Here is a 57,671-nt window from a genome sequence, read left to right as displayed (position 1 = left end):
CGCCGTCGAACGTGCGGTGCTCGACAACATCGATTCGAACGCTCTCCTCACCGATCTCCGAGAGCTGGTGGCGATACCGAGCGTTGGTGGCACCACCGGTGAACAGGAAGCCCAGGACTGGTGCGCCGACCGGTTGGCGCGGTTGGGGCAGCGGGTCGACCATTGGCGGATCGACCTCGACTCGCTGTCGGGCATGCCGGGTTTTCCCGGCCAGGAAACCGAACGCGAGGTCGCCTACGGCTGCGTCGGCGTGCTCGACGGCGCCGAGGTCCCAGGGGGGAGCGAGCCCGCGCTCGTCTTCTGCGGGCACACCGATGTGGTTCCGCCCGGCGACCTGGACCGCTGGCCGGACCGCGACCCGTACGCGCTGCGCCTGGCCGACGGTGTGGCCGCGGGGCGGGGAACCTGCGACATGAAGGGCGGGGTGGCGGCGGTCCTGGAGGCGCTGCGAGCTCTCCGGGTGTCGGGTGTGCGGCCGGCCCGACCGGTCGCGGTGCACAGCGTCGTGGGTGAGGAGGACGGCGGTCTGGGCGCGTTCGCCACGCTGGACCGGGGATACCGGGGGGCGGCGTGCGTATTGCCCGAACCGAGCTCCGGAACGATCGTGGCCGCCAACGGCGGCTCCCTGACGTTCCGGTTGGAGATCCCCGGCCAGAGCACGCACGGCTCCACGCGGTACCGCGGCGTGAACGCGATGGACAAGCTGGCACTGCTGCTTCCGGTGCTGCGTGAGCTGGAGTCCCGGCGCAACGTCGACCCGGATCCACTGGTGGCACACCTGGAGATCCCGTATCCGCTGGCGGTCGGGATGGTCCGCGCTGGTGACTGGGCGAGCACCGTGCCGGATCTGGCGGTCGCGGAGGGGCGTTACGGAGTCCGGTTGGGCGAGAGCCTCGCCGATGCGCAGGCGGAGTTCACCGACGCGATTTCCCGGGCCTGCGCGGCGAATCCGTGGCTCGCGGAACATCCGGTGCGGGTGAGCTGGCCGGGTGGCATGTTCGCCTCCGGCAGACTCCCCTCCGGACACCCGCTGCTCGACCAGACCCGCGCGGCCGTGGCCGATGCCGGTGGGCAGCTGCCGGAGGCGGTGGGTGCGCCCTACGGAACCGATCTGCGGCTCTACGCCGCCGCCGGGGTTCCGACCCTGCAATACGGGCCGGGCGACATCCGTTTCGCCCACGCGCACGACGAGCACGTACTGGTCGAGGACCTGGAGCGGTCCGCCCGTGCCTACGCCCTGCTGGTGTTGCGGCGCTGCGGCGTCGCGACGTGAGGTGCGGCCACCTGGTTCTGATGCCGGATCGTGGGTGTGCGAATCGGTTCGGGCGGTGACGCGGATGGCGGCCCGGCGAGGTGTCGTCCGCAACGCCGTTCAGTGGAAGTCCCTCGCAGTGGACGGCACGCGCATGTCCAGGCGCTGCAACCGATCCGCGCGGAGGTTGACCACCCCATCGGCGCGTTCGAGGGTTCCCCGCACCAGCAGCGCGGAGCTGTTCCGCGCCACTTTGCGGTAGCGGGCCCACAAACCGGGCGAGCAGACCACGTTGACCATGCCGGTCTCGTCCTCCAGGTTGAGGAAGGTGATGCCGCCCGCCGTTGCAGGCCGTTGCCGGTGGGTGACAGCTCCGCCCACCAACACCCGAGTGCCGTGTTCCACTTCGGACAGCGCGGTGGCCGCCAGCACGCCCATATCGTCCAATCGGGAGCGCAGGAACTGCACGGGAAAACTGTCCGGTGACACGCCGGTCGCCCACACGTTGGCGGCAGCCACCTCCAGTTCACCCATGCCGGGCAGCGCCGGTGTCGTCGGCGACACCGTCGTCCCCGGCAGACGCTCCGGCCGGTCCGCTGCGGCCGCCGCCGCATGCCACAGCGCTTCGCGCCTGGACAGTCCGAAGCAACCGAACGCGCCCGCCGTGGCCAGCGCCTCCATCTGCGGAGTCGTCAACCGCACCCGCCGAGCGAGGTCGGCCATGTCCGCGAACGGCCCGTTCGCGTCCCGCTCCACGAGCACCCGTTCGGCGAGTTCCTCGCCCAGGTTCCGCACCGAAGCCAATCCGAGCCGCACGGCCCGGCCGCCTTCGCTGCTCACATCGGTTTCCAGATCCGCGTGCACCTGACCGGCGTTGACGTCGGGGCCGAACACCCGCACCCCGTGCCGCCGGGCGTCGGCGGCCAGCGACTGCGGCGAGTAGAACCCCATCGGCTGTGCCTTGAGCAGCGCCGCGCAGAACGCCGCCGGGTAGTAGCGCTTGAACCACGCGCTGGCGAACACCAGCAGCGCGAAGCTCAGCGCGTGGCTTTCCGGGAAGCCGTAGTTCGCGAACGCCAGCAGTCGCGCGTACACCCGGTCCGCGACCTCGCCGGTGATCCCGTTCGCGGCCATGCCCTCGAACAGCCGGTCCCGCAGTCGGGCCATCCGCTCCCCGGAGCGCTTCGCGCCCATCGACCGCCGCAGCTCGTCCGACTCGGCGGGCGAGAAGCCCGCGACGTCGACGGCCAGCTGCATCAGCTGTTCCTGGAACAGCGGAACGCCCAGGGTCTTCTCCAACGCCCCCTTCATCAACGGGTGGTCGTAGTCCCAGTCCTCCAAGCCGTTACGGCGGCGGATGTAGGGGTGCACCGAGCCGCCTTGGATCGGGCCCGGCCGGATCAGCGCCACCTGCACAACCAGGTCGTAGAACTCCCTGGGTTTGAGCCGGGGCAGCGTCGCCAGCTGGGCACGGCTCTCCACCTGGAACACGCCGACCGCGTCGGCGCGGCGCAGCATCTCGTACACCTCGGCGTCGTCGAGGTCCAGCTCGCCGAGGTCGACTTCGACACCGTGGTGGCGGTACACGAAATCGATCGCGTGGTGCAGTGCCGAGAGCATCCCCAGTCCGAGCAGGTCGAACTTGACCAGGCCCGCCGCAGCGCAGTCGTCCTTGTCCCACTGCAGCACGGTGCGTCCCGGCATCCGCGCCCATTCCACCGGACACACCTCGCTGACCGGCTGGTGGCAGAGCACCATTCCGCCGGAGTGGATGCCCAGATGTCGCGGAAACCCGGTCAGTTCCCCGGCCAGTTCCCGTACCTGGCGGGGCATCTCGGCTTCGTGCTCGGCGCCGCCGCCGGTATCAATATCGGTAGCGGAGTCGGTATCGGTGCCGGAGTCGGGGGCCGGTCTCACCGAGTCCTCGGCTTCCTTGCTCCACGCGTCCTGCTGACCCGGCGAGTAGCCGAGCGCGCGGGCGACGTCGCGCACCGCCGACTTCGTCCGGTAGGAGATCACGTTGGCGACCTGGGCGGCGTGCGTGCGGCCGTACTTGCGGTAGACGTACTGGATGACCTCTTCCCGACGGCCCGACTCGATGTCCAGGTCGATGTCCGGCGGTCCTTCCCGCTCCGGGGCGAGGAACCGTTCGAACAGCAGCCCGTAGCGCACCGGGTCGGCGTTGGTGATCCGCAACGCGAAGCACACCGCCGAATTCGCCGCTGATCCCCGCCCCTGGCAGAGGATGTCCGCGGAGCGGCAGAACGACACGATATCGTGCACCACCAGGAAGTACCCCGGAAAGCCCAGTTTCTCGATGATGTTCAGCTCGTGTTCGAGCTGCCGGTGGGCGGCCTGGTTCTCGTGCGGCGGGCCATAGCGGCCCAGCGCACCGCGCCGGGTCAACTCGCGCAGCCACGAAGCCTCGGTGTTCCCCTCCGGCACGTCGTAGGGGGGCAGTCTCGGCGCGACCAGCTTCAGGTCGAAAGCGCACTCCCCGCCCACCTCCGCGGCTCTGGCGACCGCACCGGGGTAGCGGGCGAACCGGTCGGCCATCTCCGCACCGGAACGCAGGTAGTTGCCCGACCACGCGGGCAGCCACCCGTCCATCTCGTCCAGGCTTCTGCGGGCCCGGATCGCGGCCACCGTCGCGGCGACGCGACCGCGCTCCGGTCCGGCGAGATGCGCACCTGTGGATGCCACCGTGGACAGTCCGGCTCGTCGGGCCAGCTCGAACAAGGCGTCGTTGCGCGCCGTATCGGTCGGCAATCCCTGGTCGGTGAGTTCGACGACCACGTTCTCCCTGCCGAACAACGCCACCAGCCGATCCAGTTCGGCCGCGGCCGCACCGCTCCCCTCGGCTTCCAGCGCCGCCCGGACCGCCCCCTTGCGGCAGCCCGTGAGCACGAGCCAGTGACCATCGGCCTCGGCCCCCAGGCGTTCGAGTTCATAGTGCGGCCTGCCCTTCTCGCCGCCATCGAGATGGCCGTGGCTGAGCGTGCGGCACAACCGCCCGTAGCCTTCCGGATCGCGGGCGAGCACCAGCAGATGACCACCTTCCGGGTCCGGAACGCCCGTTCGCGGAGCCGTCCGCGCAGCCAGGCTCAGCTCGGTCCCGAACACCGTGCGCATCCCGTGCTCGGCCGCGGCCTCCGCGAACCGCACGGCCCCGTACATGCCGTCGTGGTCGGTCAGCGCGATCGCCTCCAGCCCCAACCTCGACGCCTCGGCCACCAGCTCTTCCGGATGGCAGGCACCGTCGAGGAAGCTGAAGTTGGAATGCGCGTGCAACTCGGCGTAGGGCACCGGAGAATTCCCGGCGGCGGAAGGCATTCGTTCCGGCCCCACCGGCGCCGAGAAATCGGGCAGGTTCGCGAACTCCCGTCCGGAGAGGGCTTTTTCCAGTTCGGACCAGGTCTGCTTCGGGTTGAACCAGTTCACCGATACACCCCCTGCACCCACCAGCAGCCGTTCTCCCGCACCAGCAACAGCGCGATCTCGCCTTCCGACGAATCCGGATCGGCTTCCAACACGACCTGCATGCGCACGGTCGAGCGCGGTTTTCCACTGCCGGGCCGGGCGTTCTCCGCAGCGGTAAGCCACCAGCGTTCCTCCACCGGCCACGGGCCCGCCCAGCCGACCACCGCCTTAGAACGTCCTTGCACAAGGACCCGGTGCGGGGCGGCCGTGAACCGATGCCGCTCGTCGACGTCGACGGGTTCGTCCGCCGCATCGAGCACCGCGGCCGGCCACGAGTTCTCCGGCACCACCGAGGGCGACGGGGCGGGGATGCGGCCGGGCCACGGCCGGTCGGGGTCGAGCCCGAGACCGCCCTGCTCGCCCCACTCCACCCACTGCACCTGGTCGCGCGCGTCCCGCCCACCGGCAGGCACTCCGACCAGTACCGCTTCCGGGCCGAGCATGCCCTGGACCCGGACGAACGCGCGCCCGGCGCGGGCATCCGACGCTCCGGTCGCCGAATCGACCAGGTCGAGCTGCAGTCCACCGGCACCGGCCACCTCCTCGGGGAACAGCGACAGCACCGCCACCCCAGCCGTCGGGGCCTTTCCCCGCTGCCCGGTCAACCAGCCGTCGAGCTGCCACCGGACCCGGTCGGCGGTCCCGGCCGGAGTCAGCGGTTCGGCGCACCGCCACACCCGGTCCAACTGCTCGCCGTGCTCGGTCCGCGCCGAAATCCGCAGTCGCATGCAGGCGAGCCCGAACTCGCCCAACCGGGCGTGCAACCGTTCCGCGAGCGCTCTCGCCGCGAACGCCGCCGCATCCACCCGTTCCACCGGGGGATCGAGCCGCTCGGTCACCTCCAGGTCCGGTGGTGGCTGCCTGCGCCCCGGCGGTCGCTCCTCCTGCCCGCGAGCCGCGCGGTGCGCGGGGACGGCGTCGGCACCGAAACGCGTCGCGACATCGGGAGCGGGCAGCGCGGCGAACTCACCGAGCGTGCGCACCCCCAACCTGCGCAACAGGCCCACCAGCTCGGTCCGGTCCGCGCTCTTCCGGTCGGCGGGCCGGCGGTCGGCGGGCTGGCGGTCGGCGGGTTGGTCGATCTCCTCGATCCGCAGCGGCGCGAGGAACTCCCGGGCGCGGCCGGGCTCGATCGTCCTGCCGTGCCTGGCCGCCAGGATCGCGGCGAACAAGCCATCCGCCACCCCCACCTGGCATTCCACCCCGGCGAGCGCGTCGACCTGGTCCACGAGCCGCTCGGCAGCGGCCTCTTCGGAACCGAAATATCCGGCGGGACCTCGCGCAGGCACGGCCACCACCCCCGGACGAACCACCTCGACGCCCGGCGCGAGCGACTCCACGGCGGCGACCACCGGCTCGAACAACCTGGCGTCCCTGGCGGGATCGTGCCCGCAGACCACGAGTTCCGGGCACCGTCCCTGGGCTTCTCGGCTCCGCATTCCCCGCCGCACCCCGTTGCTCCGCGCGGTGACCGAGCACGCCAACACCCGGTTGGATTCGAACACCGCGGCCGGTTCCAGCTGCGCGACGCCCGCTTCGGTGGTCGCCGCGACTACCGGCCAGTCCGGGCACCAGACGACGAGACGACGTGTGGGCGTGTCCACCATCGCGCTCACCCGACCACGGAACGCAGGGGACGGCGGTCGGCGAGGGTTTCGGCAGGCGTGTCGACCGAACCGGTCCGGTCCGGCAGCAGCAGACGGCACGACCGGGGACGGGACGCGGCACCACGACCGCTCGTGCGGACCGTGATTTCCCGTTCCCGCAGGTGCCCATGTCCTTCGCCGACACCGCGCCAACGGGCCCGCGCGCAGTGGAGCTGAACCTCGGCCCCCGGCCACGAACCGAACGGCAGCAGGACGGAGCCACGGTGCTGTGCCCGGGCGGACAATCTGCGAGCATCCGGTTCGGCCAGCCGCCGGGTTCCGCCGATCACCACCAGGTCCACTCCGTCGAGCAGGGTGCCGATAACGCGCACCGGGTCGTCTCCCGGCTGGGGGATCAGGGCGAGCTTGGTCAGATCCACTCCGGCTTCCGAGGCCGGAACCAGGCTCAGCCCGGGAAGTCCCACCACTGCCGCCCAAGCTCCGTCGGCCGTGGCTTCGGACAGCAACGCCCACAGCAGCGACGGCGAGTCGTGCACCGCCACCGTGCTGCCACGACGCAGGCCCGGCCATGGCAGCACGGCGGCGAGCTCTGCCCGCGCAGGCAGGACCCGCCCCGCAGCGGCTCCCGACAGCTCGGTTCCGGAGGTGGCCACCGGTACCCCGTTACCCGTGGTCATCCCGTTCAGAGCCGTCACTGACGCCTTCGCGGACATCGCTGCCTCCCCGCCTCGTCACACGGATACCCACCCCGGCAGGGCATCCACGACGACGCTGCGGGGAGACAACGTCTGGAGTCGCACCGCGTGCACCCGCGCGGTACCTCTCCGGGAGCGACCGACCCCGACGACAGTCACCCCTGAGTGTCGAACAGTGAAGTCTGCGAACCTGGGAGGGAATCGAACTTCAGTTCGAACAAGACCAGTTAACCCTGCACAGCGAAGCAAGTCAAGGCCAAAGACCCAATCGAGCGAACAAACGTTCGAAAGTTCTTTCGCTCGGGCGGAACACCACGCGGCCGACGCCGATATCGCTGTCGCTGCCGTGCCTGTGCCGAGGTGAAGAGCAGCTGCGCAGCAGGATGACTCCGTCCGGCACGAGCCTGCTGGGACTGGTGAAGCACCTCGCGGCCATCGAGTACTGCTGGTTCCGCGAGGGGTTCGGGGACGCGACGGAGCCGCTGCCGTTCGACGAGAACGACGAGGACGCCGATCTGCGAGTATCGCCGGACGAGACGACATCCTGGCGTTCTACGGGAGGGCACGAGCGGCCGCGGACGACACGATCAACGAACTCGAGCTCGACGCCCCCGACACCACGGGACGGGCGACACCGTTTCACCGAAGGACACCGCCAGGCACGCAGGGCATATGGACATCCTGCGCGAACGCCTCGACGGGTCAACCGGCGATCATCAGCCGGAGCGTTGACGCGGAACGCGATTCCCGATGGCGGAGAACGCGTTCAGCTGACGCGCGCCCGGATCTTCAGCCGAACGCGCTCGGACCTTCGTTCAAAGCCCGGAGCTTCGCGGTCGGTGGGTGGCGGGCAGGTACCCACCACCCACCGGCACGGATCAGTGCGCGAAGTGACGTGTCCCCGTCAGGTACAGCGGCACGCCCGCTGCCTCGGCCGCCGCCGTGACCTCGTCGTCCCGGACGGAGCCACCCGGCTGCACCACCGCCCGCACCCCGGCATCCAGCAGAACCTGCAGGCCGTCGGCGAACGGGAAGAAGGCGTCCGAGGCCACCACGGAACCCTTGGCGCGATCACCCGCACGGGAGACCGCCAGCCGCGCCGAATCCACCCGGTTGACCTGCCCCATGCCGACACCGACCGTGGCGCCCTTGTCGGCGAGCAGGATCGCGTTCGACTTCACCGCACGGCACGTACGCCAGGCGAACTTCAGATCCGCCAGCGTCGCCTCGTCCACCGGTGTGCCCGTCGCCAACGTCCAGTTCGCCGGGTCGTCCCCGTCGGCGTCGACCTCGTCCGCCTTCTGCACCAGCAGGCCACCGGAGATCGCGCGCATCTCGACCCGCCCGGCTTGCGGCGGCTGCGCCGTCAGGATCCGGATGTTCTTCTTGCGGCTCAGCGTCTCCACGGCGCCGTCGGCGTATCCAGGAGCGACGACCACCTCGGTGAACACTTCCGCGATCTGTTCGGCCATGGCCACCGAAACCTCGCGGTTGGTGGCGATCACCCCGCCGAACGCGCTCACCGGGTCGCACTCGTGCGCCTTGCGGTGGGCCTCGGCGATGTCGTCGGACGACACCGCGATCCCGCACGGATTCGCGTGCTTGATGATCGCGACGCACGGCTCGGTGTGATCGTGCGCCGAGCGCCAGGCCGCGTCCGCGTCGACGTAGTTGTTGTAGGACATCTCCTTGCCGTGCAGCTGCGCGGCGGCGGCGAGGCCGGTCGCCTCACCACCGGAGACGTACAGCGCGGCCGACTGGTGCGGGTTCTCCCCGTACCGCAGTGCCGAGCGCCGCTCCCAGGTCTCGCCGAGCCAACCGGGGAAGGCGGACTCGTCGCCGACGGGAGTGCGGCTCATCCAGCTGGCCACCGCGACGTCGTAGGACGCGGTGTGCCGGAAGGCAGCCGCCGCCAGTTCCACCCGGTCCTGCAGATTGAATCCGCCTTCGCGGATCTGTTCCAGCGCCCATTCGTACCGGCTCGGATCGACCACTACGGCGACGTTGGCGTGGTTCTTGGCCGAGGCGCGCACCATGGCCGGACCGCCGATGTCGATGTGCTCGATGACCTCGTCCTGCTCCGCCCCGGAGTCGACCGTCTGCACGAACGGGTAGAGGTTCACCACGAGCAGGTCGAACGCTGCGATGTCCAGGTCGGCCAGCTGCTCGGCGTGTTCCGGCTTGCGCAGGTCGGCGAGCAGGCCGGCGTGCACCCGCGGGTGCAGCGTCTTGACTCGGCCGTCCAGGGTTTCCGGGAAGCCGGTGAGCTCCTCCACCGGGGTGACCGGTACGCCCGCCGCCGCGATCGTGCGCGCGGTTCCGCCGGTCGAGATGATTTCCACACCTGCGGCGTGCAGACCCGTGGCCAGTTCGAGCAGGCCCGACTTGTCCGACACTCCGATCAGCGCTCGGCGAACCGGTCGCCGTTCCTGCGAGTTCGCGGTCACGGAATACTCACCTTTCGTCCCTCTACGGTCCAGCCGTGCGAAGCCAGCTGTTCCAGGGTGTTCACCAGCAGCCGCCGTTCGACCGCCTTGATTCGTTCGTGCAGGACCGGTTCGTCATCGGAGGGCAGCACCTCGACCGCTTCCTGCGCGAGGATCGGCCCGGTGTCCACACCGGCGTCGACGACGAACAACGTGCAGCCGGTGATCCGGACCCCGTGCTCCAGCGCGTCCCGGACACCGTGCATCCCGGGAAAGGCGGGCAGCAGGGTTGGGTGGCTGTTGAGGTAGCGGCCGCCGAAGCGAGCCAGGAAGTGCTCACCGACGAGTTTCATGAAACCCGCCGAAATGACCAGGTCGGGCTCGTACTCCGCGCAGGAGTCGGCCAATGCCCGGTCCCAGTCGGCTCGATCGGCGTGGTCTCCCAACCGCTGCACGAAGGTCGGAACACCGGCGCCTTCCGCGCGGTTCAGGCCCTCGATCCCGTCGCGGTCGGCGCCCACGGCGACGATTCGCACCGGGTAGTCCGGATCGCGCACCGCGTCCAACAAGGCCTGCAGCAGGGTTCCCGAACCGGATACCAGTACGAGGACCCGGATCGGATTCGCGGGCCGGACCCGGTTGGACGTCGTTGGTTCGGAGTTGCTCCGGTTCGCAGCGCTCAGCTTGGACTCCTGACAGGCTGGTCACGATCTCACGGTGCAGAGTAAGTGCCGCTCCTCGTGCGGACACCGCCAGGTCCCGGCCGAGTGGCACATCCCTCACCTGGAACGCGCCGTTCCGGAACAACCGGACGCCATCGTCGACTCCTCGTCGCCCGCACCGCCGTGCGGACATCACCGACCGCGGGCCCCGTCCTCCGCACCACCCGGGTCCTCCGGTACCGGGCCCTCCGCACCACCCGGATCCGCCGGTGCCGGGTCCTCGGCCGTCAGGTCTTCGTCCGGGTCCTCGACGGCCGAGTACTCGCCCAGGTCATCCAGGTCGTCGTCCAGGTCGATGATCGAGTCCTCGGCATCGGTTGCGGTCGGGCCGTCACTCGACCCGGGCTCGGCGACATCATCCGCCGATTCGTCCTGGCCCGATTCCTCCTGGTCCGGCTCGTCCGCCCCCTCCTCCGCCGACTCGTCCTCGCCCCAACCGGAATCGGCGGTCGTTTCCCGCTCGGCATCCTCCCCATCCGTTGCCAGCGATTCGGGTTCGACGCGAGCACCGATCGCGATCCCGTCCTCCGCGTCGTCCGCGACGCCGTGCGGGACCGCGTAGGCGGCTCCGCGCAGCGCGATCACGATCGCGCCCGAAACCGCGATCCAGCCGAACGTCGCCGCGGCGAGCAGTCCCGGCCGTAGCGTCACGGGGCCGAACGCCGCACCACCGAGCTCCCCGCCCGCCAATCCCGCGAGCAGTCCCGTTCCCAGCGCGGCGACACCGACCGCCACCCCGAACACCGGCCAAGCGCGCTGCCCGCTGCGCAGACAACGCCGGCCGCACCAGCCACCCAGCAGCACCGGTAGCACCAGCACGAGCACCGCACCCCAGCCATCCCCGGACGGGATCAGCGCGAACAGCGGGACCGCGGGAAACTCACCGCTGGTCGTGGCGAACGGGCTCAGCTCGATGGCACCGATCGACAATCCGTTGCCCGTTGCGAACGACCACCCGGCGAGCAGGGCGTTGGGCAGGTACAGCAGCGACAGCAGAACCAGCCCGTAGGCATCACCCGCCGAACCGGCGGCCCGGATGACCGAACCGAGTTCCGGGAGCGACGCGAGCAACCCCGCGAGCATCGCGAGCGCACCGGCGACCACCATCCCGGCCAGCACCGAAACGCCGACCCGGAGTCCGGTCCAGACATCGACCCGGATGTGCGACCGCACCAGGTGGGTCAGCCCGCAGGGCCCGGCGACCCCCAACGTGGCAGCGACGAGTGCCGTCACACCGCAGTGCAGGAACGCGAGCCCCGGTCGAGTCCCGAGCGGCCCCTCGAGCCACGACGCGAGCACCGCTCCGATCAGTGCGTGCACCAGCGCCATCGGGAGCACTATCCAGCGCGCTTGATCCGGCCGGGTGAGCTGTGCCCGCTCCGCCACCCTGGCCGAGGCCGTGGCGAGCAGCGCGATCATCAATCCGGTCGGCAGCAGTGGAAAGATCGAGAGCGGAGCGCCTTCGATCGACAGCGGCACGTGGTGCAACGCCAACCAGCCGGGCAGCGCGACCACCAGCGCGGCTCCGAGCGAGAGCCGGGACGCTTCTGCGGTGCCGATCACGGTCGCCATGAGCACGGCGATGCCGAGGTATCCCGTCAACGGGACGAGCACGAGGGCCGAGCCGAGCACACCGATGCGGTTCAGATGCCGACGAACGGACACCACCCGCTCGGGGACGGATCGCAGTGCGTCTCCTGCCCGTACCCGTCCGAACGCGAGTCGTCCGGTCAATGCGCGACGAACTGGCTCGAAGGTGATCACGCGGCCGAATGTCGCACTCGGTTTGGACCGATCGGCTTACGACTCGCCGTTTCGTCCGCCCATCGAGCCAACCGAGAGCCCGGCCTTCACCGTGCGTGCCGAACGGTGGCCACGGCCCCGCTGAGGTGATGGGGCGCTGTGATGGGACGGAGTGGTCGTCAGGCTCCCGGGTGCGGCATCTGCTGCGTGCCCTGCGGTCCGGACGACGCCTGTCCGCCCTGCTGCTGGCCACCACCCTGCTGACCGCCCTGCTGCTGGCCACCGCCCTGCGGCTGGCCCTCCGGCTGCTGACCACCGGGCGAACCCTGGCCCTGCTGCTGGCCACCCGGCTGGCCGTGCGGCGCGGCCTGGGGTGCCGGCTGCCCATGAGGGCTCGACGGGACCGCTCCCCCCGCGGACGGGACCCAACCGCCCTGCTGCGGGGCGGGCGCGTGCGGGTGCTGACCGGGCTGCGGCACGTGCGGCTGCGGGCCGGTGTGCGGCCCGGGCTGCGCCCAGGGCGGCTGCGGCGGAGCGGGCACCGGCTTCTGCCCGAACTGCCCGGGCTGCCCCGGCTGTCCGGCCGGGCCACCGGGCTGACCGGGCTGACCGGACGGGCCGGGCCGACCGGCGCCTGGTTTCGGTAGCGACGCCTTACCCGCAGGCAGCGTGATCAAGCCGGACTCGTCCAGGAGTACCGCTGCCACCGCCCCGAGCTGCACGATCGCCAACAGCAGCAGGACCACGACCAGGCCGCTACCACCACCGTTGACCACGACCTGCAGCAGCCCGAGGGGCGCGTACACCGCGAGCGGAGCCGCCGCGTACAGCATGTTCGGGGCCTTCGGCAGGAACCTCATCCCGGCCAGCGTCGCCGCCGCGACCAGGCACAACCCGGGTAGCCCGCTGAAGATCGCGGAAGCCGCCGGTCCGAAGAACGCGAGCAGGTAACCCAGAAGTCCGGCACCGGCCGCGACCAGCACGAGGATGGACGGGAGAGCGAGCTTGCGGGACGAGGCCCCCTGGGGAGTCGGCTGTTGCGGTGCCTGTTGCGGCATTCCGTAGGGCGCGGACATGGTGCGGAACTCCTCCTGGAGGGACCTCGAAGCAGGACGGCGACCACCCCGAAACACGGGGCACTGCCGAAACGGTATCGAAAGTGTTACTGCCGTGGTGCAGGGCGACGGTCGGTTCTCGAACGCTCCGCCCGCCCGTTTCCGATGCGTCCGGTCCACGCACGAAGGTCGGGGCCGGCCACCCGAAGGTGACCGGCCCCGACGTTCGACACGCGTTGAGCGTTGTCAGCCCTTGACGATCTCGCGCATCAGGTTCGCGGTCTCGCTGGGGGTCTTGCCGACCTTGACCCCGGCGGCCTCCAGTGCTTCCTTCTTGGCCGAAGCCGTGCCGGAAGAACCGGAGACGATGGCACCGGCGTGGCCCATCGTCTTGCCCTCGGGAGCGGTGAAGCCCGCCACGTAGCCGACCACCGGCTTGGTGATGTTGGCCTTGATGAACTCGGCCGCGCGCTCCTCGGCGTCGCCACCGATTTCGCCGATCATCACGATCGCCTCGGTCTCCGGGTCGTTCTCGAACGCCTGGAGCGCGTCGATGTGCGTGGTGCCGATGATCGGGTCACCACCGATGCCGACGCAGGTCGAGAAGCCGATGTCCCGCAGCTCGTACATCATCTGGTACGTCAGCGTGCCGGACTTCGAGACCAGTCCGATCTTGCCGTTCTCCGTGATGTCCGCCGGGATGATGCCCGCGTTGGACTGTCCGGGAGAGATCACGCCCGGGCAGTTCGGCCCGACGATGCGGGTCTTGTTGCCCGTCGCGTTGGCATGCGCCCAGAAGTACGCCGCGTCGTGCACCGGGATGCCCTCGGTGATCACCACGGCGAGCGGGATCTCGGCGTCGATGGCCTCGATCACCGCGTCCTTGGCGAACTTCGGCGGGACGAACAGGACCGACACGTCGGCGCCCGTCTCCTTCATCGCCTCTTCGACCGAGCCGAAGACCGAGAGTTCCTGACCCTCGATCTCGACGGTCTGCCCGGCCTTCCGGGCATTGACACCACCCACGATGTTGGTGCCGGAGCGCAGCATCCGAGCGGTGTGCTTGGTGCCCTCCGAACCGGTGATGCCCTGGACGATGACCTTGCTGTTCTCGTTGAGGAAAATAGCCATCGTTCACGCCCCCGCAGCAGCGAGTTCGGCGGCCTTGTCGGCCGCACCGTCCATAGTGTCCACCACGGTGACCAGCGGGTGACCCGCCTCGGCCAGGATCCGCCTGCCCTCTTCGACGTTGTTTCCGTCGAGTCGGACGACCAGCGGCTTGGTGGCTTCGTCGCCCAGGATCTTCAGCGCCTGAACGATGCCGTTGGCCACCGCGTCGCACGCGGTGATCCCGCCGAAGACGTTGACGAAGACCGACTTGACGTCGGAGTCGCCCAGGATGACGTCCAGTCCGGCCGCCATCACCTCCGCGGAGGCACCGCCCCCGATGTCGAGGAAGTTCGCCGGCTTGACGTTCTTGTGCGCTTCGCCCGCGTAGGCGACCACGTCCAGCGTGGACATGACCAGACCGGCACCGTTACCGATGATGCCGACCTCGCCGTCCAGCTTGACGTAGTTGAGGTCCTTCTCCTTGGCCTTGGCCTCGAGCGGGTCCTCGGCCTGGGCATCGACCAGCTCGGTCTGCTTGGGCTGGCGGAAGGCGGCGTTCTCGTCGACGGTGACCTTGCCGTCCAACGCGATGATCTTCCCCTGCGGGTCCTTGACCAGCGGGTTGATCTCCACGAGCGTGGCGTCTTCCGCGACGAAGGACTCCCACAGCTTGACGATCACGTCGACCAGCTGGTCGGCGAGCTCGTTCGGGAACTTCGCGGCTTCGACGATCTCGCGCGCCTTGGCCTCGTCGACTCCTGCGATCGGGTCGATCGCGATCCGCGCCAACGCTTCCGGTTTGGTCGCCGCGACTTCCTCGATCTCCATCCCGCCCTCGACCGAAGCCATCGCAAGGAAATTGCGGTTGGCGCGATCGAGCAGGAAGGAGAAGTAGTACTCGTCGGCGATGTCGGACGCGGACGTGACAAGCACGCGCCGCGTTACATGACCTTTGATGTCAAGGCCGAGGATCGCCTCGGCCTTGTTCTTGGCGTCTTCAGGGTCATCAGCCAGCTTCACGCCGCCGGCCTTGCCCCGGCCCCCGGTCTTGACCTGGGCCTTGACTACCACGGGCCCGCCGATTTCTTCGGCGACTGCCTTGGCCTCGTCTGGATCAGTGGCCACGGAGCCGGGCAGCGTCGGTACTCCGTGGGAGGCGAAGAGTTCCTTCGCCTGGTACTCGTACAGGTCCACGCGACTCTCCTGCGACGTCGGTGTCGGACTCGCAAAACATATCGACCTGCGATGACGCGTGGTGCAGCGCGTCCGGTGAACTGCCTCACGCCATCGTCGCAATCCTGCCTGGTGAATGGATCAAGTGCAGGACTTTCAGCACGCGGAAAGGCATTTGCCGCCCGATACAGTGACGAACGGAACACGCGAAAGTGGGCCCAAGTGTGCTGTGCGTTACTCCGATTCCCGATGGCGCGCGCGGCTCGCTGCCACCGCAGCGGCCACCAGAAGCACGAGCAGGGCCGCCGAGCCGCTCCAGACACCCCATCCGGGGCCGGCCCCTTCGGCCCGCTCCGCGGTCAGCGGCATTTCCAGCACGCGCACGAGCACGACGCCCGCCGCACCGGCGAGCAACGCCGTCGCCCGTTCCGGACGGCACAGCGGTGCCGTCGCAGCGACTCCGGCCACCACCACCATCGCGCACACCAGTCCCCACGACGTCGTGCCGAAACCGGTGAACACGCCCGGCGGCACGTAGTCAGGTGCGGTGACCACCGGCAGGCTGAACGCCGCGATCACGAGCGCCGCCGCGATCAGCGCGGGCACCGCCACCGTTCGGTCGGCGGTAGTGGTGGTGAGGTCGACGTCGTCGCGCTCGACCCCACCCGCGATCGCTGCCAGGAGGCCGGCGATCACGGCGAGGACGATCGCCGCACCGGCCACCCAGGCACCGGTCCCTGCCTGTGCCCCCGCCGACCGAGCGGCGGTGAAGACCGTGTCGAGCGTGGCCGTACCGGCCAACGGGATCGCCACCCACACCACCGCGAGCGCGGGGCGCGCTCGCAGCGCCGTGCGCGGCCACAGGGTCGCGGCTCCCAGCGCGGCCACCAGTCCGCCCGACGGCCACAGCAGCCGGGCCGGGTAGGGCGGTTCACCCGCGAAGCCCGCGGGCATCTGCCACTGGGGCAGCATCGCGGCCACCAACGCCAGCAGACCGGCAATCAGGCCCAGCGCACCCGCCGCGGCGAGCAGCCTGGTCAACGCGGGGAGGCGCAGCTCTCCGGCGGGTTCGCGGGCGGGCACTCGTCCGGCGGAGATCGCCGAGGCGACCAGCCCAGCCGCTCCGATCAACCCGAGCACCGAACCCGACGCCAGGTGCAGGTCCGCGAGGACGGCGACCGCGAACAGCGGCGGAACCACGATCCCGGCGAGTGCGGCGCCGAGCCCGAGCAGTCCGCCCCTGGCGAATTGGAGATCGGCCGAACCGGCGGCGAAACCGCCCGCGACGAGCACGCCGATCGCCAGCACCAGGCTGCCGATCAGTACCGCGGGCGGGGAGTCGAGCGCGGCCCGTGGCAGCAGGTACGGGTCGCCGGACCGGAACTGGGTCATCAACAGCCCGACCGCCGCGACGACGGCGGCGCACAGCACCACCGTCAGCAACCCGTGCCGCCGAGCGCCCCCGGCCGGGATGTCCTCGATGTCGCCGAAGGCGGCCCCGAGAGAGGGGTCCGGGTCGCGGCTCACGCTGGTCGAGGCCAGTCCTCCCGCGATCGCGGTCAGCACGTGTCCGACCAGCAGCAACCACAGGCCCACGGACGGGATCAGCGGGTCGAGGGTGTCGGGCAGCAGGAGCTCGGGTCTGGCCGCCAACCCGGCGTCGAAGACGAGCTGGCCGTCGAGCACCAGCCGACCGGGGGCCAACACCGCAGGACCGAGCAGTAGCGCCGCTCCGAGCGCGGAACGTCCTCGACGCACCGCCCAAGCGGCTCCCGCCGGCGGCAGGATGGCGAGCGGCAACAACAGCGGCCAGGAAGCGAACGCCGCGGGCATAGCGGGTTTGACCATGCCGATGACCGGCGCCAGGCCGACAAGCACGGCGCCGACCGCGCCAATGGCGATCGCGGCGATCAGTCGCGACGGGGGCGTGCCGGAGGCGGTAGGCGCGTCCGGCGGCGAAGGGGTCGGTTTGTCGTCGGCTTGGAGTTCGGACCGCGCGCTCACCGCGCCGACGCTAGCAATCCCACGTGCGGACGTCAGGAGGCGTGCTCGGACGACCGCTCGGTGCGCGCATCTCCGGAGGGCCGACCGAGAGTTGCGCCCCACACACCGGTTGGGCCGAACAGTCCAGGGGATGGAGCCCACCGAGAGGCAATCGAGAAGTGACTTAAGTCACCACTGACCACGGAGGGATCATCGGCCGGCGAGGCTCGCGGGCTCCGCTGGTCCATTCGAGACCGACTTCCTCGATCACGAAGCCGCAGGCAGTACCGCTGAGTAACGGCTGTCGGTCGCCATACCGCACTGCCACGGACGGCGATGTGGGGACTCCAAGTCCGATTCCCCGAACACCGGGGACCCCTGATCGGGGATTGCCCCTAAGGGATCAACCTGGTTATTGTCCCCCGGTCCGTTGTCACGGTCTGATCACGACTGGCGAAGGCCAAACCGGTTCCCCCGACCGGTCCGGAATCCCCGTCCGGCGTCGTGATTGGGCTCCCCGAGACAGAAGGGCAGGCAGTGTCCCGACACCGCTCCCCCGGCGGCGAAGAGCCTTCCTTGCTGAACGAGGAAGATCATCCCGGCGAAACCGCACGCAAACGTGGCAATAACCGGGTCCCGTCACCCCCGTCAGTACTCCGCGGCCGCGTGGTCGTCGCTGCCGTCGCGGCAGGCGCCTTCGCCGCAGCAGGCCAGTCGTTGGCCAGCGAAGACGATCAGCACGACTACAACGGCGGCGTCACCCCGTTGGCCAACGGCCAGGACGCCGCGGCGTCCTTCGGCTCGGCCGCCAACGCCCCCACGAACACCGCAGGCAACCACACCGCTGCGACCGGCATGGGCGGTTCCGCCCCCGAGGTGCTCCCCGCCGCCGAGGTAGCCGACACCGCCTCCGAAGTCGAGAAGCTCGCGAAGAGCGAGCGGATCGCGGCTGAGCGCGCCGAGGCCGAAGCCGCGCGGCTCGCCGCCGAGAAGGAGGCTCAGCGCCAGAAGTTCTTCTCTCCGGCGCAAGGCTCGTTCACCTCCGGCTTCGGCGGCCGCTGGGGCACGACCCACTACGGCATCGACATCGCCAACAGCAAGGGCACCCCGATCGTGGCGGCGGCCGACGGCGTGGTCATCGAAGCCGGCTCGGCCAGCGGTTTCGGCCTGTGGGTCCGGATCCAGCACGACGACGGCAGCATCACGGTCTACGGCCACATCAACTCGTACACGGTGGACGTGGGCGACTCGGTGCAGGCCGGCGAGCAGATCGCGACCATGGGCAACCGCGGATTCTCCACCGGTACCCACTTGCACTTCGAGGTGTGGAACGCCAGCGGCAAGAAGATCAATCCCGTGCCGTGGCTCCAGGAGAACGGCGTCAGCATCACCTGATCCGGGCCGGGTGGTCGGCACCGTGTTGATTGCCGACCACCCGACTCCCGGCGACTCACCACTCGACCCCGCAGCTCCATACCCGCAGCGCCGTTCCCATAGCGGACCTCCCGCGGCGAATTTCCCCGGCGGCGGATTCCCGGCGGGGATTCCCGTGGCGGGGGCGGCGCTGCGGGATCCGCGTGAGCAACCACCTACCGACGCGTTTCCGGACCGGAGCGCCGTCGACTCGCGCGGGCCGGTACGTGACCCGCGCGAGTCCGATCCTCACAGCTTGGTCAGCGGGACGCTGCCGATGAGCATCAACCGGATCGTCCCCGAGGCACCGAAGTCGATGGTCGCGGTCGCTCGCGCCCCTTCGCCCTCCGTCGCCACCACGGTGCCCAACCCGTACTTGTCGTGCGTGACCCGATCACCCGATTCGAGCTTGAGCGGCACCGCGTCCTTCCAGCCCTGCGACCCGGTGCTACGCAGCCCCCGGGACGCCACGCCGGCCTGCGCCGAGTCCGAACCACCCCGGTCGAAACCGCCACCCCCGCTGCGCGAAGCCCACGTGCTGCGAACCTGCGGTGCCGATCGTTCCGGTTCGACCCGGCGCCAGTGCACCAGGTCCTCGGGGATCTCACCGAGGAATCGCGACGACGGATTCGTCGCGGGCTGCCCCCAGGTCGAACGCGTCACCGCCCGAGACAGGTAGAGGCGCTTGCGGGAACGCGTGATCCCCACGTACGCGAGCCTGCGCTCCTCGGCGAGCTCGACGGAGTCGCCCAGTGCGCGCATGTGCGGGAAGATTCCGTCCTCCCAGCCGGTCGAGAACACCACGGGGAACTCCAGCCCCTTCGCGGTGTGCAGGGTCATCAGCGTGACCACGCCGTCGCCCGATTCCGGGAGCGAGTCCGCGTCGGCCACGAGTGAGACCCGCTCCAGGAACGCGGACAACGAGTCGTCCGCGGGCAGGCTCAGGGCCTGCTCGTCAGTTTCTTCGGTCGCCGGTTCCGCGACGGAGACCACCGCCTCGGCCGAGGCTTCCTCCGACGTGACCGCCGACGTCGAAGCGTCGGCACCGCCTTCAGCTCCCCGGGATTCGGTGAACTCCCTGGCCACGGTCACCAGCTCGGTGAGATTCTCGACCCTGGTGGCGTCCTGCGGATCGTCGCTGGCTTCCAGCTCACCTCGGTAACCGGTCTTTTCCAGCACCGACTCCAGCGTTTCGGCCACATCCGAACTGGCCGCGATCCCGCGCAGCTCGTCGAGCAGCGCCACGAAACCGGAGATCTGCCGCTGGGCGCGAGTGTTCAGCAACGGCACCTCGCCCGCCGCCGCGCGGCGCAGCGCCGTCGCGAACGAGATCCGCTCCTGCTCGGCGTGCGCGGCCACCACCGCTTCCGCCCGGTCGCCGATACCGCGCTTGGGGACGTTGAGGATGCGGCGCAGGCTGACGGTGTCCTCCGGGTTGTCCAGCACCCGCAGGTATGCCAGCGCGTCGCGCACCTCGCGACGCTCGTAGAAGCGCACTCCGCCCACGATCCGGTACGGCAACCCGAGCCGGATGAAGACTTCCTCGAACACCCGGGACTGGTTGTTCGTCCGGTAGAACACGGCGATGTCGTTGAAGGACGCCGCACCGTCGTCGACCAGCCGGTCGATCTCCCCGGCCACGAAGGCGGCCTCGTCGTGCTCGTTGTCGGCGACGTACCCGACGATCGGCTCGCCGTCGCCCGCGTCGCACCACAGCCGCTTGTCCCGCCGGTTGGCGTTCTGCCGGATCACCGCGTTGGCCGCCGACAGGATCGTCTGCGTGGAGCGATAGTTCTGCTCCAGCGTGATCGTCCGCGCATCGGGATAGTCGCGTTCGAACTCCTCGATGTTGCGGATGGTCGCACCGCGGAAGGCGTAGATCGACTGGTCGGCGTCTCCGACCACGCACAGCTCGGCCGGTTCCAGTCCGCTCTCGGTGGGTTCGGTGCCCACCAGTTCGCGAACCAGGGCGTACTGGGCGTGGTTGGTGTCCTGGTACTCGTCGACCATCACGTGCCGGAAGCGGCGCCGGTAGTGCTCGGCAACCGCCGGGTAGGCCCGCAGCAACTCGACCGTGCGCATGATCAGGTCGTCGAAGTCCAGCGCGTTGGAGTCGACCAGCCTGCGCCGGTAGGTCGCGTAGACCTGGGCGACCTTGCGCTCCATGTCGTTACCCGCGCGCTCGGCGGCCTCGTCCGGGGTGAGCAACTCGTTCTTCAGGTTGGAGATCTGCGCGCCGAGCGTACGAGCGGGATACCGCTTGGAGTCCAGCTCCTGCTCCCGGGCGATCATCGTGATCAACCGGCGCGAGTCGTCCGCGTCGTAGATGGAGAAGTTGGACGAGAAACCCGAATGTTCGCCGGACCCCTGCAGCATTTCCCGCAACGTGGCGGCCTCGCGGCGCAGCACCCGTACGCACATCGAGTGGAACGTCGACACCCACATCGCGTTGGCCCGCCGCCCGACCAGGTCGGCCACCCGCTCCTTCATCTCGGCGGCGGCCTTGTTGGTGAACGTGATCGCCATGATCTGACCGGGATGCACACCCTCGGCGAGCAGGTTGGCGATGCGGTTGGTGAGCACCCTGGTCTTGCCCGATCCCGCGCCCGCGACGACGAGCAGCGGAGAACCCGAGTGCGCCACGGCCTCCCGCTGCTGCGGATTCAACCCGGCGAGCAGGGCTTCCGGATCGGATTCGGGTCGCTCGCTCGAACCGGAGTCCACCGGTCCGGTAGAACCGTGCTGCGGAAGATCGAAAAGGGTGCTCATCGTGGCTCCACGTTACCGGCAGGCACCGACAGGATTCGAATGCTGCACCCGTGTGCCGCGGCCCGGTCCGACTCCGGGAGAGTTCCGGTCCGTCCCCCGATTCTTCGCATTCCCGTCGACGCCACGTTGTGGGGCGTGAGCCCCGCGGCGAGAAAGAGTCCTTCGCATGGATTGGATCAACCAGCTCGACCACGCGATCCGCAACCTCGTAGCGGCCGCGTCGACGGTGAGCCCCTGGCTGTGTCTGCTCGCCGTGCTGGTCGTCCTGTCACTGGAGACCTCCATGCTGGTCGGCATCGTGCTCCCGGGGGAGGCGATGTTGCTGCTCGCGGTCGCCGCTCTCGGCGTGCGCTGGGCGGTTCCGCTCTTCGTCGTCGCGATCCTGGCGAACATCATCGGTCAATCCGGCGGATACCTGCTCGGGCGCACGCTGGGCGAGCGGCTCCGGCGTTCGTGGCTGGGACGCAAGATCGGCGAGCAGCGCTGGCGTTCGGCCGAGGTGATCGTGAGTGGTTCCGGGGGCACCGCGCTGATCACCACCCGGTTCGTCGCGGGTGTGCACGCCATCGTGCCCGCCGTGGTCGGCACCCTGCGCGTGCCGTTCCGGCGATTCATCGTGCTCGCCGCGATCGGCGCCGTGCTGTGGGCGGCGGTGCACACGACGCTGGCGGTCACGCTGGGCATGGTCGCCGAGGTGATCGGGTACGGCACGCTCACGGTGCTGCTGACACTGGTGGGCGGGTGCGCGGCGGTCGCCGTGCTCGTCCGCGGCGCCCGAAAGCGCCGCCGACTGCCAGCGGACGTCGCGGACGGCGCGTCCCGGGCCGGCAGCACGACCAGCCACCCCTGACCGGGATACGCCCCTGAACGGAGCCACCTCCGACCGGGTAGCGAGGCCGCACCGGTAACCGGCTCTGGCGGTGTACCGCACCGGGCGGCCATCGGATCGGATACGAGTCGCCCGTCACGTGGCCGTGACCGTCGGCGATGTGGCAAACTGGCAGTGTGCTCACGCAGATCTTCTCGTTTTTCTACGGGCTCCGGACTCCGGCGCCCGTAGCAGTGTGAGCTCACACCACTACGACGCCCCGGAGTCCTCGGACTCGGGGGCGTTCGCGTGTCCGGGCCGAGGCGGGGCCGACGAGCCGGAGGACATTGCCATGAACGCCGCTGTGGACGGTGACCAACCGCAGTCGCCCGCGACCGCCGCGACCGCTCAGGACGCCGCGGAGAGCATCGACGACCACCGCAACGAGATCGATCACCTCGACGCCGAGATCCTGCGCCTGATCAAGCGCCGGGCCGAGGTGTCCCGCGAGATCGGTGCGGCCCGGATGGCCGCCGGAGGCCCACGCATCGTCTACAACCGCGAAATGGATGTATTGGCCCGGTACCGCGAGCTGGGTGCCGAAGGCCGCGAACTCGCCATGATCCTGCTCCGACTCGGACGCGGACAACTCGGACACTGATCCGGTGCCCGCCCCGCGCGGGATCGGTCGGCTGCGGCCGACCCCGCGCGCAGGCCGGAGGTCAGAGGCCGTCGTCAGCCGCCAGGTCCCGCTTGCGGGTCTCCGGCGCGCGCAGCACCGCCACGAGCGTCACCAGCGAGCACAACGCGACGTAGATCGCGATCGGTGTCGAGGAGTGGAAAGCGGCGAGCAGCCCGGTGGCGATGATCGGTGCGAGAGAACCGGCCACGATCGAAGCCAGCTGGTAGCCGATGGACGCGCCCGAATACCGCACCCTGGTCCCGAACAGCTCCGCGAAGAAGGCCGCCTGCGGCCCGTACATCGCGCCATGGAAGACCAGGCCGACCGTCGTGGCGAAAGTGATGACCACGAACGACTTGGTGTCGAGCATCCCGAAGAACACGAAGGCCCACAGCCCGGTGCCGATGGTGCCGATCAGGTAGACGGGTCGACGCCCGATGCGGTCCGACAGCGCTCCCCACAACGGGATGCTGATGAAGTGCAGCGCCGCCGCGATGAGCGAGGCGTTCAACGCGATGCTGCGCGGTAGTCCGAGGTAGGTGGCCACGTAGGTCAGTACGAACGATGTCAGCACGTAGTAGACGACGTTCTCGGCGAACCGCGCGCCCATCGCGGTCAGCACCTCGCTGCGATAGCGACGCAGCACCTCCAGGACCGGGGGCTTGCTCTCGGTGCCGGATTCCTCCGCTTTGCGTGCTGCTTCCAGGAACAGCGGCGACTCGGAGACGGCCAGCCGGACCCACAGGCCGATGAGCACGAGAACACCGGAAAGCAGGAACGCCACCCGCCAGCCCCAGGTCATGAAGGCTTCGTCGGACTGCACCGTCGCCAGGAACGCGAGCACCGCCGTGCCGAGCAGGTTGCCGAGCGGAACACCGCACTGCGGCCACGAAGCCCAGAACCCGCGGTGTTCCGCGGAACCGTGCTCCGAAACCATGAGCACGGCACCGCCCCACTCGCCGCCGATCGCGAAGCCCTGCACCACGCGCAGCAGGGTCAGGATCAGCGGGGCGCTGACGCCGATCGCCTGGTAAGTGGGCAGCAGTCCGATCGCGAAGGTCGCCGTGCCCATGATGAGCAGGCTCAGCACCAGGAGCTTCTTGCGGCCCACCCGGTCACCGAAGTGCCCGAACACCAGCCCACCCAGCGGCCGGGCGATGAAACCCACCGCGTAGGTGACGAACGCCAGCATCGTGCCGACCAGCGGGTCTCCGGCCGGGAAGAACAGTTTGTTGAAGACCAACGCGGCGGCCGAGCCGTAGAGGAAGAAGTCGTACCACTCGACGGTCGTGCCGACCAGGCTCGCGGCGACCACGCGTCCCAAGCCGGTTTTGGGTGGACTAGGGGCTTCGCTGCTCATCGGATCTCCCAGCCTCGGGTGAACATCGTGATTCGCGCGGTCGAGCGCCTCCGCCTCCGCTTCCGCGGTACTAGTGCGCGGTCCAACCTCCGTCCATGGGGAAGGAGGAACCGGTGACCGAATCGGTCCCCGGTCCGCAGAGCCAGAGCGCGAGGGCGGCGACTTCGTCGGGCTCGACGAGCCTTTTGACCGGGGTGCGCGCCAACATCACGTCCTCGATCACCTGCGCTTCCGGGACGCGGTGCAGCTCGGCCTGCTCGGCGACCTGCCGCTCCACCAGCGGGGTGCGCACGAATCCGGGACAGAGGCAGTTCGAGGTGATGCCGTGTCCGGCGGTTTCCAGGGCGACCGTCTTCGACAGGCCTTCGAGGCCGTGCTTGGCGGCGACATAGGCGCTCTTGAACGGTGAGGCGCGCAGTCCGTGCACCGAGGAGACGTTGACGATCCGGCCCCAACCGCGCGCGTACATGCCGGGCAGGGCCGCGCGGACGATCCGGAACGGTGACTCGAGCATCAGCCGGAGCAGCCCCGCGAACTCGTCGGTCGGGAACCTGTGGACCGGGGCCACGTGCTGTGCACCCGCGTTGTTGACGACGATGTCGGCGCCTTCGCCGACGCCCGCGGCCTCGTCCGGGTCTCCGAGGTCGACGATGCGCATCTCGGCCCCGATCTCCTCGGCGACCTGTTCGACCGGCTCGGCCGCGCGGTCGACCACGACGACGGTGGCCCCTGCCGCCGCGAGCCTGCGGGCGATGGCCGCACCGATACCGCTGGCGGCGCCCGTGACCACCGCCTGTTTGCCCGCGAGCGGGACGGCCGGATGTCCTTCCGCCGCGCCGGGCGGGCCGGTGGTCGAACCCGCCGGGGTGGCCGAGCGATCATCCATGGCCCGAAACCTATGCGTGATACCGATCTCAATCCAGGGGTCGGGCACAACCATTTCGGCCCGACAGGCCCGGCTCCGCCCCCCGGATCCCGTCTCAGGTGGGATTTCGGGGATATCACCCATACCCGGCAGGCGCTGAGCAAGGCAGACTGGACGGTATGAACGCCGTCCTTGGCCTTGTCGCCCTTGTCGTCACGCTCGTCGCGGTCCTCGCTGCCGCCGGACACGCCGGTTATCTGGCGGTGCTGACGTCGGCCGCGAAGAAACGCCCCGGCGGACAGCCGGTCACGGAATTCGCGAAGAAGCGGTACCCGGTCGCCGGGGTCTCGCTCGCGGTGACGCTGCTCGCCTTGTTGGTCTCCACCGGCGATGGCGGCGCGGACGTGCTGGCCATCCTGCTCGGCGGTGGTGGCGGGTTCGCCTCGCTCAAGGCGCTGCAGAGCACCCAGAGCCGGTTCCGCAGCGGGAAGTTCTAGCGGGTCGCACCGACACGGATCCCGCCCTCTCGCGGGATCCGGCCGTTCGCGCCATCCACTCGGGCCCGGGCTCGACCGTCGCTGCCTGAACAACGACCGGCCGGAGGCCCGAACCCCTCACTCGATGGTGTGATGCTCGGACCGGCCGGGACGACTCACCGGACGGCCACGGTCACGCGACCTACGATCTGTGACCATGCCCACGGATTCAGGAGCCGATTTCGAGCCGCGACGGGCGCTGGTGGTCACCGCACACCCCGACGACGTCGACTTCGGTTCCGCGGGCACGATCGCCGCGCTGACCTCCAGCGGAGCACGGGTCTCCTACTGCGTGTGCACCTCGGGCGACGCGGGAGGATTCGACGACACCCCGCGCGCACAAGTCCCCGGCATCCGGCAAGCCGAACAGCGAGCCGCGGCCGAGGCGGTCGGAGTCACCGACGTGCACTTCCTCGGGTACCAGGACGGCAGGGTGACCGCCGACCTGGCGCTGCGACGGGACATCACCCGCGTGATCCGCACCGCGTGCCCCGACCTGGTCATCACCCACTCACCCGAGATCAACTGGGCTCGGATCGCGGTCTCGCATCCCGATCACCGCGCTGTGGGCGAGGCGACGCTCGATGCCGTGTATCCCGACGCCCGCAACGAGTTCGCCCATCCCGAGCTGCTGGCGGAGGAAGGATTGCGCCCGTGGCGCGTGCGGCGGCTGTGGCTTTCGGAAACACCCGATGAGCGGATCAACCACGCCGTCGACATCACCGATCACATGGGAGCGAAGCTGGCAGCGCTGGCGGCGCACCGTTCGCAGACCGCTCATCTCGACGACCTGGACGGCATCGTCCACCGGCATGCCGCGTACGTCGCCCAGCAGCACGGCCTGCCGTCCGGGCACCGCGCCGAAGCTTTCCAGGCGGTCGACACGAGTTGAGCGCGACGAGCGAAAGGTAGGGGCACCGAAACGATGTACGGCAGAACCACCGGCTGGTCCGGTCGCATCGACCGGCCCCCATCCGAGAGCGGCCAATCCCCGTCCGAGCACCGGCTCCGCTCCGAGGACGACCGGGGTGTCCATCCCCGAGCGGGCTCGACCGCGTCCGGCGACCCCGAGCCGGAAGGCCTGCGCAAGTTCGATCTGGGAACGGTTCCCGCATCGGTGACACCACCACGCACGTGGCGCCGCGCGGCGTGGTTCGCGATCGCCTCCTCCGGAGCGGTGCTGGGCAGCTTGGCGCTGGTCACGATGCTCATCGAGGACCAGCCTCGGGACGAGAACCTCGATCTGCCCGGCGTGCCCCGGGGCGAGCACCTGGCCATGCTCACGCCGAGTTCCTCGTCGTTGCCGGATCCCTTCGAGGCGATCGAACTGGTCCCGAAGGCAGCCACCACGACCACCGAGCCGACCGAGCAGCCCGGGCACTCGACGACACCGGCTCCGCCCCCTGGCACCGATCGGCCCGGCGAGTCGGCTCTCCCGCCCTCCCCCTCGACGACTCGGACCGAGCCGCCGCCCACCTCCGAGGCCTTCGAGCTGGTGACCCTCGCCGACCCCGACGTGGTCGCGAGGCGGTCGGACGAGTACTTCAGCCACGTGCGTGCGGGCGACCTGCGGTCGGCTTACGCGTTGACGACCGGCGCGCTGCGCGAAGAGGGCTACGAGCGGTTCGCCGCCCGCTACGCCGACATCGAATCGATGGAGATCACCGAGGTGCACACCTCGTCCTCCAAGACCGTCACGACGCTGCGGATCGAGCGGCCGGACGGAAGCACGGAAACCCAACGTCGGGAGCTGCGATTCACCTCGGGCGAGGACCCGCTCGTCCGCTCCGACCAGCAGGTCGACTGAGCGGCCGCGAACGGGCGGCGATCGCCCCACCCGCGGGCACACCACGGGAGCACGCCGCGAGGCGAGGGCTGCTCCGCGTGAGGGCTGCTGCTCCGTTCGTGGCCCGAGGGCCGGAGTGTTCTTCCCTGATCAGGTGAACTCCGGACTCAATCCCCCAGGACGGCCACGGCACGCGATACGAGTGCACCGGCAGGTACGACACAGCAGCAGCACGAGGGCGGGCGAGTGAAGCGTTTCGGGAAGGCCCACCGGCGATCGCGCACCGGTGCGGTAGCCGCTGCCGACATGATCCGACGCCGACGACCGCATCCGGCGTCTCCGGAAGCCCTTCCGTTCTCCGTCCGGGCGACGATCTCCTTCCTCGGCGTTCTCGTCGTCTGCTGCGCCGCGATCGCCATCTGCACGATCATCGCCGAACCGCGCCGGGAGCCGTCGGCATCGCTCGCCCAGCCCGGGCCGATCACCGGGGTCGCGGCCCTGCACCCTGGCCTGCTGCGCGAAGCCAGGTGGCCGTTCGCCACGACGACCGACGGTCCGCCCCGCCCCGGCCACACCACGTCGCCGCGCCCCCAGGCCAACCGCCCGGTTCCGCTCGCTCCCGAAGCGAACCCCGGTGCCGGGAGCATGGAATCCGCTGGGCAAGTGGTCGCGGATCTCTACGCGCGGCTGGCCGTCGACCCCGCGAGCGCCCTCAACCTACTGTGTCCGGAGCTGAGCGCCGAGGACGCGGAGCTGGTCCGCGCGTGGGAGGAGGTGGAGGCAGCACGGGCGCTGCGGGTGGAGCCGCAGCGCGACGACGCGGTGGTGTCCGCTGTGGCGGCTACCTATCCGGACGGGGCACGGGTGGTCCTCCGGCACCGGATCACCGTCGACTGGCACCGCAGCCCCTGCGTCGGATCGATCGAGATGCTGACGGCCGGGATGCACGGTGGGTGACCTGGTGGTGGGCACAACGAGTGCGGGGCTCCGACCAATCACTCCGCCATCCGGGGGTATGCGGGTACGCCCAGTCACCCGCTCGCTCACAACGATGCGGCAACGACGCGAAGACTCCAGCACCCACCGAAGACCGGAATCCACGCCTCGGGGCGAACCGGACAGACCGGTAGCGGCGCCGGACCCAGGTCCGCACGAGCACGGTCGGACGGTTCGGTGGAGATCCACGCGCCCACCACGATCAGCACAAACACCTGCGCGTACCGCGAGGGAACGACCACGGCCGCCGAAGCGGCGGAGGGCCCACGGGTATCCTCGAAATCGCCGCAACGGATCTACGGACTTCGGGCCTACGCCGACTCGGCGTCGGCTAGGCTGCCGTATCACGGCCAGGTCGGATCATTGGTCAACCTGCTGCCGTGAGATGAACGTGTACATGTCGGAGGGCCGAAGCCGGTCCGCCAAATCCGCCGATGTTCGGCGGCGCCATCGACCCGAGATCCGGTACCGCCGGAATCTCGCATCAGTCGGGGTGACCGTTGGGCATCGATAGCAGTACGGGGAGACGTCGGTGAGCGACGAAGGTCGCCTGGTCGCCGGACGCTACCGAGTGCAGCGACGCATCGGCAGTGGCGCGATGGGCGTGGTGTGGGAGTGTGTTGACGAGCGCCTGCACCGCACGGTCGCGGTCAAGCAGTTGTTGCTGCAGCCCGGATTGGATCCGGGTGAGGCCGAGGAAGCGCGGCAGCGGGCAATGCGGGAAGGTCGGATCGCGGCACGCCTGCAGCACCCTAATGCGATCTCGGTCTACGACGTAGCCGAGGACGAGGGCCAGCCAGTGCTGGTCATGGAATTCCTGCCATCTACAAGTCTCGCGGCAATGATGTCGGAGCACGGACCGCTGCCACCACAGGAGGTGGCTCGGATCGGCGCGCAGGTGGCAGCAGCGCTCGGCGCCGCGCACGCCGCGGGCGTCGTCCACCGGGACGTCAAGCCCGGCAACGTCCTGCTCGGCGACGACGGCACGGTGAAGATCACCGACTTCGGGATCTCGCGGGCCCAGGGCGATGTCCAGGTCACCAAGACCGGGATGCTCGCCGGGACGCCCGCGTACCTGTCGCCGGACGTGGCGATGGGCCAGGAGCCCACGGGCGCGTCGGACGTGTTCTCGCTCGGCGCGACGCTGTACGCGGCGATCGAGGGCCACCCGCCGTTCGGGCTCAACGAGAACACCTTGGCTCTGTTGCACGCCGTCGCGGCGGGCCGGATCGAGCACCCGCAGCAAGCGGGGCCGATGAGCGATCCGCTGGTCGCGATGATGAACGCCCGGATCGAGGACCGGCCGGACATGGCCCAGGTCCGGGAAATGCTGCAGGCCATCGCCGATGGTCGCGCCGTCACCTCGGTTCCCACCTCGGCCACACCCATCCCGCCTGCCTTCACGCCGGACTCGGCCACGTCGAGCCAGCCGGGCATGGCGACCACCAACGTGGCCGGTGGCCCGGATGGGACGTCGGTCGGAGCCACGCCGCATTACGAGGAAGACCCCTACAGCGAAAACCAGTACGAGGACGCCACCTCGTACATGGGGGCCGACCCGCGGGGTGACGCGGCGATCTACGAGCAGCCGCGCAAGAGCAAGCGGCCGGTGGTGATCTCCGGTATCGCACTGGCGGCGGTGGCGGTGGTCGCCGTGCTGGTGACGACGGCGTTCTTCAATCAGCCGAACACGCCGACCGAGCCGGCGGGCAGCCAGGAGACCTCGCAGAACCCTGTGCCCCCGCCACCCCAGCCGACGTCGGAGCCCGAGGTGGAGACGAACACCACCACCGTCGTGGAGCAGCCGACTTCCACCGAGGAAGAGACCTCCTCCACGGTGGAGGAGGAACCGACTTCCTCGCAGCAGGAGGAACCGACCTCCTCGCAGCAGGAGGAACCGACCTCCTCGGCGGATGAGGGGCCCACCTCGACCGAGGATGAGCCCACCTCATCCCCTGGCACGACCCAGGCTCCCGCGTCGGCGACCATCGGCTGATCGGCTCGATGCTGTCGACGGCCGGGGTGGGTGCCCCTAAAAGCACCCACCCCGGCCTCGTGTCGTCGGGCCCGAGGCATTCAGTAACGTCAGTACGTCAAGGGAGAAGCTGACACGGGGGTTCCGGTCAGTACTGTTCAGTCGTAGCTACCGCCAGTACCAGGAGACACCTGTGAGCGCCGAGGGCCGTTTGATCACGGGCCGTTACCGGTTGGAAAAGCAAATCGGAAGCGGCGCGATGGGCGTGGTGTGGCGCGCCGTCGACGAGCGTCTGCACCGGACGGTCGCGGTCAAGCAGCTGTTGCTGCAGCCCGGTTTCACACCCGAGGAGACCGAGGAAGCTCGGCAGCGGTCGATGCGCGAGGGCCGGATCGCCGCACGGTTGCAACATCAGAACGCGATCGTGGTCTTCGACGTCGCCGAGGACGACGGCCAGCCGGTACTCGTCATGGAGTACCTGCCGTCGAAGAGCCTGGCCACCGTGCTTGCCGATCAGGGACCGCTCCCACCGCAGTCGGTGGCCCGCATCGGCTCGCAGGTCGCGGGCGCGCTCGCTGCCGCGCACATGGCAGGCATCGTCCACCGCGACCTCAAGCCCGGCAACATCCTGCTCGGCGACAACGGCGAAGCCAAGATCACCGACTTCGGGATCTCGCGGGCCATCGGTGACGTTTCAGTGACCAAGAGCGGGATTCTGGCGGGCACGCCCGCCTATCTGTCGCCAGAAGTGGCGCTCGGACGTGATCCCGCGCCGGCTTCGGACGTCTTCTCGCTGGGAGCGACGCTCTACGCGGCGATCGAGGGTGAACCGCCGTTCGGGGTCGACGAGAACGCGATCAGCCTGTTGCATCGGGTGGCCCGCGGCCAGGTGGAGCCACCGCGGCAGGCAGGGCCGCTCACTTCGGCTCTGATGGAGTTGCTGCGCGCCGACCCGGTGGATCGGCCGACGATGGCGACGGCCCGCAACCTGCTGCAAGCGGTCGCGGACGGGCGCCCGGTTCCCAGCGCAGCTCCCCCCAGCGCCGGCTGGCAACATCCGCCCGCGGCAAACGCCACCCGCCAGGGTGCGGCACCAGCCGAGGCACCGCGCACCGCGTACGCCGCGTCGAACCCGCCGAACCGGTCGAATCCCTCGAATCCGCCGACCCAAGTCGGTGAGCCCGCACGGGCTCAGGTCGCCAACCGCAGCTCGTGGCGTCCGGCCCTGCTGTGGATGGTGGCCGTGCTGGCCGCGATCCTGATCGGCGTGCTCGGCGCCAACGCGTTCGGCCTGGGTGGCGGCTCGGAGCAGAACCCGGATGCGGCGCCAGCCACCCGGGAAACGACGCAGCAGCAGGCACCGCCACCGGCGCCACCGGCGTCGCCGGCACCGCCACCGACCTCTGAGGCGGAACAGACCACCTCCGCCGCCCCGAGCAGCGAAGCCTCTTCCGCGCCCGCGAAGGCTTCGGTTACCCAGGAGGAGATCAAGGAGGTCGTGAAGGATTACTTCTCCTTGGTCCCCGACAAACTGGAGAAGTCCTGGAAGCTGCTGGGCCCCGGCCTGAAAGCGCAGGGCAAGGAGAAGTACAAGAGCTTCTGGAACTCGGTGGAGGATGTCGAGATCACCGCTGGACCGCAGGTGCGCGGCGCCAAGGTGGTCCTCCAGCTGAAGTACACGACCGAGGGCGGCAACACGAGCACCGAGCGGCACGTGCTGGGGATGGCCGTGCAGGACGGCGATCCGGTGATCAACAGCGACAGCAGGGGCTGACCGGCCCTTCGCGCGGGCGATCTCGCCCCACCGCAGCGGTAATACCTCCACATCTCGGTGGTCGGCACCGCGCCGCTGGAGGCACGGCTCGATACGGGTTCTCAGCCGCGGGCGATCTCGCCCAGCGTCGTCATGAAGCTCTGCGCAGCCGGTCGTTCCGCGGTGGCTTCCCGTACGGCGATGTAGATGTGGCGCACGGGTTCGGGGTGCCGGACCGGCCGCACCTCTACCCCCGGGTGCACGACGTCGACCGCGAGTTTCGGCTGGAGCGCGACGCCGATCCCGGCGGCCACGAATCCCTGGGCGGCGTAGGAGCCGTCGGCGTCCAGCACCACTCGCGGAGTCAGCCCGGCCGCGGCGAACGCGTCGTCGAGCGACTCCTCGCAGGGTCCGCCACGCGGCAGGTCGCTGCGCACCCACGATTCGCGGTCGAGCTGTGCGAGATCGACGTATTCCTGGTCGCACAGCGGGTGGTCCTTCGGCAGCACCACGCGGTAGGGCTCGTCGACCAGGTGGAGCAACCGGACGCCGGGCCGGTCGGGGACCTCCCGACTGACGACGATGACGGCGAGATCCGCCTCGCCGGTGGCGACCTCGCCGAGTATCCCTTCGTCGATCATCCGGAGTTCCAGCTGCACGTCCGGCCATTCGGCGGAGAACTTGGCGACGGCGGGCGGGATCAGTCCGACCCCGGCCGTGTGGAAGAACCGCACTCGGAGCAGACCGGTCCGACCGGCGCGGATGTCGGCCAGTTCCGCCTCGGCCTCGCCGAGAAGCTCGGTGACGGTTCCGGCGCGTTCGGCGAGCAGGTTGCCCGCAGGCGTGGGGCGAACGCCGCGGCCCGCCTTCTCCAGCAGCGGCGTTCCGGCTTCCCGTTCGAGCGTGGCGAGTTGCTGACTGATCGCCGAAGGGGTGTATCCGAGGTTGTTCGCCGCGGAGCTGACCGATCCGCTGGTGACCACGGCCCGCAGCACCTGCATGCGTCGCACGTCCAACATAGCCCGACATTACAGCAGAGCTAAAATGTTGTGCTAATTTTTTTCGCTTGTCCTTACATTAGCTCGGGGTCACCGTGAAAGGAGCCGCCACACGCACCACGCACGCAAGGAGACGGAGCTCGATGAACAATCCGGTCAGCTACATCCGCCTGGGCAGCCTGGCCCTGCTCTGGGGAGCGAGCTTCCTGCTGATCAAAGTGGGTCTGCAGGCCCTCGCCCCCGCGCACATCACGTTCGCCCGGATCGTCCTCGGCGCGCTCGTGCTGCTCGCGCTGGTGTTCTTCCGGGGACAGCGCTTGGGCGGTGACTCGCGACTGTGGAAGCACGTCGCGGTCGCCGCGCTGTTCGCCAGCGCACTGCCCTGGACCCTGCTCAACACCGGCGAGCAGACCGTGGACTCCGGGCTGGCCGGAGTCATCAACGCCACCACCCCGCTGTGGACCGGCCTGTTCGGCTTCGTCCTCGGCAGCCGCAACACGATGTCGCCGCAGCGCTGGATCGGCCTGGGGCTCGGATTCACCGGCGTCCTGGTGATCTTCGCCCCCTGGCAGAGTGATGCGCTGAGCTGGGGTGTGCTCGCGTGCCTCGCGGCCTCGGCGAGCTACGGCATCGGCTACACCTACATCGGCAGGCACCTGACCGGTGAGCGGTTGCGCGCGAACGGCCTCACCCCGCTCGCCCTCGCCGCGATGCAGATGATCGCCGCGTCCGGGATCGCGACGCTCGCACTGCCGTTGGGTGGTCTGCGCCTTCCCGAACCGGCAGCCGCTCCGCTGCTGGCCGTCGCCGCCCTCGGCATCTTCGGCACCGGAATCGGTTTCGCGCTCAACTACCGGCTGATCGCGGACGAGGGGGCGACCACCGCCTCGACCGTCACCTTCCTGATGCCCGTGGTGTCGGTCGCCCTCGGCTGGCTGGTGCTCGACGAGCAGTTCGGCCCGCGCGTGCTGCTGGGAATGGTGATCGTGCTGGCCGGCGTGGCGCTGGCCCGCCGGAACCCGCCCCAGGCCGGTGATCGGCCCGCCGGTCACCTCCCCGCCGGGCCGGTGGCGCGCGAAGCGCTCGTGACGGGCACCCGGCTCTACGCCGAACTGGCCACCAACCACCCGGGCAAATGAACACCACCGCGCGGGAAACCCGAAGGTCGCCGGTCACGCGGGCGCGTGACCGGCTCGGCTCAGACCAGTCGCCGGTCGGTGGCCCAGCGGGAGAGCTCGTAGCGGTTCGACAACTGGGTCTTGCGCAGCACGCTCGAAACGTGGGTCTCGACCGTCTTGACCGAGATGAACAGCTCCGAAGCGATCTCCTTGTAGGCATAGCCCCGCGCGACCAGGCGGAGCACATCGCGCTCGCGCGGGGTGAGCTGGTCGAGTTCCGGATCACCGACCGCCGCGCTGCTGCCTCCCCGGGAGAACGCGTCGAGCACGAAACCCGCGAGCCGGGGGGAGAACACCGGGTCTCCGGCGGCTACCCGCGTGACCGCGTCGGCCAGCTCCCGGCCGGAGATCGTCTTGGTCACGTAGCCCCGCGCGCCTCCCCGGATCACCGCGATCACGTCCTCGGCGGCATCGGACACCGACAGCGCGAGGAACACCACGTCGGGGTGGGCATCCCGCACCTGCCGCAGCACCTCGGCCCCGCCACCGTCCGGCATGTGCACGTCCAGCAGCACCACCTCGGGCCGGTAGTGACCGATGCCCGCGATCGCCTCGGCCACGGAACCGGCTTCGGCGATCACCTCGACCTGTTCGGGAAATGCCGCGAGCTCCGCCCGGACACCGGTCCGGAAGAGCGCGTGGTCATCGACCAGGTACACCCGGACCGGGCGTTCCGGGGCGTCGTTGTCGGGTTCGCTGCTCACGGCAAAGCCTCCTCGATCTTCAGCGGCGGGACCTGGTACCGGGATCACCCGTACCGGCCGCCGGTTCACGGCCGGCCCGCTCTCGGCATCTCCATCTGCACTTCGGTGCCTTCGCCCGGCGTGCTGCGCAGCCGGCTCCGGCCCCCGTTGCGTTCCATCCTCCCCCGGATGGAATCCACCAGCCCATGCCGATCCGCCGAAACCTCGTCCAGATCGAACCCGACACCGCGGTCGCGCACGTAGACCGAGACCTGTTCCGGCTCCACCTCGGCGTAGACGCTGACCGCGGCGACCTCCGCGTGCTTGGCGGCGTTGACGACCGCCTCCCGCGCGGCGGCGAGCAGCGCCGCGATCCGCTCGTCCACATCACAGTCCCCGACCACGACCTGCTGGACCTCGACGGCGAAGGAGTCCTCGACCTCCCCGCACGCCCGGGACAACTCGGCGGACAACGTCGCCGCGAGCACCTCCTGCGAGACGCGGTCCACCTCGTTCCCGCCGGATTCGGTCCGCCCGTAACCGTCCGGGCCGTAGAGCCAGGTCCGCAGCTCCCGCTCCTGCCCCCTGGCGAGACGCTTGACCTCACGGGCCGACTCCGACTGCTTCTGGATCAGGGCGAGGGTCTGCAACACCGAATCGTGCAGGTGCGCCGCGATCTCGGCGCGTTCCTGCGACCGGATGCGACTCGCGCGCTCCGAGTCGAGGTCTCGCACCAGACGCAGCCACCACGGAATCGTCAGCACGGCGACGCCGACCAGCGTGGCGAGCACGGCGAGCAACGCGAACTGCAACTCGCCGACCGATCCGATGCCACCCAGGAACACCGACAGGCCGATCACAACGAGCGAACTGCCCGCGAGGATTCGGATGACCCCGGCTCGGGTGCTGCCGCTGAACAGCACTCCGGCGACACCGTTCTGCCGCCAGCGCCTGCGTTGCGACTCGTCGGCCTCCCGCCACACGACGGCGACGCCCACGAGGGTCACGCCCAGCGGCCCGGTCAACCACGCGGGCAACCAGCCGTACGAGCTGACCGCCACCGTGAGACCGATACCCAGCAGGATGAGCCCAATGCTCTGCTGGCGTTCCTTCAGCGAGGCGCTTCGCCCTCGACCGCCGTCCTGCCGTACGAAGACCCACAGCAGCCCGTACGCCACAGCCCCGGCACCGCCGAACGCCGCCGACGCGGCGAAGAACGCCCGCACCCAGAGCACCGACACGTCGAGGTGCTCGGCGATCCCGCCGGAGACTCCGCCCAGGAGCCGCCCTTCGCGCTGTCGGTAGAGCCGCGGCGGGGGACCCAGTTCGCTTTCGGGACGAACACCGGACCCGTCCGGCCTCCCCGGTGTTCGCATTCCCTTGACCCGCACATCCACATCATCGATGGTCACACCATCGGTTCGCACGCACATCGGGGAATCCACCGCGTTCATCCGGGCATGCTCAGGGTCGTCCCGGATACCGGACGACCGTAGCGGTGCGGATAGTGAACGGTATGACTGGCAGCAACGCCCCCCAAGCACTGGACTCGGTTCGCGAGACCTTCGAGGAGTTCTGGCGCGATCGCCCGGTGCGCCCCCGCACGGGCGGTAAGTTCGGCGGGGTTTCGGCTGCGCTCGGCATCCACTACGGCATCGACCCGGTGCTGGTCCGAGTGGCCTTCGTCGTCGGGACCTTCTTCGGCGGCTCCGGGCTGATCCTGTACCTGCTGGGCTGGCTCGTCCTGCCGAAGGAGGTCGGTCCCGGAGTGGACGGCCCGGTCACCAAACACCCGTCGACGACGGGGTTGGTGCTGCTCCTGATTCCACTGGCAGTGCTGGTCTGGGCCATCGGCTTTTCCAGCCTGTTCGGACTGCTCCTGGGGTTGACCGCGCTGTACCTGCTGCAGCGCCGCCGTGCCGGCGGATCGGGCGGCGGACAGGACGGTGGGTCGGCCGGTGGGTCGGCCACGAACGCGCCGCAGGCATCCGGGGACGACGGGTCGCCGGCCGAACCGAACACCTGGGTTTACCCACGGCCACCGGAGCAGGAGGCCGAGCTTCCCGTCCGCGAGCACCCGCCGGCGTGGGACCCGCTCGGGGCGGCTCCGTTCGCCTGGGACCTGCCCGAACCCACCGACCCGGCTCCCCCCGAACCGCCTCCCCCATCGCGGAGGTGGATCAGCTTCACCGTGCTGGGAGCGACGGTGCTCGCCGGCCTGCTGACGCTCGCGGCTTCGGGTGCGCCGTACCAGGCGGCGGCCGTGGCGCTGGGCGTGCTCGGAGTCGGCATGATCGTCGCGTCGTTCGTGCGAGCCGGTCGCAAGCTCGCGCTGGTCGCGATCCCGCTGGCTGCCCTCGCCGTCGTGCTGAGCGTGCTGTCGGACAGCGGCCCGTGGCGCGGCGTGACGAACCGGTCGATCACACCGGTGACGATCGAAGCGGTGCAACCGAACTACGACGCCTCGGTCGGAAACATCGAGCTGGACCTCACCGAGATGACCATTCCACCGGTGCCGGTGAACGGGCCGACCTCGACCACGGTCGAAGTCGGCATGGGCAACATCCACGTCCGGATACCGCCCGAGCTGGACGTCACGACCTCATGCTCGGCCGATCGAGGGCAGGTCCGCTGCCTGGCCGGGGAACGAGCCGGGGAGCGCGTCTCCACCGAAACGACCGACTTCGGAACCGACGGCCCCGGAGGGGGTCACATCACCCTCGACCTGCGGGTCGACTCCGGCAGCGTGGAGGTGCAGCGTGACTGACGACCAGAACACACCGAAGCAGAACGGCCGCAGCGGCCCGGACCCGCTGACCCTCGTGGCCGGAATGGTGGCGGTGGGGACCGCGGGCTGGGCCCTGTTCGACTCCGGGAACATCCTGGCACCGCACTGGATGATCGCGGTCGGATCGATGATCATCGGGGTCGTGCTGCTGATCCTCTCGGTGCGCACGCGGCGCGAGACCTGACCACGCCCGAACCCCACACGGGCCCCGAATCCCACGCGCCCCCCAATCCGAACCGCGCCGGGCCGGTCACTACATGAACGCGCCGAACACGGTGAACACCAGACCGGCCGGAGCGGCCACCAGTACGGCGACGCTCAGCAGCTTGTGCCGGGTTCCCCTGCTGTCCCGGAGTTCCTGCTCGCTGCGGGTGGAGATCATGAAGTGCCCGTCGGCTTCCGGATTGCCGATGACCAGCGGACCGATCTTGTCGTGGACCTCGCCCAGGACGTAGAGCCGAGTCCCCGGCCGGATGACCCACTCGTTGTACTGGTAGCCGATCGTTCCGCTGGAATCGAACATGCGCGGCAACTGCACGCCGAACAGGCTCGGACCGTCCGGCCGGTGCGGCTCGTACCGGTCGAGCACTTGCTCGGGGCGGTCGGGAGCGGTTCCGTTCGGGTCGAGGCCGATCAGGACGTTCTGATCGTCCCGGATCGCGTACCCCTCCCAGGAGGTGTGCCCGGCAACGGTCTCCTTGCGCCGCTTCACCCGGCGACGCCCGTTCCGGTAGTGGACGTGCTCGTAGTGGCGCACGACCTCATGCCGGTGCCAGACGCACTCGGTGCCGCTGAGTTGCGAGACCAGCACCCCCTCCGGGCGGGGATGCGCGCTGCCGACTACCTCGCACCGCTTGCGGAACGACCCGCGCGCCCCGATTTCGTCGGACGCGCCGCGCAGCGTCTCCAGCTCGCCGACCGGTAGGGTCTCCGCGCCGATCATCGCGTGCAGCTCGTCACGCGCCTGGCGCATGAAGAAGAACCCGACAGCCGCCCCGACGAGCAATGCCAAGCCGATGAAGATCACTACGCCCCCGGCACTCGTTGCCACCCCGAACACGATCACCCTATTGGGTGTAAGGGAGTTCGGGAATCGGAACCATCGGATCCGTCCCGGACGGCTCCGGAAGGACCGTGGCCGTCTAATCTCGTCACGAGCGATGAAGGGGGCTGGTAGCTGGTGGACAACGAGGTGCGCCCGACTCTGGAGGACGTCGCGGCCACTGCGGGTGTGTCGCGAGCGACCGCGTCCAGGGTGATCAACCGATCTCCCCGGGTGAGCTCCGAAACGCGCGATCTGGTGGAGGCAGCGGTACTCGAACTGGGCTACGTGCCGAACCGGGCCGCCAGAACCCTCGTCACGCGCCGGACCGACGCGATCGCGCTCGTGCTCTCCGAGCCGGAGAGCAAGTTCTTCGACGACCCGTTCTTCGCCTCCACCATCCGGATCGTCTCGCGGCACCTGGCGGCGGCGAACGCCCAACTCGTACTGCTGCTCGTGCACGAGCCGGAAGATCACGTGCGCATCTCCCGGTACCTAGCGGCCGGCCACGTGGACGGCGCTCTCGTGCTGGCACCGCACCGAGGGGACCCGCTGCCACCCGCGGTTCGCGACCTGCCGCTGCCGCTGGTCTTCGGCGGCAGGCCGTGGATTCCCGAACAGGGCCTGCACCTGGTCGACCACGACAACCTCGGTGGCGGCCGGATGGCCGCCGAGCACCTGCTGCGCATCGGATGTCGCACGATCACGAACATCACGGGCCCACAGGACGAACACGCCGCCATCGACCGCCGAGAGGGCTGGAAGAGCGCCCTGGGATTCGACGAGCGGACCGCCGAGCTGCGCAGTCTGGCGGGCGAGTTCACCGAGCGCGGCGGCAAGCGGGCCATGGCCGAACTGCTGGAACGGGTTCCGGACCTGGACGCGGTGTTCGCGGGCAACGACCTGATGGCGGCGGGAGCGATGCAGACGCTGCGCGCGGCCGGGCGGCGGGTTCCGGACGACGTGGCCGTGGTCGGTTTCGACGATCAGCCCGCGGTGGCTCCGTACACCGAACCGCCGTTGACGACGATCCGGCAGGATCCGGTGATCCGTACCGCGCACATGGTTGACCTGCTGCAGCGGCTGATCGCCGGAGAACGGATCCGTCCCGAGCGGGAAGTCCTCCCCGTGGAGCTGGTTCGGCGCGCGTCGGCGTGATCTGGGCCGTTCAGCGCAATCCCGGCTGATCTTGATCGGTACAGGTTTTACCTCCTCCTTCCTGCCGACCATGCTCTGCGATGAGAGCGCTCTCACGATCCCGTCCGTTCCTCTCCCAACCCTGTCCATTTCCGCCGGGGTCGGCGGTGGCCATGACCACCGTTCCACCCACCAGAACCGGACCGCGCCGGGCGCACCAGCGCGGAGACCTCGCCGGAAGACCGCAAGGAGACGCGATGTCCGGAATCCGCACCACCGCAGCCCTGGGCCTGCTCGCGCTGATGCCGTTCGCCGCAACCACCGCCCCGCAGGCCGCGAACGCCGACCCGAGCGCCGAACAGGCGCGAACCCGACCAGCGCCGACGCAACCGGCACCGTCCCAGCCGACGGGAGCCCCACAAGCGGCCCTCTTCGACGACTTCTCCGGCTCCGAGATCGACCGGTCACGCTGGACGGTCGAAGTCACGGGCGAGAACTTCGGCACCGTCAACCGGGAACAGCAGGCATACGTCGACTCGCCCGAAACGATGTACATCGAACACGACGATGCCGCCACCGGTGCCGAGAACGGTGCGCTCGCCATCCACCCACGCTTCGAACCCGGCCACCAGGCACCCGACGGGCAGACCTACGACTTCATCTCCGGACGCCTGAGCACGCAGGACAAGTACGAGTTCACCTACGGCAGCTACTCGGCCCGGCTCAAGCTGCCCGAAGGCGCCACCGGATCCGGGCTGTGGCCCGCGTGGTGGTCACTGGGTGCCAACATCGACTCCGGTGAACCCTGGCCGGAATGCGGCGAGGTCGACGTGATGGAGAACGTCGGCGAACCGTGGACCAACGTTTCCCTGCACGGGCCCGAGTACCACGGCGACACCCCGGTCAAGGCCACCCAGGAATTCGACGGCATGGATCCCGCGGGCTGGCACGTGTACCGCGCCGACTGGACCCCCGACGGGTTCACCTTCTTCATCGACGACCGCGAGATCTACCAGATCACCAAGCAGGAGATGCAGCAGAACGGCTGGAGCTGGGTCTTCGACGATCCCCAGTTCCTGATCCTCAACTTCGCCCTCGGCGGCACCTTCCCCGGCGGCGTCAACGGCGTCACGGAGCCGTACTTCGGCCTCCCGCAGGAAACCGTCGACAAGGTCGCCGCGGGCAACGTCCGCTACCTCGTCGACTGGGTCCGCGTGGAGCAGTGATCAACGCGGGTTGGTGCGTCGACCTCTCCGGAGATCGACGCACCAACCCGAGTCACTCCCGCTCGAGCGGGTCACTCCCACTCGATGGTGCCCGGCGGCTTGGACGTCACGTCCAGCGTCACGCGGTTGACGTCGGAAACCTCATTGGTGATCCGGGTGGAGATCCGCTCCAGCACGCCGTAGGGCAGCCGGGTCCAGTCCGCCGTCATGGCGTCCTCGCTGGAAACCGGTCGCAGCACCACGGGGTGACCGTAGGTGCGGCCGTCGCCCTGGACACCCACCGAGCGAACGTCGGCGAGCAACACCACCGGGCACTGCCAGATGTCCCGATCCAGCCCGGCCGCGGTCAGCTCCTCACGAGCGATCGCGTCGGCCGCGCGCAGCGTCCGCAGCCGGTCGGCCGTCACATCACCGATGATCCGGATGCCCAACCCCGGACCGGGGAACGGCTGGCGGTGCACGATCGTCTCCGGCAAACCGAGTTCCAGGCCCACCCGCCGGACCTCGTCCTTGAACAGCGCGCGCAACGGCTCCACCAGGCCGAACTGCAGGTCGTCCGGCAAACCGCCCACGTTGTGGTGGCTCTTGATGTTCGCTGCACCGGTGCCGCCACCGGATTCGACCACGTCGGGGTAGAGGGTGCCCTGCACCAGGAAGTCGACCTGCTCCCCGGATTCGCCCGCCTCGGCGACCAGGTCACGCGCGGCTTGCTCGAAGCAGCGGATGAACTCCCGGCCGATGATCTTGCGCTTCTCCTCGGGATCGCTGACCCCGCTGAGGGCGTCCATGAACCGGTCGACCGCGTCGACCGTGACCAGCCGGACACCGGTGGCCGCGACGAAGTCCCGCTCCACCTGGGCGCGCTCCCCGGAGCGCAGCAGACCGTGATCGACGAAGACACAGGTCAGCTGGTCACCGATGGCGCGGTGAACCAACGCGCCTGCCACCGCCGAGTCGACACCGCCGGAGAGGGCGCAGATCGCCCTGCGGCCGCCGACCTGCTCGCGGATCGCGGTCACCGTGTCGTCCACGATGGAAGAAGTGGTCCAGCCGGGACGGATGCCCGCGATTTCGTGCAGGAACCGGCGCAGCACCTCCTGCCCGTGCGGCGAGTGCGCCACCTCCGGGTGGTACTGGACACCGGCGAGTCTGCGTTCGGTGTTCTCGAACGCCGCGACCGGCGTCTGCTCGCTGCCCGCCGTGACGGTGAAGCCCTCGGGTGCCTTGCTGACCGAGTCACCGTGGCTCATCCAGACCGGGTGGCTGCCCGGCAGGTCCTCGTGCAGCGTCCCGCCCTCGCCCGAGACGGCCAGCTCGGTGCGGCCGTACTCGCGGGTTCCGGTGTGCTCGACGGTTCCGCCGAGCGCCGAGGTCATCGCCTGGAAGCCGTAGCAGATGCCGAACACCGGGATGCCCGCGTCGAACAGGGCCGAATCGACCTGCGGAGCTTCCTCCGCGTAAACGCTGGCGGGGCCGCCGGAGAGCACCACGGCGGCGGGGTCGCGGCGGGCGATCTCCGCGACCGGGGTGTCGTGCGGAATGACCTCGGAGTAGATCTGGGTCTCCCGCACTCGTCGTGCGATCAGCTGCGCGTACTGAGCCCCGTAGTCGACGACGAGCACCGGGCCCTTTCCGGCTGTGCTCTTCTCGTCGGCAGCCCTGCTCGTTGCGGTACCGGACACGTCGTCGAAACCTCCTGCGGAAACGGTGCTCAGACCGTCATTGTCCCAGGTAACCAGGGACACACCGCACCGACCCCATACCTCCTCCACCGCCCCCGCGGACGACACCGGGCGCGGTGGAGGAGGTGCGTCGATTCCTCCGGGGGCCGACGCGCAACCGGGTCAGGGGTCCGGGAGGGCCGCCGGAGCGTCGGCGGGGACCGCGGGGGATTTCGGCGCGATCCGGTCGACCGGGCGGTAGCCCTCTTCCTGCGCGGCGCGCTGATCGGGCTCGCCCTTGTTCGGCCACATCGAGAACGCCCGCTCGGCCTGGGCGGTGATCGTGAGCGAGGGGTTGACCCCCAGGTTCGCCGTGATCGCCGAACCGTCCACGATCGACAGGTCCGGATATCCGAAGGCGCGGTGGTACGGGTCGATCACCCCGTGCTCGGCGTTCCGGCCGATCGCACAACCACCGATGAAGTGCGCCGTCATCGGGATGTCGAAGAGCTCGCCCCAGGTGCCACCGGCGATCCCGTCGAGCTTCTCCGCGACCCGCTCGTTGGCTTCCTCCCCCGCCGGGATGTAGCTCGGGTTCGGCGCGCCGTGCCCCTGCTCGGAGGTGATGCGGCGCCGTCCGAACAAGCCCCGCCGCAACCGGGTGGTCAACGAGTTGTCCAGGCTCTGCATCACCAGCAGGATGACCGTGCGCTCGCTCCACCGACGGATCCAGAACAGCCGGATCGACGTGAGCGGGTTCCGGACCGCGTACCGCAGCCACTGCCGCCACCGCGGCTGCGACGTGCCGCCCTTGGTGGGCAGCGTCTGCAACAGGCCCATCGCGTTGCTGCCCCGGCCGTAGCGGACCGGCTCGATGTGGGTGTCGTCATCCGGGTGGAACGACGAGGTGATCGCGACACCGTCGGCGAAGTTCCGGTCCTCCCGAACCTCCGGCGCCTGAGCTCCGATGATCGCTTCGGAGTTGGTCCGGGTCAGGTGTCCCAGCTTGCGCGAGAGCCGCGGCAGGTCGCCGTTCTCCCTGGCCCGGTGCAACAGGTTCTGGGTGCCCCAGGTGCCCGCGGCGACCACGACCTGGTCGGCGGTGAACACCCGGCTCCGGCGGTTCCACTTGGCGCCGGTGCGGTGGGTGCCGATGCGCCACCGGCCGTCGTCACCGCGGGCCATCCGGTCGACGCTGGTCAGCGGGAACACCTCGGCCCCGTTGGCCTCCGCCAGGTGCAGGTAGTTCTTCGTCAGGGTGTTCTTCGCTCCCACCCGGCAACCGGTCATGCACGAGCCGCACTCGGTGCATCCGGTGCGCTCCGGTCCGGCACCACCGAAGTACGGGTCCGCGTCGGTCTCTCCCGGCTGCCGGAAGTACACCCCGACCGGTGTGGAGTGGTAGCTGTCCTCTACGTCCATCTCGGCGGCGACCTGCTTCATCACCGTGTCCGAGGGTGTCACCGTCGGGTTGGTGACCACGCCGAGCATCCGGGTCGCCTGGTCGTAGTGCGGCGCGAGCTCCGACTCCCAGTCGGTGATGTGCGCCCATTGGGAGTCGTTGTAGAACGGCTTGAGCGGGCGGTAGAGCGTGTTCGCGTACACCAGCGAGCCGCCCCCGACACCGGATCCCGCGAGGATCAGGCAGTCGCGCAGCATGTGGATGCGCTGGATGCCGTAGCACCCGAGCTGCGGGGCCCACAGGAACTTGCGGACGTCCCAGGAGGACTTGGCGAACTCGTCGTCGGCGAACCGGCGCCCGGCCTCCAGCACCGCGACCCGGTATCCCTTCTCGGTGAGCCGCAGCGCAGCCACACTTCCTCCGAAGCCGGAACCGATCACGACGACGTCGAAGTCCGTCTCACCGCTGCGCTGCGCGTGGTCACCAGAAGCCATACGCGACACACTAAACGGAACTACTCGTCAGTAGCTAGACCTTGCGGGCGAGATTCCCGGAGCGCCCGGAAGGGCGCCCCGGGAAAGACCGACCGAGGACGGCGAACGTCAACTTCGCCGGAAGTTCGTGCCGTCGACAGGCGAACGCGGCCCCACCGGAGCACGTCAGCGCCGCAGCATCAGCCCGACCTTCTGGAACTCCTTGAGCTCCGAGTAACCGGTCTTGGCCATCGCCCGGCGCAGTCCGCCGAAGAGGTTGAGCGTGCCGTAGGGGTCCGAGCTCGGCCCGAACAACACCGTTTCCAGATCCGCACCGGATCCGGGGAAGCCGATGATCTCGCTTCGCGGCAGGCTCGGGTGCGCCGCGGCGGCAGTCCAGTAGTGGCCGTGGCCGGGCGCCTCGGCCGCTTCGGTCAACGCCTCACCGAGCAGCACCGCGTCCGCGCCGCAGGCGACCGCCTTCGCGATGTCGCCCGAGTAGGAAAGCGCCCCGTCGGCAAGCACGTGCACGTATCGCCCACCGGTCTCGTCCAGGTAGTCGCGCCGCGCGGCGGCGGCGTCCGCGATCGCCGTGGCCATCGGGACACCGATGCCCAGCACCTGCGTCGAGGTCGCCGCCCGGGACTGGCCGAATCCCACGATCACACCGGCCGCGCCGGTGCGCATCAGGTGCATCGCGGTCCGGTAATCACCGACCCCACCGGCGATCACCGGCACGTCCAGATCCGCGATGAACCGCTTGAGGTTCAGCGGCTCACCGTCGCGAGCGACGTGCTCGGCCGAGACGATGGTGCCCTGGACCATCAGCACCTCGACCCCGGCGGCCAGCAGGTCCGGCGTCAACTCCTCGGCGTGCTGCGGGCTGACCCGCGCGGCGACCGTCACCCCGGAGTCCTTGATCTGTTTGACCGCCGCGGTCAGCAGATCCATCCGGATCGGCGCCGCGTGCAGCTTCTGCAGCAGGGTGATCGCCGCTTCGGGGTCGTCCTCCTCGGCGGCCCGCACCACCTCGAAGAGCCGTTCCTCGACGTTCTCGTGCCGAGCCCACAGCCCCTCGGCGTTGAGCACACCGAGGCCGCCGAGCTCGCCGATGCGGATCGCCGTGGCCGGTGAGACCACCGCGTCCGTCGGATGCGCCACCAGCGGGATGTCGAACCGGTAGGCATCGATCTGCCAAGACAGGGACACATCTTTCGACGAGCGGGTACGCCGCGACGGCACGATCTCGACATCGTCCAGGTCGTAGCCGCGCATGGCCGTACGGCCCATGCCGATCTCCACCAGATCCCGCACGTCAGTCCTTCCCTCGCGGTTTCCCGGCGCCGTTCGCACCGGTGATCCCATTCTGCGGCAAGGCCACCCCTCGGTGACCCCGGTTGTGGCGCGACCACCACGCGGCGGCCGCGGCCCGGAGCAGCGACCGGCCGGACGATCACGCCCGGAAAGCACGTGAAGCGCTCGTCCGCGAGCCCGCCCCCGGCGCTGTCCGACTAGGTATTGTCCCCGCCTCGCGGGATCACCGGCAGCTGGGTCGCGGTTTCGCGACGCACGCCACCCCGCGCGGCGGACCCGGAAACCCCCGGGCCCGGACCGTCCGACCGGCGACCGCGGTCGCACCCCGGGGCGGGGTTCAGCGGTTGTGGTAGTTCGGCGCCTCGGTGGTCATCGTGATGTCGTGCGGGTGACTCTCCTTGAGACCCGCGGCGGTGATCCGGACCAGATTGGCGTTCTGCAGCTCGGGAATCGTCCGCGCTCCGGTGTAGCCCATGCCCGACCGCAGTCCGCCCGCCAGCTGGTCCACGACCTGGCTCAGCGGACCCCGGAACGGCACCCGGCCTTCGATGCCCTCCGGCACGAGCTTGTCCTCCGAGAGCACGTCGTCCTGGAAGTAGCGGTCCTTCGAGTACGACTTCGACTGGCCGCGCGTCTGCATGGCCCCCAACGAACCCATGCCCCGGTAGACCTTGAACTGCTTGCCGTTGACCAGCACCAGCTCGCCGGGAGCTTCCGCGGTGCCCGCCAGCAGGCTGCCCAGCATGACGCTGCTGGCCCCCGCGGCGATGGCCTTGGGGATGTCGCCGGAGTGCTGGATACCGCCGTCACCGATCAGCGGGACGCCCGCCGGACGGCACGCCTGGTCGGCCTCGTAGATCGCGCTGATCTGCGGCACGCCGACACCCGCGACGACCCGGGTCGTGCAGATCGAGCCCGGCCCGACACCCACCTTCACCGCGTCCGCTCCGGCATCGACCAGCGCCTGCGCACCGGCCTTGGTGGCCACGTTGCCGCCGATGACGTCGACCGAGTGGCCGAGTTCCTTCTTGAGCGTGGCCACCGTGTCGACCACGGCCTGGGAGTGCCCGTGCGCGGTGTCGACGATCAGCACGTCCACTCCCGCGTCGACCAGCGCCATCGCGCGCTCGTGGGAATCGGCGCCGACGCCCACCGCGGCACCGCACAACAGCCTGCCGTCCGGGTCCTTGGTGGCCTCCGGGTACTGCTCGGTCTTGACGAAGTCCTTCACGGTGATCAGACCCCGGAGCTTGCCCGCGTTGTCGACGATCGGGAGCTTCTCCACCTTGTGCCTGCGCAGCAGACCGAGGGCGGCGTCAGCCGTGACCCCGACCTGGGCGGTGACCAGCGGCGCGGGTGTCATGATCTCGCGGACGCGCTTCGTGTGGTCCACCTCGAAGCGCATGTCGCGGTTGGTGATGATGCCCACGAGCGTGCCGTCGGGGTCCGTCACCGGTACGCCCGAGATGCGGAAACGAGCGCACAACGCGTCGACCTCGGCCAACGTGTCGTCCGCCGAGCAGGTCACCGGGTCGGTGACCATGCCTGCCTCGGAACGCTTGACCACCTCGACCTGAGCGGCGTGCTCCTCGACCGAGACGTTGCGCTGCAGAATCCCGACACCACCCTGGCGGGCCATCGCGATCGCCATCCGGGCCTCGGTGACCGTGTCCATCGCCGCGGACAGCAGCGGCACCCGCAGCCGGATGTTGCGGGACAGCTGGGTGCCGGTGTCGACCCCGCTGGGAATGACGTCCGATTCGTCAGGCAGCAGAAGCACGTCGTCGAAGGTCAGCCCGAGGGTCGCGAACTTCGTGGGAAAGCCGGGCGCGGTGAGTTCGCTGGTCATGGCGACAGATGTGCCTTTCCTTCAAGCTACGGTCTTCAACCGAAGGATGCGGGCGGGTGTGATACCGGCTCACCGGTACGACGGTTCGCCGAGGTACCGGAGAAGGGGATTCCCCCATGATAGAGACCGCTGGTCAGACCCCTACGTCCGCGTGTCCTCGCGGGCGAGAGGACACCCGAGCAGCGGCACTGCTGGACACAGCCGGTACCGTGCTGGCCGTGCCGCACGATCCGTTGCCCCCAGACCCGTTCGCGGGTGACCCGGATGATCCGAGCGTGGAACTCGGCGAACACGACTCCGAGAACGATCCACCGCTCGGCGATGAGGAACGCGCCGAACTGCTGGCCGACCTGACCGATCTGGCCGTCTACCAGGCGCTGCTGGAACCCCGTGGCGTCCGTGGCATCGCCGTGGACTGCGGGGACTGCGGCGAAGCTCACTACCACGACTGGGAGTTGCTGCGTTCCAGCCTGGAACAACTCCTGAACGACGGTCGGATGCGCCCACACGAACCCGCCTTCGAACCGGACCCCACCCACTACGTGAGTTGGGACTACTGCCGGGGCTTCGCCGACGGGGTCACCGAGACGGAGAACGAGAACAGCAAATGAGCCCGACCCGGCGCTGACGCGCCCCGGCCTCGTCCGTTGGGCGCCGTCCACTGGCCTCGTCCACAGGCGTCTCGATTCGTGACGGCCGAACGCGTCTCGCAACCCGGCACTGACGAAACGAGGGGGTTGCTCCGAATGTTCGGAGCAACCCCCTCGTTCGTGTCGGATCCGCCGAGTGGCGAGGTCCTTCATAGTTGCCGAGCCCGCTTCGCCGACATCGCTTCGTCAGCGTTGGCCGGACCGAGCGGCCGGACCGAGCGGTTCGCCCCGGCCCTGGCCTGAACCAGTTTGGGCTGAATCAGTTTGGGCTGAATCAGTTTGGGCTGAATCAGTTTGGGCTGAATCAGTTTGGGCTGAATCAGTTTGGGCTGAATCAGTTTGGGCAGGGCCGGGGCGAATCCGGGCAGGAGATCGGTCGGGTCAGTCGGGCAGGAACGGGTTCTCGCTGCCCCACGCCCCGCTCGACGGGTTCTCGGAGCTGCCGCTGGTCTCGCTCGGGCTGGTCGTCGACTCGGACGGCTCGGTGGAGCTGCTCGGCGGCTGGGTCGACGTGGTGTCGGGCGGTTCCGGCGGCAGCGGCGGCTGTGGCGGCGGAGGTGGTGTCGACGTCACGGAATCCTCGGAGCTCGCGGACTCTTCCGTGGTCGAGCTCTCGGTGGTGTCCTCGTGCTTGTCGAACTTGGCCGTCAGCGAGGCGTGCGCGGCCTCCAGCTCGTCCAACCCGTGTTCGGCGTCAACGTCCTGCATCTGTTCGCGGGCTCGCTTCAGCGCCGCTTCGGCCGCGCTGCGGTTGCCCTGCTCCCAGGCGCCCGCGGCGAATTGCAGATCGCCCTCGGCCGATTCCCTGGCCTGCGCGGCCCGCGCATGGTCGATGTAGAGCACCTGCGCGACACCCCACAACGCGTCGCCGGGCTGAGCGTCCCGCGCGGCCAGCCCGAACCCGGTGAAGGCGATCATCAGCACTGCCGCTGCCGAGGCGACGGGCACGAGGTGCCTGCGCTTGAGCCGCCTGCGGGGGCGACTGCCCTCCGTGATGGCCGCCGCCGCCATGTCGATGTCGACGAGGTCGGCGATCGGTGCGGCGTCGACGTCCTGGCGCCATGCGACCAGCATGGATTCCAGGTCGGACCCCTCGTCGCCGGACGTCCGGGAACCGATATCCGGATCGGTGCCGCCCAGCACGTCCAGGAGGGCGTCGTCGGCGAGCAGCTCGGAGAGGTCCACCGGATCATCGCCGATCTCTTCAAGATCGACAACGCCTTCGGCGGCTGCTTGCCTGGTATCGTCGAGGACGGCATTCCCGCTCGAGCGGAAGTTGAGCACCTCGGCCGACCACGCAAGATCCCCGTCGGGAGACCCATCCCCGTTAGGAGACCCATCCCCGTCGGGAGACCGATCCCCGTCGGGAGACACAGGCTCATCGGGAGACAGGGGCCCATCGGAAGCCGCATGGGCTCCGAAAGAAGCGTTCCCCGACGAGCCGATCGAAGAAGGGCCGGTTTCCGCACCTCTGGAGCCGGACGACACGACATCGATACTGCTGACAGCGTCGATATCGCTGGCGGGGTCCGTTCCGTCGCCAGGTGGTTCCGGTTTGGACGGCTCCCCGTCGGAGAGTTCCGAATCATCTGCGGCGCCGTGGTGCACGTTCTCGTCCGCCGAGACTTCGGGGGACGTGTCATGCTCGCCGAGACGCGGGTCCTCCTCCGGCTCGACGGAGTCCGATTCAGCTCTGGTTCCTGACTCAGCGGAGCCGGAATCTCGGTGGTTGTCGATCAGCTCGGTTCCCTCGCCCTTCGCGGCGTCGACCGGAACGACATCGTCCCGCTCACCCGCCACGTGCGTATGGTCCTCCTGCTGGCCGGACTCGACAGGGTCGCGTCCCGCCGGTTCACCCCCGGGCCCTTTCCGCTCAGCCATTTAGACCACCTCCTCCGCGGACAGCGTCTTTCGCAGCCGGGCCAACGCGCGGTGTTGTGCCACCCGCACTGCCCCCGGCGTCGAACCGACCGCTTCGGCGGTTTCCTCCGCGGACAACCCGACGACCACCCGGAGCAGCAGGATTTCCCGCTGCTTTGCCGGGAGGACACGCAGCAATTGCGCCATCCTGCCCGAAAGCTCGCCTTGCATCGCCCGCTGTTCTGGTCCAGCCTCGGATTCCGGGGTATCCGGAACGTCCGCGACCGGCTCCGAACGGTTACGGGCCGACGCCCGGTGAGCATCAGCCACTTTGTGCGCGGCGATGCCGTACACGAACGCCAGAAAAGGACGACCCTGATCCCGGTAGCTCGGCAACGCCGTCAGCACGGCGAGGCACACTTCCTGGGCAACGTCGTCCGCCGAAGCGAACGACCGTTCGTTTCGTCCCACTCTGGCGCGGCAGTACCGCACCACCAAAGGACGGATTTCGGCCAGCAAGCGCTCGATCGACTGACGATCGCCGTCGACGGCTGCGCTTACTAGAGCGTCCAGCCCGTCCCCCACGTTGCTCATCGCAGACAGCAGCCCTGGTGTTACGCGTTTACGCGAATCGGATTTGTCCGGCGGAACCCGCGTGCACCGCACGCCGCGCCGGGATCACCGTACCGGGAAAGGGCAGATCCCTGAACAGGGAGTGGGGACAGGAGTCGATGGTCGTCACCTGTCCATACTTACCAGAAGCGCAGGCGTGCATCGTTTTCCAAGGCCACCCGAACGAGCGTCGGATCCGGGCCGACCGGAAAAGCGATCTTCGCACCCCCGAGCGCAACCGGGGTGCGGAAGTCCTGCGAGCCCACACCGAACGATCACAGTGTGGCTCGTCACAGATTCGAAACCAAGCCTGCTTTCGAGCGGTTTGACCGAATTGCGATTCGTGGTTCGGGTCACGAACTCCTCGGTTCTGCCGAGAACCGAGGAGCCGCCGGCCGCGATCCGATCGAAAGCAGGCCCGTGTGCATCCAGGCGTCACCCGTCAGGGAGGTACACGTCTCCCGCAGCAGCGGCCTGCGGCATCACGCGACCAGACCGCGGCGGAACCCGTGGGCCACCGCCTGCGCCCGGTCCCGAACTCCCAACTTTCGGAACAACCGTCGTGCGTGTGTCTTGACCGTGTCCTCGGAGAGGTAGAGCTCACGGCCGATCTGGCCATTGCTCTTGCCCTGGCTCATGCCCCTGAGCACCTGCAGTTCCCGCTCGGTGAGCTGGACGCCCGGGTCCGACGGCTGACGAGGCGTCGGCACCGAGGTGCTGGCGAGCGTATGCGCCAGCGCCGCGACCAGTTCGGGACGCGACGCGTCCCACCGCAGATATCCACGTGCCCCGCCGGCGATCGCCGCAGCGATGCTGCCCGCGTCGTCCGGAGCACCGAACACGATCACATTCGCTTGCGGGTGTGCGGAAACGAGGCGACGTGTCGCCTCCACACCGTTGGGTACCGCGCGTTGGGTACCGACCAACACGACATCGACCGCCTGCCGCGAGAAGCGGGCAAGCAGCTCGTCACCGTGTGCTACGCAATCAATCCGGCTCACTCCCGGGACAGCAGACATCACACGAGTGAGCCCTTCCCGGACGCTGCGTCGGTCATCGCAGATCAAGACCGTCGTCACGGGAACTCCTTCCTGCAGGCGAGTGACGTTCCATCTCCCCTATCGGACGCCGAGCGCCAAACCTTGACACGATCCGGTGCTTAATCCGTCCAGAATTTCGACAGCGCCCCCGCGGCGACGGTTCACCGGAACGGAGCACCAGACTTCGACCCCTCCCGCGTTCACTGGCTCCGTCCCGCTTTGCAGCCCTCGTACCTGCGATATTCACTCGAATGCAGCCAATTCGAACTGCACTCCACCGGGCTACCCGGCCATTATGACCCGTCAGTAGGAAAGAGCTGTGATTTAAGTCACATTCCATTAACTCACCCGAGAACCGTCTCCGACAGCCGCCGCACGGCGTCGTCCAACGAATCGAGCAACTCGACGTTCGGCGGCAACGCCTCGGGCTCCCAGCCGGCACCCGCGGCGAAGGCGCGGGACCGCTGCCGCGTCGTCGGCAGCTCACCGAGCAACCGCGGCGACGCGTAGTTGGACTGGGCCGACCACAACACCACCGCCGCGGGCGCCGCTCGGCGAATCGCGGCGTCCAGACCTTCCTTCGGCAGCGCCGGGCCGAACAACCGGTGGCCGACCCGGCTGGCGGCGAGGGCCGCCGCCAGGGCGACGAGTTCGAGCTCCTGTCCCTCCCCCGGTACGGACGCGAGCATGACCGGCCGAGGGTTCAACGGCGGCGACGCGTTGGCGATCACCGCCCGCAGCGCGGTCGCGGTGGAATCGACCAGCAGCTGCAGCACTTCGATACCCGCCCCGGAGCGGTATCGCCGCTCGTTGATCGCCTGCCGGACCGGGCCGACGGTGTCGCGCCACGTCGCCATGACGCCGTCGGCGTTGATCGACTCGATCAGCAGCTTCTGCACCGACCAGGAGTCCAGGGCGAGCGCCGCCCGCCCGAGGCCACGCGCCCTCGGGCCCGCGCCGGTCAGGCGCAAACCTCGGCCGCCAGTGTTGGTCGATGATTCGAGCGTGACCGAACCCTGGTCCGAATCCTCGAGCACGCCGGAGAGCAACAGTGGTTCGGTCTCGCGCGAGTCCGGCTTCGGCTCCTGCTCGACCGAGACGGGGTAGCGCTGTCGCGGCGTGGAGACCGAACGGGCGTAACGGGCGGCTTCCGCCGGCGAGGCACCCCGCAGCAGGGCTCGCTGCATCTGTTCCAGACGCGCGATGTCGTCCGGGCCGTAGCGGCGATGGCTACCACTCGCGTGATCGCTCGGCCCCAGTCCGTAGCGGCGATCCCAGGTGCGCAAGGTCGCGGGCGCAACACCCAACCGCCGCGCCACGGCCGCGACGGTGAGCCGTGGCTGATCGTCACTCGCCGCGGAGGAGTCGAGGTCTCCGTCCCCGTCCACGGGGGACTCGGAATCGCCGATCGGATTGGCGTCGTCCTGCCCCCGAGCAGGTTCCGGGCTTGTTGTCACGCGGCCATGTTCCGACTTCCGGGCCGCCAGGGGCAAGCCAGTACCGATGTTGATCTTGGTTCGCCAAAAGATCACCCCAACGATGAACAGCTTTTGGCGCGATAGGGGTTGAACAAGTTTTGGCGCGGTTTTACCTTGGATCATGCGAGGCTGCGGCAGCAGAGCCGTAGCGGGAGGGGATCTCCACCGGTAGGAGGTGGTTGTCGCAATGGCAGACACTCGACGTCTTCCAGGCCCGAACGCCGATATCTGGGATTGGCAGATACGCGGATCGTGCCGGGGCATGGACAGCGCGTACTTCTTCCATCCCGACGGGGAGAGGGGACCAGCGCGGGCCAGACGAGAGGCGAAGGCAAAAGAGGTATGCCAGCACTGCCCGGTGCTGGAGCAGTGCCGGCAGCACGCTCTGGCGGTCCAGGAGCCCTACGGCATTTGGGGCGGACTGTCGGAGTCCGAACGCGAGGTGATCATCAAGTCGCAGAAGCGCCAGGTCGCGGCGATGGCGAGCTGACCATCACCCGTCCGCCGACCCCAGCCGGCGGAACGCAGGCGTTGCTCCACGAGATCGGGGCCGAATGACTACGAGGGGCGTCATTCGACTTCGACGAGGGGCAAACGAAACCGAGGGGCGGCACCCGCGTGGTGCCGCCCCTCGGTTTCGTTCATGCGAGCCGACCCCGCGGTGTCCGCGGGGTCGGAGCGCGATCAGTGGGAGTGCCCGTGCCCCTGACCGGCTCCTTCGGACTCGTCCTCTTCCTTCTTCTCGACCACGGCGCTCTCGGTGGTCAGCACCATGCGCGCGATCGAGGCCGCGTTGGAAACGGCCGAGCGCGTGACCTTCAGCGGGTCGACGATGCCCGGCTTCACCAGGTCGCCGAAGGACAGCGAGCCCGCGTCGAAGCCCTGACCCCAGTTGAGGTCGCGGACCTTGGACACGATCACGGCGCCTTCCTGGCCCGCGTTGTGCGCGATCCAGAACAGCGGTGCTTCCAGCGCGGTGCGCACGAGCTGGACACCGGTCGCTTCGTCGTCGGACAGCCCGAGGTTGCCCTCGAGGACCTTCGCGGCGTGGATCAGGCTGGAGCCACCGCCCGGCACGCTGCCCTCCTCGGCAGCGGCCTTGGACGCGGACACCGCGTCCTCGATGCGGGACTTGCGCTCCTTGAGCTCGGTCTCCGTGGCGGCACCGACCTTGATCACCGCGACGCCGCCGGCCAGCTTGGCCAACCGCTCCTGCAGCTTCTCGCGGTCCCAGTCGGAGTCGCTGGCCTCGATCTCCTTGCGGATTTGATCGGTGCGGGCCTGCACGTCCTCGCTCTTGCCACCGCCGTCGACCAGCGTGGTCTCGTCCTTGGTGACCGTGACGCGACGGGCGGAGCCGAGCACCTCCGGTCCGACCTCGGACAGCTTGAGGCCGACCTCCGGCGCGATGACCTCAGCGCCGGTGGCGGCGGCGAGGTCGTCCATGAAGGCCTTGCGGCGGTCACCGAAGTACGGCGCCTTGACCGCGACGACCTTGAACGTCTTGCGGATCGCGTTGACCACCAGTGTGGACAGCGCTTCACCCTCGACGTCCTCGGCCATGATCAGCAGCGGCTGGCCGTTCTGGGCGACCTTCTCCAGCAGCGGGAGCAAGTCCTGGATGTTGGAGATCTTGTCGCGGTGCAACAGGATCTGGACGTTCTCCAGGACGGCTTCCTGCCGCTCCGAGTCGGTCACGAAGTACGGGGAGACGAAGCCCTTGTCGAACTGCAGTCCCTCGGTGACCTCCAGCTCGGTGGCCAGGCTCGAAGACTCCTCGATGCTGATGACGCCGTCTTCGCCGACCCGCTCCATCGCCTCGCCGATCAGCGAGCCGATGGCCTCGTCACGGGAGGAGACGCTGGCGATCTGCGCGATGTTGTCGCGGCCCTTGACCGGCGTGGAGTTCTTCTTGAGCTCCTCGACGACCGCGTCGGTGGCGTCCTGGATGCCCTTGCCGAGCGAAGCGGGGTTCGCGCCGGCGGCCAGGTTGCGGAGTCCTTCGCGGACCATCGCCTGGGCGAGCACGGTCGCGGTGGTGGTGCCGTCACCGGCGACGTCGTTGGTCTTGGTCGCAACGTTCTTGGCGAGCTGGGCGCCGAGGTCCTCGAACGAGTCGTCCAGTTCGATCTCGCGCGCGATGGTCACGCCGTCGTTGGTGACCTGCGGGCCGCCGAACTGCTTGTCCAGTACGACGTGACGACCGCGCGGTCCGAGCGTGACCTTCACTGCGTCGGCGAGCTGGTTGACGCCGCGCTCAAGCGCACGGCGTGCCTGCTCGTCGAAGGTGATCTGCTTTGCCATTTCAACAGCCCTTCAGCGTGAATGCCTGAGTGTGCGTACTCGACGCCGGTTCCCCGCGGGGCCCTCGGGCCACGCGCCGACCGCGCGAGCCCCGACGGGGAACCGGCGAACGAGACAGCTTCCACATGCGACCGCCCCGGCGTCCCGGGCGGGACCGCCGGGGCGGCAGTGCTACGTCAGCGACCTCGTCAGTTGACGACGGCCAGCACGTCGCGGGCGGAGAGGATCAAGTACTCCTCACCGTTGTACTTGACCTCGGTTCCGCCGTACTTGGAGTAGATAACGACGTCGCCTTCCGTGACATCCACGGGAATGCGGTTGCCCTTTTCGTCGACACGGCCCGGCCCAACGGCCAGTACCTTGCCCTCCTGGGGCTTTTCCTTGGCGGTATCCGGGATCACGATGCCGGACGCAGTGGTCGTCTCGGCTTCGCTCGCCTGGACAACGATCTTGTCCTCAAGCGGCTTGATGCTCGCCACGGTGTGACCTCCACCTTCTGGGGCCTTCGAAGCGTTGGCTGGTTGGCAACGGCTCCGTGGCTCCCCGTCGTCGCGGGTGCCGGGGCGCTCGGGGCCGTGTATCTAGCACTCTACCGATGCGAGTGCCAATGCTCAACTACCCCTCACCCCGCGCGGCGTCACTCGAACGTCGACAGATCGACGGCCATGCGGTATTCACTATCCGATCACGACTTACATGAACCCGTTTCACTTTTGCGCGAGACCGTGTCCGGAAGTCGATATCGGAGGATCACCGTGCAGCGCTCCCAGGACGACGAACGGCGAGGACCGACTCGTCGCACCGTACTCGCGGGTGGCGCCGGCGCCACCGCTGCGCTCGGCTTGTTCGCCGTCGGCGCACCGCACGCCCGGGCGGTCATGCCGGGAGACCCGTTCCTGCTCGGCGTCGCTTCCGGTGACCCGAACCCGGACGGGTTCGTGCTGTGGACCCGGCTGGCCCCGCTACCGCTGGCCGACGACGGACTCGGCGGAATGCCGAATCGGCCGATCGACGTCGACTGGGAGATCGCGACCGACGAACGCTTTCACCGGATCGTCCGGCGCGGAACAGAGCAGGCGGTGCCGGAACTCGGACATTCCGTGCACGTCGAAGTCGTCGGCCTGCAGGCGGACCGCGAGTACTTCTACCGGTTCCGGACGGGCAACTACATCAGCCGCAGCGGCCGCACCCGCACGGCACCGGCCGCCGGAACGCTCGGCTCGGCGCTGACGATGTGCTTCGCCTCCTGCGCCCAGTGGGAACACGGCTTCTTCACCGCCTACCGGCGGATCGCCGAGGACGACCCGGACCTCGTGCTGCACCTCGGGGACTACCAGTACGAGCACGGCCACCTCGGCTATCCGGTCGGCTCCGGGATCGCCCGCAAGGTCGAAGGGGGCGAGACGTTCACCCTCGCCGACTACCGACAGCGGCACGCCCAGACCAAGACGGACGCCGATCTGCAGTCCGCGCACGCCACCGCTCCCTGGCTGGTGATCTGGGACGACCACGAGGTGGACAACAACTGGGCCGGGGAACACCACGAGGTCTGGGGCGACACCCCGCAGTTCGAAGAGCGCCGGAAAGCGGCTTTCCAGGCCTACTACGAGAACATGCCGTTGCGCCGTTCTTCGGTGCCGAACGGCACGGACATGCAGCTCTACCGACGGATCCAGTGGGGCGGGCTCGCCAACCTCCACCTGCTCGACACCCGCCAGTACCGCAGCGACCAGGCGTGCGGCGGTCTGCTCGGACCGTGCGGACAGGAATCGGATCCCACCCGGTCA

At 69.2% G+C, this 57,671-nt stretch carries 46 protein-coding genes and 1 pseudogene (2 of these 47 only partly in view); 20 read left to right on the top strand and 27 right to left on the bottom strand.

Annotated features, from left to right (window positions below; genetic code table 11):
- Positions 1 to 1,273: the 3' portion of an ArgE/DapE family deacylase gene (locus tag ACYVAN_RS18540; RefSeq protein WP_460961295.1), read on the top strand. Its footprint begins 23 nt before the window's first position; only the last 1,273 of its 1,296 coding nucleotides appear in the window; its start codon lies beyond the left edge, outside the window; its stop codon occupies positions 1,271 to 1,273.
- A 99-nt stretch (positions 1,274 to 1,372) separates the two neighbouring features.
- Here the strand turns inward: ACYVAN_RS18540 and ACYVAN_RS18535 are convergent, their stop codons facing one another.
- From ACYVAN_RS18535 to ACYVAN_RS18525, 3 genes are read right to left on the bottom strand one after another with little or no spacing between them, the layout of a single operon-like run.
- Positions 1,373 to 4,693: an error-prone DNA polymerase gene (locus tag ACYVAN_RS18535; protein WP_460961293.1), complete on the bottom strand. Its 3,321-nt coding sequence runs from the start codon at positions 4,691 to 4,693 to the stop codon at positions 1,373 to 1,375.
- Positions 4,690 to 6,339, bottom strand: coding sequence for a DNA polymerase Y family protein (locus tag ACYVAN_RS18530; RefSeq protein ID WP_460961291.1), 1,650 nt, complete (start codon positions 6,337 to 6,339; stop codon positions 4,690 to 4,692). Before ACYVAN_RS18530 ends, ACYVAN_RS18535 begins: the two co-directional genes overlap by 4 nt.
- Before the next feature lie 5 nt (positions 6,340 to 6,344).
- Entirely contained in the window at positions 6,345 to 7,052 is a 708-nt protein-coding gene (locus ACYVAN_RS18525) for a hypothetical protein (RefSeq protein WP_460961289.1), read from the bottom strand.
- Positions 7,053 to 7,216: 164 nt separating this feature from the next.
- Here ACYVAN_RS18525 and ACYVAN_RS18520 point away from each other — a divergent pair.
- A pseudogene (locus ACYVAN_RS18520) lies at positions 7,217 to 7,567 on the top strand (mycothiol transferase); the annotation flags it as partial.
- Positions 7,568 to 7,912: 345 nt separating this feature from the next.
- Here the strand turns inward: ACYVAN_RS18520 and purH are convergent.
- The 7 genes from purH to ACYVAN_RS18485 form a co-directional block, all read right to left on the bottom strand.
- On the bottom strand, positions 7,913 to 9,481 hold the full coding sequence (gene purH / locus ACYVAN_RS18515) for a bifunctional phosphoribosylaminoimidazolecarboxamide formyltransferase/IMP cyclohydrolase (RefSeq protein WP_460961287.1): 1,569 nt from the start codon (positions 9,479 to 9,481) through the stop codon (positions 7,913 to 7,915).
- On the bottom strand, positions 9,478 to 10,062 hold the full coding sequence (purN, locus tag ACYVAN_RS18510; protein ID WP_460961587.1) for a phosphoribosylglycinamide formyltransferase: 585 nt from the start codon (positions 10,060 to 10,062) through the stop codon (positions 9,478 to 9,480). Before purN ends, purH begins: the two co-directional genes overlap by 4 nt.
- Positions 10,063 to 10,314: 252 nt before the next feature.
- The gene (locus tag ACYVAN_RS18505) at positions 10,315 to 11,946 is read right to left on the bottom strand and encodes a cell division protein PerM (protein ID WP_460961285.1); all 1,632 of its coding nucleotides are present in this window, start codon (positions 11,944 to 11,946) and stop codon (positions 10,315 to 10,317) included.
- A 158-nt stretch (positions 11,947 to 12,104) separates the two neighbouring features.
- Entirely contained in the window at positions 12,105 to 13,001 is an 897-nt protein-coding gene (locus tag ACYVAN_RS18500; RefSeq protein ID WP_460961284.1) for a DUF5336 domain-containing protein, read from the bottom strand.
- 225 nt (positions 13,002 to 13,226) lie between these two features.
- The gene (gene sucD, locus ACYVAN_RS18495) at positions 13,227 to 14,111 is read right to left on the bottom strand and encodes a succinate--CoA ligase subunit alpha (RefSeq protein WP_460961282.1); all 885 of its coding nucleotides are present in this window, start codon (positions 14,109 to 14,111) and stop codon (positions 13,227 to 13,229) included.
- Between the two features lie 3 nt (positions 14,112 to 14,114).
- Positions 14,115 to 15,284 carry an ADP-forming succinate--CoA ligase subunit beta gene (gene sucC, locus ACYVAN_RS18490; RefSeq protein WP_460961280.1) on the bottom strand — a complete coding sequence of 390 codons (1,170 nt, stop codon included), beginning with the start codon at positions 15,282 to 15,284 and terminating at the stop codon, positions 14,115 to 14,117.
- Positions 15,285 to 15,497: 213 nt separating this feature from the next.
- Positions 15,498 to 17,267, bottom strand: a complete 1,770-nt coding sequence (locus ACYVAN_RS18485) for a hypothetical protein (protein WP_460961278.1) — start codon at positions 17,265 to 17,267, stop codon at positions 15,498 to 15,500.
- 645 nt (positions 17,268 to 17,912) lie between these two features.
- On the opposite strand from ACYVAN_RS18485, the gene ACYVAN_RS18480 reads away from it, so the two are divergent.
- Entirely contained in the window at positions 17,913 to 18,641 is a 729-nt protein-coding gene (locus ACYVAN_RS18480; RefSeq protein ID WP_460961276.1) for a M23 family metallopeptidase, read from the top strand.
- A gap of 267 nt (positions 18,642 to 18,908) precedes the next feature.
- Here the strand turns inward: ACYVAN_RS18480 and ACYVAN_RS18475 are convergent, their stop codons facing one another.
- On the bottom strand, positions 18,909 to 21,428 hold the full coding sequence (locus tag ACYVAN_RS18475; RefSeq protein ID WP_460961274.1) for a UvrD-helicase domain-containing protein: 2,520 nt from the start codon (positions 21,426 to 21,428) through the stop codon (positions 18,909 to 18,911).
- 166 nt (positions 21,429 to 21,594) lie between these two features.
- Between ACYVAN_RS18475 and ACYVAN_RS18470 the strand changes: the two genes are divergently transcribed.
- Together ACYVAN_RS18470 and ACYVAN_RS18465 are read left to right on the top strand one after the other, a co-directional pair.
- On the top strand, positions 21,595 to 22,278 hold the full coding sequence (locus tag ACYVAN_RS18470) for a DedA family protein (RefSeq protein ID WP_460961272.1): 684 nt from the start codon (positions 21,595 to 21,597) through the stop codon (positions 22,276 to 22,278).
- Between the two features lie 310 nt (positions 22,279 to 22,588).
- Positions 22,589 to 22,897 carry a chorismate mutase gene (locus ACYVAN_RS18465; RefSeq protein WP_460961270.1) on the top strand — a complete coding sequence of 103 codons (309 nt, stop codon included), beginning with the start codon at positions 22,589 to 22,591 and terminating at the stop codon, positions 22,895 to 22,897.
- Positions 22,898 to 22,958: 61 nt separating this feature from the next.
- Here ACYVAN_RS18465 and ACYVAN_RS18460 read toward each other — a convergent pair whose 3' ends face one another.
- Both ACYVAN_RS18460 and ACYVAN_RS18455 read right to left on the bottom strand, forming a co-directional pair.
- Entirely contained in the window at positions 22,959 to 24,278 is a 1,320-nt protein-coding gene (locus ACYVAN_RS18460) for an MFS transporter (protein ID WP_460961268.1), read from the bottom strand.
- A 70-nt stretch (positions 24,279 to 24,348) separates the two neighbouring features.
- Positions 24,349 to 25,164, bottom strand: a complete 816-nt coding sequence (locus tag ACYVAN_RS18455; protein WP_460961267.1) for a 3-hydroxybutyrate dehydrogenase — start codon at positions 25,162 to 25,164, stop codon at positions 24,349 to 24,351.
- A gap of 158 nt (positions 25,165 to 25,322) precedes the next feature.
- Here ACYVAN_RS18455 and ACYVAN_RS18450 point away from each other — a divergent pair, with 158 nt between their 5' ends.
- The 7 genes from ACYVAN_RS18450 (at position 25,323) to ACYVAN_RS18420 (ending at position 32,210) form a co-directional block, all read left to right on the top strand.
- The gene (locus tag ACYVAN_RS18450; protein ID WP_460961265.1) at positions 25,323 to 25,640 is read left to right on the top strand and encodes a hypothetical protein; all 318 of its coding nucleotides are present in this window, start codon (positions 25,323 to 25,325) and stop codon (positions 25,638 to 25,640) included.
- A 196-nt stretch (positions 25,641 to 25,836) separates the two neighbouring features.
- A complete protein-coding gene (locus tag ACYVAN_RS18445; protein WP_460961263.1) occupies positions 25,837 to 26,571 on the top strand; it encodes a PIG-L deacetylase family protein in 735 nt (244 codons plus the stop codon).
- 33 nt (positions 26,572 to 26,604) lie between these two features.
- Positions 26,605 to 27,486: a hypothetical protein gene (locus ACYVAN_RS18440; RefSeq protein WP_460961261.1), complete on the top strand. Its 882-nt coding sequence runs from the start codon at positions 26,605 to 26,607 to the stop codon at positions 27,484 to 27,486.
- Between the two features lie 225 nt (positions 27,487 to 27,711).
- Positions 27,712 to 28,422, top strand: coding sequence for a hypothetical protein (locus ACYVAN_RS18435; RefSeq protein WP_460961259.1), 711 nt, complete (start codon positions 27,712 to 27,714; stop codon positions 28,420 to 28,422).
- A gap of 216 nt (positions 28,423 to 28,638) precedes the next feature.
- Positions 28,639 to 28,845: a hypothetical protein gene (locus ACYVAN_RS18430; RefSeq protein WP_460961258.1), complete on the top strand. Its 207-nt coding sequence runs from the start codon at positions 28,639 to 28,641 to the stop codon at positions 28,843 to 28,845.
- A gap of 148 nt (positions 28,846 to 28,993) precedes the next feature.
- Positions 28,994 to 30,457 (top strand): serine/threonine-protein kinase, encoded by a 1,464-nt coding sequence (locus ACYVAN_RS18425; protein ID WP_460961256.1) that lies wholly within the window; start codon positions 28,994 to 28,996, stop codon positions 30,455 to 30,457.
- 172 nt (positions 30,458 to 30,629) lie between these two features.
- Positions 30,630 to 32,210 carry a serine/threonine-protein kinase gene (locus tag ACYVAN_RS18420; protein ID WP_460961254.1) on the top strand — a complete coding sequence of 527 codons (1,581 nt, stop codon included), beginning with the start codon at positions 30,630 to 30,632 and terminating at the stop codon, positions 32,208 to 32,210.
- A gap of 101 nt (positions 32,211 to 32,311) precedes the next feature.
- Here the strand turns inward: ACYVAN_RS18420 and ACYVAN_RS18415 are convergent, their stop codons facing one another.
- The gene (locus ACYVAN_RS18415; RefSeq protein ID WP_460961252.1) at positions 32,312 to 33,208 is read right to left on the bottom strand and encodes a LysR family transcriptional regulator; all 897 of its coding nucleotides are present in this window, start codon (positions 33,206 to 33,208) and stop codon (positions 32,312 to 32,314) included.
- Between the two features lie 122 nt (positions 33,209 to 33,330).
- On the opposite strand from ACYVAN_RS18415, the gene ACYVAN_RS18410 reads away from it, so the two are divergent.
- On the top strand, positions 33,331 to 34,326 hold the full coding sequence (locus ACYVAN_RS18410) for a DMT family transporter (protein ID WP_460961250.1): 996 nt from the start codon (positions 33,331 to 33,333) through the stop codon (positions 34,324 to 34,326).
- A gap of 59 nt (positions 34,327 to 34,385) precedes the next feature.
- Here ACYVAN_RS18410 and ACYVAN_RS18405 read toward each other — a convergent pair whose 3' ends face one another.
- Both ACYVAN_RS18405 and ACYVAN_RS18400 read right to left on the bottom strand, forming a co-directional pair.
- Positions 34,386 to 35,069 (bottom strand): response regulator, encoded by a 684-nt coding sequence (locus ACYVAN_RS18405; protein ID WP_460961248.1) that lies wholly within the window; start codon positions 35,067 to 35,069, stop codon positions 34,386 to 34,388.
- Between the two features lie 65 nt (positions 35,070 to 35,134).
- Entirely contained in the window at positions 35,135 to 36,502 is a 1,368-nt protein-coding gene (locus ACYVAN_RS18400) for a PspC domain-containing protein (protein ID WP_460961246.1), read from the bottom strand.
- Positions 36,503 to 36,564: 62 nt separating this feature from the next.
- Between ACYVAN_RS18400 and ACYVAN_RS18395 the strand changes: the two genes are divergently transcribed.
- Positions 36,565 to 37,815: a PspC domain-containing protein gene (locus ACYVAN_RS18395; protein WP_460961244.1), complete on the top strand. Its 1,251-nt coding sequence runs from the start codon at positions 36,565 to 36,567 to the stop codon at positions 37,813 to 37,815.
- Positions 37,808 to 38,020, top strand: a complete 213-nt coding sequence (locus ACYVAN_RS18390) for a hypothetical protein (protein WP_460961242.1) — start codon at positions 37,808 to 37,810, stop codon at positions 38,018 to 38,020. The genes ACYVAN_RS18395 and ACYVAN_RS18390 overlap by 8 nt, the downstream gene beginning before the upstream one ends.
- Before the next feature lie 69 nt (positions 38,021 to 38,089).
- On the opposite strand, the gene ACYVAN_RS18385 is transcribed toward ACYVAN_RS18390, so the two are convergent.
- Positions 38,090 to 38,887 carry an E3 ubiquitin ligase family protein gene (locus ACYVAN_RS18385; protein WP_460961240.1) on the bottom strand — a complete coding sequence of 266 codons (798 nt, stop codon included), beginning with the start codon at positions 38,885 to 38,887 and terminating at the stop codon, positions 38,090 to 38,092.
- A gap of 129 nt (positions 38,888 to 39,016) precedes the next feature.
- Here ACYVAN_RS18385 and ACYVAN_RS18380 point away from each other — a divergent pair, with 129 nt between their 5' ends.
- The gene (locus tag ACYVAN_RS18380; protein ID WP_460961238.1) at positions 39,017 to 40,036 is read left to right on the top strand and encodes a LacI family DNA-binding transcriptional regulator; all 1,020 of its coding nucleotides are present in this window, start codon (positions 39,017 to 39,019) and stop codon (positions 40,034 to 40,036) included.
- A 236-nt stretch (positions 40,037 to 40,272) separates the two neighbouring features.
- Complete coding sequence (locus ACYVAN_RS18375; RefSeq protein ID WP_460961236.1) at positions 40,273 to 41,241, top strand: glycoside hydrolase family 16 protein; 969 nt, start codon at positions 40,273 to 40,275, stop codon at positions 41,239 to 41,241.
- Positions 41,242 to 41,312: 71 nt separating this feature from the next.
- Here the strand turns inward: ACYVAN_RS18375 and guaA are convergent, their stop codons facing one another.
- From guaA to guaB, 4 genes are all read right to left on the bottom strand, one after another.
- Positions 41,313 to 42,863, bottom strand: a complete 1,551-nt coding sequence (gene guaA, locus ACYVAN_RS18370) for a glutamine-hydrolyzing GMP synthase (RefSeq protein ID WP_460961585.1) — start codon at positions 42,861 to 42,863, stop codon at positions 41,313 to 41,315.
- Between the two features lie 222 nt (positions 42,864 to 43,085).
- Positions 43,086 to 44,798 (bottom strand): FAD-dependent oxidoreductase, encoded by a 1,713-nt coding sequence (locus ACYVAN_RS18365; RefSeq protein ID WP_460961234.1) that lies wholly within the window; start codon positions 44,796 to 44,798, stop codon positions 43,086 to 43,088.
- A 165-nt stretch (positions 44,799 to 44,963) separates the two neighbouring features.
- Entirely contained in the window at positions 44,964 to 46,091 is a 1,128-nt protein-coding gene (locus ACYVAN_RS18360; RefSeq protein WP_460961232.1) for a GuaB3 family IMP dehydrogenase-related protein, read from the bottom strand.
- A gap of 337 nt (positions 46,092 to 46,428) precedes the next feature.
- The gene (gene guaB, locus ACYVAN_RS18355; RefSeq protein WP_460961230.1) at positions 46,429 to 47,940 is read right to left on the bottom strand and encodes an IMP dehydrogenase; all 1,512 of its coding nucleotides are present in this window, start codon (positions 47,938 to 47,940) and stop codon (positions 46,429 to 46,431) included.
- 116 nt (positions 47,941 to 48,056) lie between these two features.
- Between guaB and ACYVAN_RS18350 the strand changes: the two genes are divergently transcribed.
- Complete coding sequence (locus ACYVAN_RS18350) at positions 48,057 to 48,551, top strand: DUF5319 domain-containing protein (protein ID WP_460961228.1); 495 nt, start codon at positions 48,057 to 48,059, stop codon at positions 48,549 to 48,551.
- Positions 48,552 to 48,971: 420 nt separating this feature from the next.
- Here the strand turns inward: ACYVAN_RS18350 and ACYVAN_RS18345 are convergent, their stop codons facing one another.
- From ACYVAN_RS18345 to ACYVAN_RS18330, 4 genes are all read right to left on the bottom strand, one after another.
- On the bottom strand, positions 48,972 to 49,874 hold the full coding sequence (locus ACYVAN_RS18345; protein ID WP_460961226.1) for an anti-sigma-D factor RsdA: 903 nt from the start codon (positions 49,872 to 49,874) through the stop codon (positions 48,972 to 48,974).
- A 597-nt stretch (positions 49,875 to 50,471) separates the two neighbouring features.
- A complete protein-coding gene (locus ACYVAN_RS18340; protein WP_200068483.1) occupies positions 50,472 to 51,044 on the bottom strand; it encodes a sigma-70 family RNA polymerase sigma factor in 573 nt (190 codons plus the stop codon).
- A gap of 500 nt (positions 51,045 to 51,544) precedes the next feature.
- On the bottom strand, positions 51,545 to 52,141 hold the full coding sequence (locus ACYVAN_RS18335; RefSeq protein WP_460961224.1) for a response regulator transcription factor: 597 nt from the start codon (positions 52,139 to 52,141) through the stop codon (positions 51,545 to 51,547).
- A 305-nt stretch (positions 52,142 to 52,446) separates the two neighbouring features.
- Entirely contained in the window at positions 52,447 to 53,559 is a 1,113-nt protein-coding gene (locus ACYVAN_RS18330) for a MerR family transcriptional regulator (RefSeq protein ID WP_460961222.1), read from the bottom strand.
- Positions 53,560 to 53,767: 208 nt separating this feature from the next.
- Between ACYVAN_RS18330 and ACYVAN_RS18325 the strand changes: the two genes are divergently transcribed.
- Positions 53,768 to 54,070 (top strand): WhiB family transcriptional regulator, encoded by a 303-nt coding sequence (locus ACYVAN_RS18325; RefSeq protein WP_460961220.1) that lies wholly within the window; start codon positions 53,768 to 53,770, stop codon positions 54,068 to 54,070.
- Between the two features lie 194 nt (positions 54,071 to 54,264).
- On the opposite strand, the gene groL is transcribed toward ACYVAN_RS18325, so the two are convergent.
- Both groL and groES read right to left on the bottom strand, forming a co-directional pair.
- Positions 54,265 to 55,884, bottom strand: coding sequence for a chaperonin GroEL (groL, locus tag ACYVAN_RS18320; RefSeq protein ID WP_460961218.1), 1,620 nt, complete (start codon positions 55,882 to 55,884; stop codon positions 54,265 to 54,267).
- Positions 55,885 to 56,072: 188 nt separating this feature from the next.
- A complete protein-coding gene (groES, locus tag ACYVAN_RS18315; RefSeq protein ID WP_460961216.1) occupies positions 56,073 to 56,363 on the bottom strand; it encodes a co-chaperone GroES in 291 nt (96 codons plus the stop codon).
- A 276-nt stretch (positions 56,364 to 56,639) separates the two neighbouring features.
- Between groES and ACYVAN_RS18310 the strand changes: the two genes are divergently transcribed.
- Positions 56,640 to 57,671, top strand: partial view of an alkaline phosphatase D family protein gene (locus tag ACYVAN_RS18310; RefSeq protein WP_460961214.1) — the 5' portion only. Its footprint extends 552 nt past the window's final position; 1,032 of the gene's 1,584 nt are visible here — the first part of the coding sequence; the start codon lies at positions 56,640 to 56,642; the stop codon falls past the right edge of the window.

Source organism: Parasphingorhabdus pacifica (assembly GCF_054779195.1).
The sequence above is the reverse complement of the archived record's forward strand: the minus strand, read 5'-3'. Positions and strand labels throughout refer to the sequence as shown.

Bases quoted from the DNA above. Each gene is read 5' to 3' on its own strand.
- ACYVAN_RS18530 (WP_460961291.1), bottom strand. From the start codon at position 6,339: ATGGTGGACACGCCCACACGTCGTCTCGTCGTCTGGTGCCCGGACTGG.
- ACYVAN_RS18525 (WP_460961289.1), bottom strand. From the start codon at position 7,052: ATGTCCGCGAAGGCGTCAGTGACGGCTCTGAACGGGATGACCACGGGT.
- ACYVAN_RS18500 (WP_460961284.1), bottom strand. From the start codon at position 13,001: ATGTCCGCGCCCTACGGAATGCCGCAACAGGCACCGCAACAGCCGACT.
- sucD (WP_460961282.1), bottom strand. From the start codon at position 14,111: ATGGCTATTTTCCTCAACGAGAACAGCAAGGTCATCGTCCAGGGCATC.
- ACYVAN_RS18475 (WP_460961274.1), bottom strand. From the start codon at position 21,428: ATGAGCACCCTTTTCGATCTTCCGCAGCACGGTTCTACCGGACCGGTG.
- ACYVAN_RS18470 (WP_460961272.1), top strand. From the start codon at position 21,595: ATGGATTGGATCAACCAGCTCGACCACGCGATCCGCAACCTCGTAGCG.
- ACYVAN_RS18465 (WP_460961270.1), top strand. From the start codon at position 22,589: ATGAACGCCGCTGTGGACGGTGACCAACCGCAGTCGCCCGCGACCGCC.
- ACYVAN_RS18460 (WP_460961268.1), bottom strand. From the start codon at position 24,278: ATGAGCAGCGAAGCCCCTAGTCCACCCAAAACCGGCTTGGGACGCGTG.
- ACYVAN_RS18455 (WP_460961267.1), bottom strand. From the start codon at position 25,164: ATGGATGATCGCTCGGCCACCCCGGCGGGTTCGACCACCGGCCCGCCC.
- ACYVAN_RS18450 (WP_460961265.1), top strand. From the start codon at position 25,323: ATGAACGCCGTCCTTGGCCTTGTCGCCCTTGTCGTCACGCTCGTCGCG.
- ACYVAN_RS18445 (WP_460961263.1), top strand. From the start codon at position 25,837: ATGCCCACGGATTCAGGAGCCGATTTCGAGCCGCGACGGGCGCTGGTG.
- ACYVAN_RS18440 (WP_460961261.1), top strand. From the start codon at position 26,605: ATGTACGGCAGAACCACCGGCTGGTCCGGTCGCATCGACCGGCCCCCA.
- ACYVAN_RS18415 (WP_460961252.1), bottom strand. From the start codon at position 33,208: ATGTTGGACGTGCGACGCATGCAGGTGCTGCGGGCCGTGGTCACCAGC.
- ACYVAN_RS18410 (WP_460961250.1), top strand. From the start codon at position 33,331: ATGAACAATCCGGTCAGCTACATCCGCCTGGGCAGCCTGGCCCTGCTC.
- ACYVAN_RS18400 (WP_460961246.1), bottom strand. From the start codon at position 36,502: ATGAACGCGGTGGATTCCCCGATGTGCGTGCGAACCGATGGTGTGACC.
- ACYVAN_RS18395 (WP_460961244.1), top strand. From the start codon at position 36,565: ATGACTGGCAGCAACGCCCCCCAAGCACTGGACTCGGTTCGCGAGACC.
- ACYVAN_RS18375 (WP_460961236.1), top strand. From the start codon at position 40,273: ATGTCCGGAATCCGCACCACCGCAGCCCTGGGCCTGCTCGCGCTGATG.
- ACYVAN_RS18365 (WP_460961234.1), bottom strand. From the start codon at position 44,798: ATGGCTTCTGGTGACCACGCGCAGCGCAGCGGTGAGACGGACTTCGAC.
- guaB (WP_460961230.1), bottom strand. From the start codon at position 47,940: ATGACCAGCGAACTCACCGCGCCCGGCTTTCCCACGAAGTTCGCGACC.
- ACYVAN_RS18350 (WP_460961228.1), top strand. From the start codon at position 48,057: ATGATAGAGACCGCTGGTCAGACCCCTACGTCCGCGTGTCCTCGCGGG.
- ACYVAN_RS18340 (WP_200068483.1), bottom strand. From the start codon at position 51,044: ATGAGCAACGTGGGGGACGGGCTGGACGCTCTAGTAAGCGCAGCCGTC.
- ACYVAN_RS18325 (WP_460961220.1), top strand. From the start codon at position 53,768: ATGGCAGACACTCGACGTCTTCCAGGCCCGAACGCCGATATCTGGGAT.
- groL (WP_460961218.1), bottom strand. From the start codon at position 55,884: ATGGCAAAGCAGATCACCTTCGACGAGCAGGCACGCCGTGCGCTTGAG.